This window comes from Mycobacterium sp. WUMAC-067, assembly GCF_020217485.1.
Lineage (GTDB): Bacteria > Actinomycetota > Actinomycetes > Mycobacteriales > Mycobacteriaceae > Mycobacterium.
Map to the genome: position 1 here is coordinate 1 of NZ_JAEKMI010000031.1, position 53,851 is coordinate 53,851.

54 protein-coding genes, 1 tRNA gene and 2 pseudogenes are annotated in these 53,851 nt (G+C 66.6%); 16 read left to right on the forward strand and 41 right to left on the reverse strand.

Going from position 1 to position 53,851, the window contains the following annotated elements:
* Window positions 1-2: 2 nt before the first annotated feature.
* The 10 genes and pseudogenes from JF781_RS19575 to JF781_RS19620 form a co-directional block, all read right to left on the reverse strand.
* Window positions 3-812 (reverse strand): SDR family NAD(P)-dependent oxidoreductase, encoded by an 810-nt coding sequence (locus JF781_RS19575; protein WP_225329080.1) that lies wholly within the window; start codon window positions 810-812, stop codon window positions 3-5.
* A 6-nt stretch (window positions 813-818) separates the two neighbouring features.
* Window positions 819-3,248, reverse strand: coding sequence for a CaiB/BaiF CoA-transferase family protein (locus JF781_RS19580; protein WP_225329079.1), 2,430 nt, complete (start codon window positions 3,246-3,248; stop codon window positions 819-821).
* A pseudogene (locus JF781_RS19585) lies at window positions 3,245-3,493 on the reverse strand (enoyl-CoA hydratase/isomerase family protein); the annotation flags it as partial. The gene JF781_RS19580 and the pseudogene JF781_RS19585, both read right to left, overlap by 4 nt.
* 96 nt (window positions 3,494-3,589) lie before the next feature.
* Window positions 3,590-4,717, reverse strand: a complete 1,128-nt coding sequence (locus tag JF781_RS19590; RefSeq protein WP_225329077.1) for a Xaa-Pro peptidase family protein — start codon at window positions 4,715-4,717, stop codon at window positions 3,590-3,592.
* A complete protein-coding gene (locus JF781_RS19595; protein WP_225329076.1) occupies window positions 4,707-5,951 on the reverse strand; it encodes a Xaa-Pro peptidase family protein in 1,245 nt (414 codons plus the stop codon). Before JF781_RS19595 ends, JF781_RS19590 begins: the two co-directional genes overlap by 11 nt.
* Window positions 5,951-7,117 carry an amidohydrolase family protein gene (locus JF781_RS19600; RefSeq protein WP_225329075.1) on the reverse strand — a complete coding sequence of 389 codons (1,167 nt, stop codon included), beginning with the start codon at window positions 7,115-7,117 and terminating at the stop codon, window positions 5,951-5,953. The genes JF781_RS19595 and JF781_RS19600 overlap by 1 nt, the downstream gene beginning before the upstream one ends.
* 50 nt (window positions 7,118-7,167) lie before the next feature.
* Window positions 7,168-8,412 (reverse strand): cytochrome P450, encoded by a 1,245-nt coding sequence (locus JF781_RS19605; protein ID WP_225329074.1) that lies wholly within the window; start codon window positions 8,410-8,412, stop codon window positions 7,168-7,170.
* Window positions 8,413-8,431: 19 nt separating this feature from the next.
* On the reverse strand, window positions 8,432-8,626 hold the full coding sequence (locus JF781_RS19610; RefSeq protein ID WP_225329073.1) for a ferredoxin: 195 nt from the start codon (window positions 8,624-8,626) through the stop codon (window positions 8,432-8,434).
* 11 nt (window positions 8,627-8,637) lie between these two features.
* A complete protein-coding gene (locus tag JF781_RS19615) occupies window positions 8,638-9,315 on the reverse strand; it encodes a TetR family transcriptional regulator (protein WP_225329072.1) in 678 nt (225 codons plus the stop codon).
* 180 nt (window positions 9,316-9,495) lie between these two features.
* Window positions 9,496-10,302 carry an SDR family NAD(P)-dependent oxidoreductase gene (locus tag JF781_RS19620; protein WP_225329071.1) on the reverse strand — a complete coding sequence of 269 codons (807 nt, stop codon included), beginning with the start codon at window positions 10,300-10,302 and terminating at the stop codon, window positions 9,496-9,498.
* A 256-nt stretch (window positions 10,303-10,558) separates the two neighbouring features.
* Between JF781_RS19620 and JF781_RS19625 the strand changes: the two genes are divergently transcribed.
* The 3 genes and pseudogenes from JF781_RS19625 (at window position 10,559) to JF781_RS19635 (ending at window position 13,125) form a co-directional block, all read left to right on the forward strand.
* Window positions 10,559-11,326, forward strand: coding sequence for an SDR family oxidoreductase (locus tag JF781_RS19625; RefSeq protein ID WP_225329070.1), 768 nt, complete (start codon window positions 10,559-10,561; stop codon window positions 11,324-11,326).
* Window positions 11,322-11,429, forward strand: a pseudogene (locus tag JF781_RS19630) (SDR family oxidoreductase); the annotation flags it as partial. The gene JF781_RS19625 and the pseudogene JF781_RS19630, both read left to right, overlap by 5 nt.
* A gap of 88 nt (window positions 11,430-11,517) precedes the next feature.
* A complete protein-coding gene (locus JF781_RS19635; RefSeq protein ID WP_374109721.1) occupies window positions 11,518-13,125 on the forward strand; it encodes a multicopper oxidase family protein in 1,608 nt (535 codons plus the stop codon).
* Between the two features lie 4 nt (window positions 13,126-13,129).
* Here JF781_RS19635 and JF781_RS19640 read toward each other — a convergent pair whose 3' ends face one another.
* From JF781_RS19640 to JF781_RS19675, 8 genes are read right to left on the reverse strand one after another with little or no spacing between them, the layout of a single operon-like run.
* Window positions 13,130-13,951 (reverse strand): alpha/beta fold hydrolase, encoded by an 822-nt coding sequence (locus JF781_RS19640; RefSeq protein ID WP_225329069.1) that lies wholly within the window; start codon window positions 13,949-13,951, stop codon window positions 13,130-13,132.
* The gene (locus JF781_RS19645) at window positions 13,951-14,940 is read right to left on the reverse strand and encodes a cyclase family protein (RefSeq protein ID WP_225329068.1); all 990 of its coding nucleotides are present in this window, start codon (window positions 14,938-14,940) and stop codon (window positions 13,951-13,953) included. The genes JF781_RS19640 and JF781_RS19645 overlap by 1 nt, the downstream gene beginning before the upstream one ends.
* Window positions 14,928-15,755, reverse strand: a complete 828-nt coding sequence (locus JF781_RS19650; protein WP_225329067.1) for a coniferyl-alcohol dehydrogenase — start codon at window positions 15,753-15,755, stop codon at window positions 14,928-14,930. Before JF781_RS19650 ends, JF781_RS19645 begins: the two co-directional genes overlap by 13 nt.
* A gap of 33 nt (window positions 15,756-15,788) precedes the next feature.
* A complete protein-coding gene (locus JF781_RS19655) occupies window positions 15,789-17,090 on the reverse strand; it encodes an LLM class flavin-dependent oxidoreductase (RefSeq protein ID WP_225329066.1) in 1,302 nt (433 codons plus the stop codon).
* Between the two features lie 2 nt (window positions 17,091-17,092).
* Complete coding sequence (locus tag JF781_RS19660; protein WP_225329087.1) at window positions 17,093-18,820, reverse strand: FAD-binding protein; 1,728 nt, start codon at window positions 18,818-18,820, stop codon at window positions 17,093-17,095.
* An 8-nt stretch (window positions 18,821-18,828) separates the two neighbouring features.
* Complete coding sequence (locus tag JF781_RS19665; RefSeq protein WP_255642101.1) at window positions 18,829-19,746, reverse strand: 3-carboxyethylcatechol 2,3-dioxygenase; 918 nt, start codon at window positions 19,744-19,746, stop codon at window positions 18,829-18,831.
* The gene (locus JF781_RS19670) at window positions 19,694-21,418 is read right to left on the reverse strand and encodes a bifunctional 3-(3-hydroxy-phenyl)propionate/3-hydroxycinnamic acid hydroxylase (protein ID WP_225329064.1); all 1,725 of its coding nucleotides are present in this window, start codon (window positions 21,416-21,418) and stop codon (window positions 19,694-19,696) included. Before JF781_RS19670 ends, JF781_RS19665 begins: the two co-directional genes overlap by 53 nt.
* Window positions 21,418-22,281 carry an alpha/beta fold hydrolase gene (locus JF781_RS19675; RefSeq protein WP_225329086.1) on the reverse strand — a complete coding sequence of 288 codons (864 nt, stop codon included), beginning with the start codon at window positions 22,279-22,281 and terminating at the stop codon, window positions 21,418-21,420. Before JF781_RS19675 ends, JF781_RS19670 begins: the two co-directional genes overlap by 1 nt.
* Window positions 22,282-22,407: 126 nt before the next feature.
* Between JF781_RS19675 and JF781_RS19680 the strand changes: the two genes are divergently transcribed.
* The gene (locus tag JF781_RS19680) at window positions 22,408-23,085 is read left to right on the forward strand and encodes an IclR family transcriptional regulator (protein WP_225329063.1); all 678 of its coding nucleotides are present in this window, start codon (window positions 22,408-22,410) and stop codon (window positions 23,083-23,085) included.
* 14 nt (window positions 23,086-23,099) lie between these two features.
* Complete coding sequence (locus JF781_RS19685) at window positions 23,100-24,716, forward strand: FAD-dependent oxidoreductase (RefSeq protein WP_225329062.1); 1,617 nt, start codon at window positions 23,100-23,102, stop codon at window positions 24,714-24,716.
* Window positions 24,717-24,749: 33 nt separating this feature from the next.
* On the opposite strand, the gene JF781_RS19690 is transcribed toward JF781_RS19685, so the two are convergent.
* Window positions 24,750-25,502, reverse strand: coding sequence for a CTP synthase (locus JF781_RS19690; RefSeq protein ID WP_225329061.1), 753 nt, complete (start codon window positions 25,500-25,502; stop codon window positions 24,750-24,752).
* A 134-nt stretch (window positions 25,503-25,636) separates the two neighbouring features.
* On the opposite strand from JF781_RS19690, the gene JF781_RS19695 reads away from it, so the two are divergent.
* Window positions 25,637-26,380 carry a class I SAM-dependent methyltransferase gene (locus tag JF781_RS19695; RefSeq protein ID WP_238958359.1) on the forward strand — a complete coding sequence of 248 codons (744 nt, stop codon included), beginning with the start codon at window positions 25,637-25,639 and terminating at the stop codon, window positions 26,378-26,380.
* Window positions 26,381-26,552: 172 nt separating this feature from the next.
* Here the strand turns inward: JF781_RS19695 and meaB are convergent, their stop codons facing one another.
* From meaB to JF781_RS19710, 3 genes are all read right to left on the reverse strand, one after another.
* Window positions 26,553-27,440: a methylmalonyl Co-A mutase-associated GTPase MeaB gene (gene meaB / locus JF781_RS19700; protein WP_225329059.1), complete on the reverse strand. Its 888-nt coding sequence runs from the start codon at window positions 27,438-27,440 to the stop codon at window positions 26,553-26,555.
* Window positions 27,441-27,447: 7 nt separating this feature from the next.
* The gene (locus tag JF781_RS19705; RefSeq protein WP_225329058.1) at window positions 27,448-28,587 is read right to left on the reverse strand and encodes a thiolase family protein; all 1,140 of its coding nucleotides are present in this window, start codon (window positions 28,585-28,587) and stop codon (window positions 27,448-27,450) included.
* Window positions 28,588-28,702: 115 nt separating this feature from the next.
* The gene (locus JF781_RS19710) at window positions 28,703-29,221 is read right to left on the reverse strand and encodes a phenolic acid decarboxylase (protein WP_225329057.1); all 519 of its coding nucleotides are present in this window, start codon (window positions 29,219-29,221) and stop codon (window positions 28,703-28,705) included.
* A gap of 167 nt (window positions 29,222-29,388) precedes the next feature.
* On the opposite strand from JF781_RS19710, the gene JF781_RS19715 reads away from it, so the two are divergent.
* Window positions 29,389-30,255 carry a proline iminopeptidase-family hydrolase gene (locus JF781_RS19715; RefSeq protein ID WP_225329056.1) on the forward strand — a complete coding sequence of 289 codons (867 nt, stop codon included), beginning with the start codon at window positions 29,389-29,391 and terminating at the stop codon, window positions 30,253-30,255.
* A gap of 21 nt (window positions 30,256-30,276) precedes the next feature.
* On the opposite strand, the gene JF781_RS19720 is transcribed toward JF781_RS19715, so the two are convergent.
* The 4 genes from JF781_RS19720 to JF781_RS19735 all read right to left on the reverse strand — a co-directional run bounded on the left by JF781_RS19720 (window position 30,277) and on the right by JF781_RS19735 (window position 34,526).
* Window positions 30,277-31,047 carry an enoyl-CoA hydratase/isomerase family protein gene (locus JF781_RS19720; RefSeq protein ID WP_225329055.1) on the reverse strand — a complete coding sequence of 257 codons (771 nt, stop codon included), beginning with the start codon at window positions 31,045-31,047 and terminating at the stop codon, window positions 30,277-30,279.
* A 120-nt stretch (window positions 31,048-31,167) separates the two neighbouring features.
* Window positions 31,168-32,250 (reverse strand): acyl-CoA dehydrogenase family protein, encoded by a 1,083-nt coding sequence (locus tag JF781_RS19725; RefSeq protein ID WP_225329054.1) that lies wholly within the window; start codon window positions 32,248-32,250, stop codon window positions 31,168-31,170.
* Window positions 32,237-33,142, reverse strand: a complete 906-nt coding sequence (locus JF781_RS19730; protein ID WP_225329053.1) for an acyl-CoA dehydrogenase family protein — start codon at window positions 33,140-33,142, stop codon at window positions 32,237-32,239. Before JF781_RS19730 ends, JF781_RS19725 begins: the two co-directional genes overlap by 14 nt.
* Window positions 33,120-34,526, reverse strand: coding sequence for a class I adenylate-forming enzyme family protein (locus JF781_RS19735; protein WP_225329052.1), 1,407 nt, complete (start codon window positions 34,524-34,526; stop codon window positions 33,120-33,122). The genes JF781_RS19730 and JF781_RS19735 overlap by 23 nt, the downstream gene beginning before the upstream one ends.
* A 124-nt stretch (window positions 34,527-34,650) precedes the next feature.
* On the opposite strand from JF781_RS19735, the gene JF781_RS19740 reads away from it, so the two are divergent.
* The 3 genes from JF781_RS19740 to JF781_RS19750 are packed head-to-tail and all read left to right on the forward strand — an operon-like array spanning window position 34,651 to window position 36,613.
* Window positions 34,651-34,989 carry a 2Fe-2S iron-sulfur cluster-binding protein gene (locus JF781_RS19740; RefSeq protein ID WP_225329085.1) on the forward strand — a complete coding sequence of 113 codons (339 nt, stop codon included), beginning with the start codon at window positions 34,651-34,653 and terminating at the stop codon, window positions 34,987-34,989.
* A 16-nt stretch (window positions 34,990-35,005) separates the two neighbouring features.
* A complete protein-coding gene (locus tag JF781_RS19745) occupies window positions 35,006-35,320 on the forward strand; it encodes a DUF4286 family protein (protein WP_225329051.1) in 315 nt (104 codons plus the stop codon).
* Between the two features lie 36 nt (window positions 35,321-35,356).
* On the forward strand, window positions 35,357-36,613 hold the full coding sequence (locus JF781_RS19750) for an amidohydrolase family protein (RefSeq protein ID WP_225329050.1): 1,257 nt from the start codon (window positions 35,357-35,359) through the stop codon (window positions 36,611-36,613).
* A 64-nt stretch (window positions 36,614-36,677) separates the two neighbouring features.
* Here JF781_RS19750 and JF781_RS19755 read toward each other — a convergent pair whose 3' ends face one another.
* The 6 genes from JF781_RS19755 to JF781_RS19780 all read right to left on the reverse strand — a co-directional run bounded on the left by JF781_RS19755 (window position 36,678) and on the right by JF781_RS19780 (window position 41,804).
* The gene (locus tag JF781_RS19755) at window positions 36,678-37,103 is read right to left on the reverse strand and encodes a nuclear transport factor 2 family protein (protein WP_225329049.1); all 426 of its coding nucleotides are present in this window, start codon (window positions 37,101-37,103) and stop codon (window positions 36,678-36,680) included.
* 90 nt (window positions 37,104-37,193) lie between these two features.
* The gene (locus tag JF781_RS19760; RefSeq protein WP_225329084.1) at window positions 37,194-37,670 is read right to left on the reverse strand and encodes a hypothetical protein; all 477 of its coding nucleotides are present in this window, start codon (window positions 37,668-37,670) and stop codon (window positions 37,194-37,196) included.
* Between the two features lie 140 nt (window positions 37,671-37,810).
* Window positions 37,811-38,854, reverse strand: coding sequence for a CaiB/BaiF CoA-transferase family protein (locus tag JF781_RS19765; RefSeq protein ID WP_225329048.1), 1,044 nt, complete (start codon window positions 38,852-38,854; stop codon window positions 37,811-37,813).
* Window positions 38,851-39,807 carry an LLM class F420-dependent oxidoreductase gene (locus JF781_RS19770; RefSeq protein ID WP_225329047.1) on the reverse strand — a complete coding sequence of 319 codons (957 nt, stop codon included), beginning with the start codon at window positions 39,805-39,807 and terminating at the stop codon, window positions 38,851-38,853. The genes JF781_RS19765 and JF781_RS19770 overlap by 4 nt, the downstream gene beginning before the upstream one ends.
* Complete coding sequence (locus JF781_RS19775; protein ID WP_225329046.1) at window positions 39,792-40,226, reverse strand: cobalamin B12-binding domain-containing protein; 435 nt, start codon at window positions 40,224-40,226, stop codon at window positions 39,792-39,794. The genes JF781_RS19770 and JF781_RS19775 overlap by 16 nt, the downstream gene beginning before the upstream one ends.
* Window positions 40,227-41,804: a methylmalonyl-CoA mutase family protein gene (locus JF781_RS19780; RefSeq protein ID WP_225329045.1), complete on the reverse strand. Its 1,578-nt coding sequence runs from the start codon at window positions 41,802-41,804 to the stop codon at window positions 40,227-40,229.
* Window positions 41,805-41,873: 69 nt separating this feature from the next.
* Here JF781_RS19780 and JF781_RS19785 point away from each other — a divergent pair, with 69 nt between their 5' ends.
* The gene (locus JF781_RS19785) at window positions 41,874-42,698 is read left to right on the forward strand and encodes an NAD(P)-dependent oxidoreductase (protein WP_225329044.1); all 825 of its coding nucleotides are present in this window, start codon (window positions 41,874-41,876) and stop codon (window positions 42,696-42,698) included.
* A 4-nt stretch (window positions 42,699-42,702) separates the two neighbouring features.
* On the opposite strand, the gene JF781_RS19790 is transcribed toward JF781_RS19785, so the two are convergent.
* The 3 genes from JF781_RS19790 to JF781_RS19800 form a co-directional block, all read right to left on the reverse strand.
* A complete protein-coding gene (locus tag JF781_RS19790; RefSeq protein WP_225329043.1) occupies window positions 42,703-43,509 on the reverse strand; it encodes a methyltransferase domain-containing protein in 807 nt (268 codons plus the stop codon).
* Window positions 43,510-43,568: 59 nt separating this feature from the next.
* The gene (locus JF781_RS19795) at window positions 43,569-44,237 is read right to left on the reverse strand and encodes a M15 family metallopeptidase (RefSeq protein WP_225329083.1); all 669 of its coding nucleotides are present in this window, start codon (window positions 44,235-44,237) and stop codon (window positions 43,569-43,571) included.
* Window positions 44,238-44,349: 112 nt separating this feature from the next.
* Window positions 44,350-45,237 (reverse strand): SAM-dependent methyltransferase, encoded by an 888-nt coding sequence (locus JF781_RS19800; protein WP_308011574.1) that lies wholly within the window; start codon window positions 45,235-45,237, stop codon window positions 44,350-44,352.
* Window positions 45,238-45,319: 82 nt separating this feature from the next.
* Between JF781_RS19800 and JF781_RS19805 the strand changes: the two genes are divergently transcribed.
* Window positions 45,320-46,738: a PLP-dependent aminotransferase family protein gene (locus JF781_RS19805; RefSeq protein WP_225329041.1), complete on the forward strand. Its 1,419-nt coding sequence runs from the start codon at window positions 45,320-45,322 to the stop codon at window positions 46,736-46,738.
* On the opposite strand, the gene JF781_RS19810 is transcribed toward JF781_RS19805, so the two are convergent.
* Both JF781_RS19810 and JF781_RS19815 read right to left on the reverse strand, forming a co-directional pair.
* Window positions 46,722-48,002, reverse strand: coding sequence for a cytochrome P450 (locus tag JF781_RS19810; RefSeq protein WP_225329040.1), 1,281 nt, complete (start codon window positions 48,000-48,002; stop codon window positions 46,722-46,724). The genes JF781_RS19805 and JF781_RS19810 overlap by 17 nt on opposite strands.
* 40 nt (window positions 48,003-48,042) lie before the next feature.
* Window positions 48,043-48,243: a ferredoxin gene (locus JF781_RS19815; RefSeq protein WP_225329082.1), complete on the reverse strand. Its 201-nt coding sequence runs from the start codon at window positions 48,241-48,243 to the stop codon at window positions 48,043-48,045.
* Window positions 48,244-48,438: 195 nt separating this feature from the next.
* Between JF781_RS19815 and JF781_RS19820 the strand changes: the two genes are divergently transcribed.
* Both JF781_RS19820 and JF781_RS19825 read left to right on the forward strand, forming a co-directional pair.
* Window positions 48,439-48,993: a TetR/AcrR family transcriptional regulator gene (locus tag JF781_RS19820; RefSeq protein WP_225329081.1), complete on the forward strand. Its 555-nt coding sequence runs from the start codon at window positions 48,439-48,441 to the stop codon at window positions 48,991-48,993.
* A 159-nt stretch (window positions 48,994-49,152) separates the two neighbouring features.
* The gene (locus JF781_RS19825; protein WP_225329039.1) at window positions 49,153-49,992 is read left to right on the forward strand and encodes a mycofactocin-coupled SDR family oxidoreductase; all 840 of its coding nucleotides are present in this window, start codon (window positions 49,153-49,155) and stop codon (window positions 49,990-49,992) included.
* Window positions 49,993-50,170: 178 nt separating this feature from the next.
* On the opposite strand, the gene JF781_RS19830 is transcribed toward JF781_RS19825, so the two are convergent.
* The 3 genes from JF781_RS19830 to JF781_RS19840 form a co-directional block, all read right to left on the reverse strand.
* A tRNA-OTHER gene (locus JF781_RS19830) sits at window positions 50,171-50,229 on the reverse strand.
* A 317-nt stretch (window positions 50,230-50,546) separates the two neighbouring features.
* Window positions 50,547-51,218: an RES family NAD+ phosphorylase gene (locus tag JF781_RS19835; protein ID WP_007168496.1), complete on the reverse strand. Its 672-nt coding sequence runs from the start codon at window positions 51,216-51,218 to the stop codon at window positions 50,547-50,549.
* Entirely contained in the window at window positions 51,215-51,610 is a 396-nt protein-coding gene (locus JF781_RS19840) for a hypothetical protein (RefSeq protein WP_007168495.1), read from the reverse strand. The genes JF781_RS19835 and JF781_RS19840 overlap by 4 nt, the downstream gene beginning before the upstream one ends.
* A gap of 801 nt (window positions 51,611-52,411) precedes the next feature.
* Between JF781_RS19840 and JF781_RS19845 the strand changes: the two genes are divergently transcribed.
* Window positions 52,412-52,663, forward strand: coding sequence for a ribbon-helix-helix protein, CopG family (locus JF781_RS19845; protein ID WP_007168493.1), 252 nt, complete (start codon window positions 52,412-52,414; stop codon window positions 52,661-52,663).
* Window positions 52,660-53,076: a type II toxin-antitoxin system VapC family toxin gene (locus tag JF781_RS19850; protein ID WP_007168492.1), complete on the forward strand. Its 417-nt coding sequence runs from the start codon at window positions 52,660-52,662 to the stop codon at window positions 53,074-53,076. The genes JF781_RS19845 and JF781_RS19850 overlap by 4 nt, the downstream gene beginning before the upstream one ends.
* A 73-nt stretch (window positions 53,077-53,149) precedes the next feature.
* On the opposite strand, the gene JF781_RS19855 is transcribed toward JF781_RS19850, so the two are convergent.
* Window positions 53,150-53,335 (reverse strand): hypothetical protein, encoded by a 186-nt coding sequence (locus JF781_RS19855; RefSeq protein ID WP_132160383.1) that lies wholly within the window; start codon window positions 53,333-53,335, stop codon window positions 53,150-53,152.
* Between the last annotated feature and the right edge of the window lie 516 nt (window positions 53,336-53,851).

A 53,851-nucleotide genomic window follows, 5' to 3' on the forward strand; every position in this document is an offset into this window, starting at 1 on the left:
CACTAGTTCGGCGGGCCCAGCCGGTAGTCGCCGGTCCGCGGGTCGTGATACCACCCGCTGGAGGCCTGGGTGCCGCCGTCGACGTGCAGCGTCTGCCCGGTCAGATAGGCCGCCATGTCCGAGGCCAAGAATACTGCGGCACTGGCGATTTCGTCGACGTGGCCGGGACGGCCCATCGGCACCATGTCGCGCATTGCACTCGTCGCGGCCTCCCCGCCCAGCTGCGCCAGCCCCTCGGTGAGGGTGATGTCCGGGGCTATCGCGTTGACCCGGATCCCATGGGGCGCCAATTCCAGTGCCGCGGTCTTGGTGTAGTTGATGACGCCGGCCTTGGCGGCTGCGTAGGCTGCGTAGCCCGGCGCCGCTCGTACGCCCTCGATCGAGGTCAGCGAGATGATGCTGCCGGGCAGGCCCTCCGACACCATCGTCCGGGCAACCCGTTGGCTGCACAGCAGGACGTGGCGCAGGTTGGCGCGATACAGCGCATCCCAACCGTTTTCGCTCGTTTCCAGCAGCGGCGAGGAGAACACGCCGCCGGCGTTGTTCACCAGAATCGTCGGTGTGCCCAGCTCCGCGATGGTGCGGTCCAGCGCGCCATCCACCTGGGCGCCGTCCCGGACATCGGTGACGATCCCCAGGGCGCCAATGGATTCGGCCGCCTGCGCGCAGGTTTGCGGGTCGCGCTCCCAGATCGCCACCCGTGCGCCGAACGCGGCCATCCCGGCCGCGATGCCGCGGCCGATGCCCGCGCCCCCGCCGGTCACCACCGCGACGTGGCCGGTCAGCAGGATGTTCGAGGGGTCGATCGCCATCCTCGATCAGCCCGCCGTGTGCATCGCCGGCGCGCTGCCGATGACACCGTCGGATTCCAGGCCGGCGATCTCCGCGTCGGACAAGCCGAGCCCGGTCAGCAGTTCGTGGTTGTGCTGTCCCAGCAGCGGCGCGTGCTCGGTGTGGAACCTGCTGGGCCCGGCTGAGCATCTCATCGGCACGGTGCTGAGCCTAGCCGGACCGTTGACGGGGTGGTCGACTTCTTCGAAGAAGCCCCGGAACGCCAACTGCTCCAACTCGGTTTGACGATGCGGTTGCATCACCTTGGCCACCGGCACCCCGGCGTCCCAGAGGGTTGCGACGATCTCGTCGCGGGTGCGGCCTTCGCACCACGCCGCGAGTTGTTCGTCGATTAGGTCGTGGTGCTCGCGCCGACCGGCGTGCGTCGACAGCTCGGGAGATGTTGCCCAGGAGGGTGATCCGATCGCGCGACACAGTTTTGCCCACTGATCGTCGGTGGCCACGGCGATGGCGACCCAGCTGTCGAGCCGGCCGAATTCGTCGATATCCGCGCTGAGGTAGAGGTTCTGTGGCGCCGCCGTCGGCCCGCGGTTGCCCGCACGCTCCAGCAGCGCCCCATAGGCCGAGTGCTCGATGACCTGCTCGGCGGAGATGCTCAGGGCCGCATCGACCATCGCCGCTTCGACGAACACGCCCTCGCCGGTGCGGCGGCGGTGCTCCAGCGCCAGCAGCAGCGCGTTGGCCGCGTGCACACCGGCGCATGGGTCGCCGATCGAATACGGGTCATACGGTGTGCGGTCCGGGTAGCCGGTGAGCCAGCTGACTCCGGACGCGGCTTCGATGACGTAGGCGAACGCGGGGTTATCGCGCCATGGCCCTTCGAGACCGAATCCGGGCATCCGCACCATCACCACGTCCGGCCGAATCGATTGAACGGTGGCGAAATCCAGGCCGAGCTGATCCAGCACCCGGGGGGTGAAGTTTTCCACGACGACGTCGCACGTGGCGATGAGCCGGCGCAGCAACTCCCTGCCGCGCGGGCTCTGCAGGTCCAGCGTCAGGCCCTTTTTGTTGGTGTTCAGCGCCTCGAAGATGGGCGATCTCTCCCACCATTGCTCCTCGGTGACCGGCACGCCGGCGATCAGCCGCGTGCCGTCCGGGCGCCGGGTGGATTCGACATGGATGACCTCGGCGCCGAGCATGGCCAGAAAGTGCGTGGCGCAGGGTCCCGCCCAGAACGTCGTCATGTCCAACACCCGAAGGCCGGTGAGCGGCAACGATTTCGCGGCACCGGTCGGCGCCGGCCGGGCGGGCAGATCCGCGGCCCGGTAATCCTCGGTGTGCTCCCCAAGCCGTGGCGCCGGATGGGGGCCGCGCAACTGCGCGGGCCGCATCCGGTAGGGGTGACTCGGCTGCTGGAAGCCGTCGCGCGGGTTGCGGACGAACGAACCGCGTTGCACGAACTGGTCGAACGACGCGACGTTCGCGCCGTTGGCGATGGGGGCGTTGGGGATACGGAACGCCGTAGCCAGTTCCCGGATTTCGTCGACGGTGGTGCGGGCCACCCAGTCGAAGATGTCCTCGGCGTAGACGTTGGCCAGCTCGGTGATCGACAGCGGCGAGTCCTCATCGATCCACTCCGGGTGCCCGACCATCGCGCACAAGTCGAACCACTGCTGCGCGGTCCCGCAGCCGAGATCCACCAAACCGTCTTTTGCCTGAGCCACTCCCGGTATCGTCGGCCGTCGCATGTCTCGCCACGGCCGCCCGAGCACCTCGAAGTAGGACACCGGATAATAGGTGAGGCACAAAATCTGGGTCTCGAGCATCGACAGGTCCAGCAGTTCTCCTGCCCCACCGCCGATTCGGCGCCAACGCGACGCCAGGGTGGCCGCGCTGGCATAGGCTCCGGCCAGGTACTCGCCGACCTGACCGCCGATGAAGACGGGCGGGCGCTGCTGCTCGCCGCGGCCGAGCCCGACGATTCCTCCCGACCAGGCCTGCAGCGTGAATTCGGTTGCGGCGCGGTCGCACCAGGGACCTTCCAGCCCGAACGGCGTGATCGCCGTGACGGTCAGGTGCGGGTGCCGCCGATGGATGGCGTGCGGCGTAAAGGCCGGGTGCTCGGCCACTGCCGAACCGGCAGACCAGACCACCGCGTCCGCGGAGGCCAATAACCGGTGCAGCAGCTCGGCGTCGTCGTCGCCGGCGGAGTCGGCGACGACGCTGCGCTTTGCGCCGGCCAGGAAGCTGAACAGCGCACCGTCACCGCCATCCGGGATGGACGCACTCGAGGCGGACCACCTGCGCAGCGGATCACCTTCTGGTGGTTCGACTTTCACGACATCAGCCCCGCCGTCGGAGAGCAGTTTGGTGCAGTAGGCGCCCGCTATGCCGGTGGACAGATCGATCACCGTGTAGCCGGTCAGTGGCGGTTCGACCCGGTGTTGCGTCACGAGTTCTTTTTCTTCGCTTTGGCTTTTTTGCTCGCTTTCTTGCTCAGGCGCCAGTCGGCGGGGAACCTGCCGTCGTTGTCCTTGACCGCATCGCCCAGACCCCGCTTCATGGCGTCAGCGAGCGTCAGTTCGTCACCGACGTCCGGGCGCACCATGCCGCCCATCGATTCGAAGACGCCGCTGAGCATGCTGCTGAGATACTCGCCCTGGAACTGCTTCATGATTTCGAAGAAGACCTTCTTAATCCGGCCGGTCGAACGTGATCGTGGCGATCCGCGTCGTGGCGTCCTTGTCGTAGCGGATCATCTCCTCGGCCGACGACTCCGCGGGGTCCGGCATGGCTAGGGCCGCCAGAACGGGCTCGCGGTGAGCACTTCCGAACCGTCGGCGGTAATCAGGACCGCTTCTCGCCCGAATACCGCGCCGACTCCCTCTTCCCACACATATCCCGTCACGGCAAGCACCATCCCCGGTTCCAACCGTTCGTCGGCCGCGGTGGCGGGCAGATGCTTGGAGACGACGGGAGGGTCGAACCCCATGCCCAGGCCGCGGGCCACCGGCATCGGTGGGTCCGGTTCCCCCGCGGCTCGGTAGGCGGCCAACAGTTCGGCCGCCCCCGCGCCGGGCCGGCAGGCGTCGAACAACCTGCCCCACAGGCTGTCCCAGCGTCGGTAGAGCGCCGCCGCGCCGTCGGGCACGTGCGACTTGCCGGCGGGCCAGGTGCGTCCCACCTCGCCGACGTAGCCCCCGGCCAGGACTCCGGCGGAAAACGCCACCAGATCGCCGTCCTGGATGCGGCCGTCACCGTGGGCGCGACGCCACGGGTGCGTGCGCGAGGTCACCCACGCGACGTCTTGATTCGACGGCGTGCTCACGCCGCCGGCCGCCGAGGCCTCCAACACCACACCGGCCAGCGCTTGTTCGCTCACCCCCGGCCGCAACTCCTCGACCGCGGCCGCCAGGGCCGATTCGGCCACCGCGACGGATTCCCGCACCGCGGCGATCTCCTCGGCGGTCTTGACTCGGCGGGCGGCCCGCATCGCGAGCTCCCCGTCGACCAGCTGTGCGTTGGGGAATGCGGTCGGCAGCAGCTGGGCGAAAACCGGTGAGAGCGCGTCGGTTCCGACGCGCCGCGCACTGGCCGCTCCGTCGATGCGCTGCAGCGCCGACATGGTGTTCATCGGGTTCCACGAGATGCCGTAGAGATTCTCGTGGGGGATGTCGTCGGGCACACCCTCGTCCCACGTGCTGAGGAGGTGCACGGCGCCGGTCTCACGCACCACCACACAGGTCGGACCGAAGGGGCGGGTGCCGGCGACCCACAACTGCGGCGCACCAGTGACGTAACGGACATTGGCCTGCCGGCCCAGGACCAGAACATCGAGATCGTGCGCCGCCATTTCGTCGAGCGCCCGCTGGCGACGCCCCGAGCGCAGCGTGCGCTCATCGGGCAGGACTTCAGTTGCCATAGGGGTCATAGGGGTAGTCGGTCAAACGGATCCAGCCTTCCTCGGTAATCACCAGGACCTCTTCGCTGCGGTAGCCTCCGGTGCCGTCCTCCCACACGACGGGCTCCAGGACCAGCACCATCCCGGGTTGCAGGACGAAGTTCTCGTCGAACTCCTGTCCGAGATCCGTTCCGATCATGGGCATTTCGGCGGCGTTGACACCGATCCCGTGGCCCAGGTAGAAGTGCGGCAGCCAGGGCTTGCTGCCGCCGTTGGCCTGGATCGCGGCCCGGCCGAGATCCGCCGCGGTGGCGCCGGCCTTGGCGACCCCCAGGACGGCGGACATGATCTCGAACCAGGTGTCGAACTGCGCCTGTTGGCGCGGGGAGGGGTCCCGCCCGACGATCCAGGTACGCCCGAAGTCGGAGCAGTAGCCCTGGTAGGTGATGCTGACGTCGGTCCACAGCACGTCGCCCTCGGCCAGCTCGCGCTCGGTGCTCAGCAGCGGCAGCGCCAGGTCGCCGTGCGTGGTCCACACGCCCTCGGCCTTGCTCGGCGGCATCACCTGCCAGATCGGTTCGAGCATGCTGGCCGTGGCACCCAGCTCGAAGGCACGGCGCAAAAAGCTTGCCGACAAATCGATCTGACGTATCCCGGGCGCCAGCCGCTTCTGCACCTCGACCATGGCCTCGTCGGTGATCCGGATGGCGGTGCGCATGCACGACAACTCATCCGGGGTCTTGACCGACTTGGCCGCGCTGACGATGGCCGCGGCGTCGACCGGGGCCCCGTTCGGGAACAAGGCGTTCGCGGCGCGCGACATCGCCCCCGTGCACTCGTCGACCGCCACCACCGCTTTGGCCGGGATCAGCCCGGCGATCGTCCGCGCGAAATGGGCCACCCCCTCGTCGAATTCGAGATAGACCGGCCCGTGCAGGTGGTCGGCGGGCAGATCCGACTCCTGCGAGGCGCCCTCCCGGAACGGGAGGAACAGGTGCGGCCACTCGTCGTCGGCGAGCACCACGGCCACCGGACGCTCGACATAGGACAGCCCGGCGTCGCCCAGTGGCCAACTTGCGCCCGTGGCGTAGACGACGGCGTTGTTGCCGAGCAGGATCATCGCGTCGACCCCGCGTTCGGCCATCGCCGACCGCAGCCGGGCTCCCGTCTCGCGGCGCAGGCGGGCCAGGTCGGGTGTTTCGGGAATCACCAGCCCGTTGCCTCTGCTGGTCCCCAGGTGTGCGAGCGTCTTCACTACAGGCCCAGGAACGTTGTGATGTTGTCGCTGACGATCTTCTTGGCGTTCGCCGGACCGACGGCGTCGACAACGGCCTTCAGCGACTTCTCCGAGTAGCCATAGGTGCTTTCGTTGTGCGGGTAGTCGCTGGACCACATCACCCTGTCCACCCCGATCTGGTCGATCAGTTGCAGGCCCAGGGGGTCGACCATGAACGACGCGCTCATGTGGGTGTCCCAGTAGTAGCGCACATCGTGCTGCAGCGGCCGGTTGAACATGTGCTGATAGGACGCGACCAGGTGCTCGGCGTCCTGCAAAGCCCATGGCACCCAGGCGATTCCGCCCTCGAACCAGCCGATCCGCAGCCCGGGATGATCGTCGAGAATTCCGGTGAAGAGATACTTGGCGAACTGCTCGCGGAATCCGTCGACGTTGATCATCATGCCGACCACCACACTGTTGAACTGACACGGGGTCTTCGGCGGGGTCTCGCCGATGTGGTGGGTCACCGGCAGGCCGGCGGCCTCGATCTCGTCCCAGACCGGTTTCATCGCGGTGCTGCCGTAGTCGATGATGTTGCCCTCGTCGTCCTTGCCCGGGTTGAGCGGCAGTAGGAACGTCTTGAGCCCCAAGGACTTCAACTCTTCGAGGGTCTTGCGGGTCCCCTGTGGGTCCCACCAGTTGATCAGGCCGGCCCCGTAGAAGTGGCCGCCCGAGCGCTCCTGCAACTCAGCGATGTATTCGTTGTAGATACGGAAGGCAAGCTCGCGAAGTTGCTTGTCCGGGTAGTGGAACAGTGCCAGCACCGCGTTGGGAAAGGCCAGTTCCTTCTCGACCCCGTCGTCGTGCAATTCCTGGATCCGGGCCTCGATGTTGGTGCTGGCGGCGCCGGGCAGGTCGTCGTACTGCATCAGGACCGCGCTGAAATCGCCCGGCAGGAACGACTGCCCCTTGCGCCCGACCTGGTAGGCGCCCTCCTCATACCAGATCCGCGGCGCCTTGTCCTTCAGGTCATCCGGGAAGCGTTGGTAGAAGATGTCATCCGCCAGCGAGATGTGGTTGTCGGCCGAGAAGACGACGGTCCCCGGGGGCAGGCCCACATCGCTGCCGGCGGCGTGGCCACGTCGGTCCTTCGGGGCGCCATAACCTCCGGGCGGGTAGAGCGTGCTTGTTTGAGTCGTCATCGTTGACCCTCCATTGTCGATCCGCAGTTTTTTCACAGTAGCGAGCTGGGCTACCAGGTCACCGGCAGTTCGTAGACGCCGTAGGCGAGGCGGTCATGCTTGAACGGGACTTCTTCGATCGGCACCGCCAGAGCCATGGTGGGGATGCGGCGGAGCAGGGTCTGGAACACGATCTGCAGTTCCGCCCGCGCCAGTTGCTGACCCACGCACTGGTGGCGGCCATAGCCGAAGGCGACATTGCGATCGGCTCCAGAGCGATGCAGGTACAGGCGATCGGGTTCGGCGAACGCCTGCGCGTCCCAGTTGGCCGGTGCCAGGTCGATGATGATGCCTTCGTTCGCGCGGATGGTCTCACCACCGACATGGATGTCTTCCAAAGCGACGCGACGCTGTCCGTTTTGGATGATGCTGAGGTAGCGCAGCAATTCCTCCACCGCGTTGGCGAGAATCTTCGGGTCCTCGGCGTCGCGGATGACGGCGGCCTGGTCCGGATTCTCCAGCAGCGCAAGCACTCCGAGCCCGATCATGTTCGCGGTCGTCTCGTGCCCGGCGATCAGCAATCCGGTGCCGAGCTGTGCGGCTTCCTTGACGCTGAGTTCGCCGGCCTTGACTCGCTCGGCGAGATCGGAAACCGCGTCCTCGGCGGGGTTTTCCATCTTGGCTTCGACCAGCTGAGCCAGGTACTTGTGCAGGCTCATCGCACCCTTCATGGTGTCCTCGGCGGCGGCGAAGCGCGCGAGGCCGACATTGGCGTGGTGCTGGAACATCTCGGCGTCCTCGTAGGGCACCCCGAGCATTTGGCTGATGACCAGCGACGGAACCGGAAGGGCAATGGCGCCAACGACATCCGCGGGCTGCGGACCGGCCAGCATCGTATCGATGTGGTCGTCGGTGATCTGCTGGATCGTCGGCCGCAGACCCTCCACCCGCCGGAACGTGAAGGGCTTGGACAGCATCCGCCTAAACCGGGTGTGCTCCTCGCCGTCGGAGGTGAACACCGACCGGGGCCGCTTGTGCACGGTCGACAACATGCCTTCGTTCCAGTGCGGGAAGCCGGGCACCCGGTCGTCGACGCTGACCCGCGAATCCGAGAACAGCTCGCGCACTTGCTCGTAGCCGGTGATGAGCCACGGCGTACTGCCATCCCAGATCCGCACCCGGGACAGCGGCCGGGACTCGGCCAGTGCCATGACGTCCGGCGGCGGGGCGAACGGGCAGCGCGGCTCCCTGGCCATCGGATAGTCCGGAATGTCGGCGGTCTGCTCTGTTGTGGTGCTCGTCAGAATGTCTGACATCTCTATTCCTCGCCGTATTTCATTCTTCAACGTGGATAGCCAGGGCGGGGCAGGCTGCCGCCGCCCGCCGCGCGCCCTCGGCCTGCTCGGCCGTCGGACTGGGATTGAGTAAAACGACCACGCCGTCGTCGTCGCGCTGGTCGAACACGTCGGGCGCATTCATGACGCAGTTCCCCGAAGAAGCGCAAACGTCCTGGTCGACAGTCACTTTCATCTTCCAGCCCCTCACTCGTCCGCCGTCACAGGCGCCAGCCACAGGCCCACGATCGCGTCGATAAGTCCGGACGCCGCAGCCCGCCATGAACGATGGGACGTCAATGCGCCTGCGGCAAGCGCGCGTTCGCGGTCCGCGCAGGTGTGCATCAACAGGTTTCGGGCCATGATGTTGCGCTCGAAGTGCACTTCGGTCGGCAATTCGGGCAGACAGCGGTTGATGCCTTCGACGACCTGAACCAGCGACGGGGAGCTCAGCGCGCCCTTGACGATGATGTTGTAGTACGCGGGGTCGGTCATCGCCTGCGCCGCGAACCGCGCGTACCAGGTGGGATTTCCAAGCTCCTCGAGGTGATCGGTGAGCGGACGCACCAGACAGGCCACCCAGTTGCGCAGTTCGGCGTCCCGGCCGTCGTCGGCACCCGAGCCGAGCAGCTCGGCGACCATCTGCTCACGGAGCTGCTCGACGGGCCCGCGGTGCTTGTGCTCGATCGCGCGCACCAGGTCGGCCTTGGTGCCGAAGTGGTAACCGACCGCGGCGTTGTTGCCCTGGCCGGCGGCCTCGCTGACTTGCCGGTTGGACACCGCGAACATGCCGTGCTCGGCGTAGAGCCGCTCGGCTGCCACCAAGATCGCCTCTTGGGTGGAGCTGGCCCGCTCGGTGCGCACGGTCCGGCCGACGGTGGTCATCGGCCTAGTCAACCGCGCGGGACGCTTTAAGTCAAGCGATTGATTTAAATCCGCGGGGCCCTTGATCCGACGCCCGTGGACGCGGGTGCCGAACACGACGTCCCGCCGACGCCCGAACGTGACAACAACGTCACGCTGGCGACCGAACGTGACCGCATCGTCACGGTCGGGGCCGGCGCTCTAGCCTTGCCGCTTGGGCCGAATGACCTTGCCCGCCACCGTTCCGCCGTCCACGGGCAGCACGGTCCCGGTGACGTAACGCGACCGGTCGGTGGCGAAATACAGTGCGGCCTCGGCGACGTCATCGGGCGTGCCGTCGCGCTTCAGCGGGCGGTCATCGCGCATCCCCTGGCGGATCCGCGCCTCGAACTGCTGGAGCTGTTCGGGGTCCATGCCGGCCGCCGACTTCCCCAAGATCGGTGTGGGGATGCTGCCCGGTGCGATCGCGTTGACCCGAATCTCGTGGTATGCCAACTCAATTGCGGCGGACTTGGTGAACTGGATGACCGCCGCCTTGGACGCGCGGTAGGTCATCACGCCGCCGCCGGCCTGGATCCCGCCGATCGAGGTGATGTTGATGATGGATCCACCGCCATGTTCGGCCATGTGCCGCGCGGCATCCCGGGTGCCCGCCATCACGCCCAGCACGTTGACCCCCATCACCCGGTGGAAGTCGGCAAGGTCGTCGTCGAGCAACTTCCGCAGGGGGCTCGAGACCCCGGCGTTGTTCACCATCACGTCCAGGCCGCCGAACTTCGCGACCGCGCAGGAAACCAGCGCCCCCACCTCTTCGGGCTCGGAGACGTCCGTCCGCTGGAATACGGCAGTGGCACCCAGCGACGTCGCCAGCGCCTCCCCACGGTCGCTCTCGACGTCGGCGATGACGACCCGCGCCCCCTCCGCCACGAACCGCTCCACGAGACCCCGGCCTATGCCGGACGCGCCGCCGGTGACGATGGCGACCTTGCCGTCAAGTTCGTTAACCACCTGACGAGTTAATCGGGGCCGCAAGCGTTAAGTCAAGCAGTTGATTTAAGACCGCGCAGGGCCCGGTGTCCGGCCGGCGCGCGAAATGCGCGTGTTCGCCAAGCTCGGCATCACCTCGCGTCGACAACTGCGGGGTATGACCAAGGAATTCGGCCCCTGAGTTCGGCATGACTACGGACTTTCCAGGGTTCCCACGGACTGGTGCGCGGGCCATGCTGAAGAGGCCAATTCGTCGGGAAGCTTGGAAGGCGTGATCATGAAGGTTTTGGTAATCGGCGGCAGTGGGCTGATCGGATCACAGGTGGTCACCATGCTCACCGAGCAGGGACACGAAGCGATCCCGGCGTCACCGAGCACGGGCGTCAACACCGTGACCGGTGAGGGCGTTGCCGAGGCCGTCGCGGGCGTCCACGCGGTGGGGGACGTCTCCAATTCGCCGTCTTGGGCCGATGACGATGTGCTGAACTTCTTCACCACTTCTACCCGCAACCTTCTCGAGGCGGAGCGGGCCGCCGGCGTGCAGCATCACGTCGCGCTCTCGATCGTCGGAGCCGACCGGGCGGCCGCGAGTGGATACATGCGGGCCAAGATCGCCCAAGAAAAGGTGATCGTGGAATCCGGGTCTCCCTACACGATCGTGCGCGCGACGCAATTCTTCGAATTCGTTGAGGGCATAGCCGATTCGATGACCGACGGTGACACGGTCCGCGCGCCGCATGGGGCATTCCAGCCGATCGCGGCCGTGGATGTGGCCACGGCCGTCGCCCGCGCCGCGATCAGTGAGCCGGTCAACGGGGTGATCAACATCGCCGGACCCGAAAAGCAGGGCATGGACGACTTCATCCGGACCCGGTTCGCCGCGACCGGCGATGCCCGCCGGGTGGTGACCGATCCGGATGCGCAGTATTACGGCGCGGTGCTCGACGAGCGCATGATCGTTCCCGTCGAGGGCGAGGAAGTGACCCTCTACCCCACCCGGTTCGGCGACTGGCTGGCTGCGCAGGTGCCCAGCAACGCCAAGTAAGCCGTCCGAGATCGCCGAAGCGGTGCTCTTCCTGAGCTCCCCCCGCTCCAGTTTCGTCACCGGTTCGACCCTGCACGTCGACGGCGGCGGCGCCGCGGTTTGACCCCACGGCGGCCAACGTCGAGTTGCTGCGGACATTTCGTCGGCCTTCGCTCTACGGTGGGTAGTTGCGCAAAGACGAGGAGCATTGATTGCCCGTGCAACCCACCAGCGACATCCCCTTCGACACTCGGCTCACCAGGCGCGGTTTCATGGCCGCGGGCATCGCCGGCGGATTGGCGCTGACGGCGTGCAGCCAATCCCAACCCGAGCCGTCGGGCAACGCCCGGATGGCCGCCGCCATCGATGCGGCCGAGGCCGCCCGGCCGCACAGCGGCCGCACCGTCACCGCCACCCTGACGTCCCAGCAGGCCCAGATCGACCTGGGCGGACCGGTCGTCCGCACGCTCGCCTTCGGGAACTCCATCCCCGGTCCGGTGATCCGCGCCAGCATCGGCGACGAAGTCGTGGTGACGGTGAAAAACCGGCTCGATCATCCGACGTCGGTGCATTGGCACGGCATCGCCATGCGCAACGACATGGACGGCGCCGAGCCCGCGACGCCCAACATCGCGGCCGGCCACGACTTCACTTACCGGTTCTCCGTGCCCAATTCGGGCACGTACTGGGCACATCCCCACACCGGCCTGGACGGGGACACCGGGCTATACCTGCCGGTCATCGTCGACGACCCGACCGAGGGCAACTACGACGCCGAATGGATCGTCGTCCTTGACGATTGGACCGACGGCGCCGGGAAGAGTCCGCAACAGCTCTACAGCGAACTGAGCAACCCGAACAAGTCGCCCATGCCCACCACGTCCGAGACGACCCCGACCACCACGCCGACGGAAACGAGCACGACCGAGACGACGTCGACCAGCCCGACGACCTCGTCGAGTCCGGCGTCCGGCGGTCCCGCGCCGTCCGCGGGAAGCGCCGGCAGCAGCGACCTCCTCGGAGGCGACGCCGGAGACATCGCCTATCCCTACTACCTGATCAATGGGCGAATTCCCGCTTCCCCCATGACGTTCGATGCGAAGCCCGGTGAACGGATACGCATCCGTTTCATCAACGCCGCCTCCGACACCACCTTCCGGGTGGCGCTGGCCGGCCATTCGATGACGGTGACGCATACCGACGGCTACCCCGTGGTGCCCGCTCAGGTCGATGCGCTGCTCATCGGCATGGCCGAACGCTACGACGTCACGGTGACCGCCGCGGACGGTGTCTTCCCACTGGTCGCCGTCGCGGAAGGCAAGAACGCTCTGGCGCGGGCATTGCTGTCCACGGGCGTGGGCAGCCCGCCCGATCCGCAGTTGCAGCCGGGCGAACTCACCAAGCGCGTGGGCACCGTCGAAATGTTCACCGCCACAACGCCGGTCAACCTGGGCCGCCTTGACCCGAACCTCAATCTTCCGGTCGTGTTGGGCGGCAACATGATGCAGTACAACTGGACGATCAATGGGCAGCCCTACGGCAAGACGAGCCCGCTGCGCGTGCAACAGGGTCAGCGGCCCACCATCACGTTCGACAACACCACGACGATGTATCACCCAATTCACCTGCACGGGCACACGTTCCAGGTGATCAAACCGGACGGGAGCCCGGGCGCCCGCAAGGACACCGTCATCGTGCTGCCCAAGCAGAAGCTCGCCGCCGTCCTCGTTGCCGATAACCCCGGCACGTGGCTGATGCACTGCCACAACACCTATCACCAGGTCGCCGGGATGGAGACCCGACTGGATTACGTCTTCTGACGATTCAGAGGCCACCCAGAAAATCCGTCAGCAACTGGTTGACCGCCGACGGCTGCTCGATCTGGGGGCAGTGCCCGGCCTTGTCGACGACCACCGAACGGGCTCCGTCGATCTGCTTGGCGATCTGGGCGGCCCAGCCGCCGGGTAACAGCTTGTCGTCGCCGCCCTCGATGACAAGTGTTGGCACGCCGATGCATTCGTAGGCGCGCGCGCTGGATGGGGTCGAGGACGGGGCGGCCCCGGGGCGGCGGAACCGGGCCGCGGCGATGGCCTCCCACGCCCCGGGTGCGGTGCTCGACTCGTGGCGGCGTCGCACGTACTCCTCGTCGGCGGCATAGGCCGGGTCGGAGAACAGCGCTTCGACGATGCGGCGCATGGCCGGCAACGTGGCGTCATAGTTCTGCAGCGCCTCGAAGTACTGGTTCTGCTGGATCTCGCCGCCGCCGCAGATGATCACCAGGCTACGGACCGGCAGCAGCGGCGTCTCCGACGTGCTGTCGGTGAGGAGGTTGATGGCGCCCATCGAATTGCCGACGAAGTGTGCCGAGTCGGCGCCGACCAATTCGCAAAACCGGGCGATGTGCCGGATCCGCATGCCGCGCCCGTCGACGAAGTCGATCACCTTGGCCGACTGCCCGAAGCCCAGCTGGTCCGGAGCGAGAACCCGGTACCGCGCCGCGAGGGCGGCGATGTTGCGTTCCCAGCCGAGTTCGGCGCCGGCGCCGAACTCGCCGCCGTGCAGCAACACCACCGGATCGCCTTCGCCGGCTTCCAGGTAGCTGGTCGCCAGGCCGTCGACCGATATGGTCTTGCGCCTAATCTGCATCACTTGATCGCTATCGGGTTCACCGGGGATCCCACGGCCCCAACGAATCTCAGCGGCGGAGCGATGAGCTGAAACTCGTAGACGCCGTCGGCGGCGCAATCGGCCGCCAGGGCGGTGAGGTCCCAATACTCGCCGAGCATCAGCCCCATGTCGCGCAGGGTCAGCAGGTGGAAGGGCAAGAACACGCCGTCGACCCCGGACACCGGGTCTTCGACCTGGAGGTTGTCGGACGCGACCGCCGCAACCTCGTGATCGTGCAGCCACTGGGCGCATCGCCAGTCCAGTCCCGAATAGGGTTCGGTCTTGTTGCCGGTGTCCAGATACCTTGCCCACCAACCGGTCCGGATCAACACGATGTCGCCGCGCCCGATCGTCACGCCTTGGGAGCGAACGACGTCGTCCAATTCCTCGGGAGTGATCGGGTTTCCGTGCTCCAGGAAGACCTCCGCGCCGCGATGGCGCACCAGGTCCAGCAGCACGCCGCGGGAGGTGATGCCCTTCCCGTCCACCTTCTCGATGCCGAGGCGGCGGGCGCCCAGGCTGGTCACCGAGCCCGCCGGGATCCCGTTGTAGAGCAGGTCGTCGTAATAGACGTGCGACAGCGCATCCCACTGGGTGGCCGCCTGCAGCGGCATGATGATCATGTCGTCGTTGAACCGGAAGAGGTTGTCGACGAAGTACGGGCCCATCTGCGCCGCCGTCGGATTCCGGTCCCAGCCGGGGCCGTACTGGGCCAGCGTGTTCGCGTCACCGCCGTCCACGGTCATCACATGGATGGGGTTGTGCCGAAAACCGAAGGCGCCCTGCGGTCCCGACGAGCCGAAGTCCACGCCGAGCGGAAACACCTTGCCATGCCGGACCAGGCCGGCGGCCTGAGCGATCTTTTCCTCGGTGATGAAGTTCAGCGTGCCGAGCTCGTCGTCGTCGCCCCAGCGGCCCCAGTTGCTGACATCGCGAGCGGCCCGGCGAAAGTCGGTCACACTGGCCACGAAGTACGCCCTTCCTCGAGTTCACGAGCTATTGCGGCGCCCACGTTTCCGCCGTCGACCCACACAACCTGACCCGAAATATAACTGGCCGCACGGCTATTCAGGAAGAGCAGCACCGCCGCCTGCTCGGCGGGCTCGGAAACACGACCCAGCGGCTTGGGGATGTCGTCGAGGAAGCCCTGCCCGTATGCCGAGCGCAGCTGGTCCAGGATCGGCGTCTCTGTGACCCCCGGCCCCGTGCAGTTGATGCGGATCCCTCGGGCGCCCAGCGGCGTGGCACTGCGCATGGTGTAGAGGATGATGGCTTCCTTGGACAGCTGGTAGCCGGTGCCCAGCGCATCGGGGTGTCGGTCGCACCACTCGATGCCCTCGGGCATGGTCGCGGTGTCGAGCAACGGCGCCACCTCGCGCAGGTGTTCACGGTAGGCGGCCGCCGCGAGCGAGGACACGCTGACGATGGATGACCCCGCGGTCATCTTCGGGATGAGCGCCTCGGTGACGTGGCGTAATCCCAAGAAGTTGATCGTGACGATCAGCTTCGGGTTGCCGACGCCGGAGGAGACCCCGGCGATATTGAACAGCGCGTCGACCGGCCCGTCGAGGGACGCCACCGCGCGATCGATCGACGCCGGATCGGCGAGGTCGACCTCATGGAACGCGTTGACAGCGAAGTCGGGCCGGCGCTTGTCCAGCCCGACGACGTCGGCCCCCAGGTCGGTGAGCTGGCGCACCACGTATTCGCCGATGCCCGAAGCGCATCCGGTCACCACGGCCCGGCGGCCGTCGTAGCGCCACAGCTCGTCGATTGCTCCCAAGGCTCGCCCCGACATCTCGGTAAAACTCGGGCTCTACTTCTGCTGTTCCTTCGCCCGCTGCGCGGCCTGCACGCGGCCTTCGTTGATCTCCGCCATCGCTTCGGGGATCTCGCTGGCGGTGAATTTACCGCCGCGGCCGGTGGGCAGTCCACCAAACGAGTAGTCCTCATCGAACTGCGGCGCCGTCGATTTCGGGCGGCGCGCCTCCACCTTTTCGATGACGGGCGCCAGCCTGGTGGCCTTGTCGGCCACCGCCTTGGCGTCGCGCTCGATGAACTCGGGCAGCACCTCCTTGCCCATCAGCTCGATGGATTCCATGGTGCCCTCGTGGCTGCGCGGGTTGAGCAGCAGGATGATCTCGTCGACGCCGCTTTCCTCGTAGCCGCGCAGGAATTCACGCACCGTGGCGGGCGACCCGATTGCGCCGCGTCCCGGCCCGTAAGCCAGCGTGGGATCCTTGTCGACCTCTTCGAGGTACCGCTGCCACACGCCGGTCCGGCCGGGCGTGTGCACCCCGGTCATGTAGTAGTGCATGATGCCGAACGAGAAGAAGCCGCCGCCCTGCCCGAGCCGCTGCAGCGCCTGCTCGTCGGTCTTGGCCACCATCATCGACAGGTCGCCGCCGATGGCGAGGATGTTCGGGTTGATTCGCGGGGTCACCGGGACGCCGTTCTCTTCGAATTCCTTGTAGTAGCCGTTGACCCGCTCGGTTAGCGGTCCGGGGCCGGTGTAGGCGAAACTCAAGGCGCCGATGGCCTTTTGGGCCGCCATCTGCACGCTGGCGGGCCGCGTGCAGGCGACCCAGACGGGCGGATGCGGCTTTTGCAGCGGCTTGGGAACGACGTTGCGCGCCGGCATCTGAACGTGCTCACCGTTGAAACCGGTGAACGGCTCCTCGATCATGCAGCGGATCGAGACCTCGAGGGCCTCCTCCCACTGGGCCCGCTTGTCGGCGGGGTCGATGTTGAATCCGCCGAGCTCACCGACCGACGACGATTCCCCGGTGCCGAATTCGACACGGCCGTTGGAGAGCAGGTCCAGGGTGGCGATACGTTCGGCGACCCGGGCGGGGTGGTTGACCACGGGCGGCAGGTGCATGATGCCGAAGCCGAGGCGAATGTTCTTGGTGCGCTGGCTGGCCGCGGCCAAGAAGATTTCCGGCGCCGTCGAGTGGCAGTACTCCTCGAGGAAGTGATGCTCGGTCAGCCACACGGTGGAGAAGCCCGCTTTGTCGGCGGCCTCGACCTCGTCGAGACAGTCCTGCATCATGATGTGCTCGTCGTCGGGAGCCCAGGGCCGCGGCAGGGCGAATTCGTAGAACAGCGAGATCTTCATTGCTACCTCCTATGAGTATTAACGGCTCGATTGGCTGCTTGTGCCGCAACGTGTTTCGCGGCGACAAAGCCGAAGGTCATGGCGGGGCCGATGGTCGCACCGGCACCGGCATAGCTGCGTCCCATCACCGGCGCGGAGGCGTTGCCCACCGCGTAGAGCCCCGGCACCACGGTGTCGTCGCTTCGCAACACCCGGGCGTGTTCATCGGTGCGCAGGCCGCCGGACGTCCCGAGGTCCCCGAGGACGATTCGGAACGCGTAGTACGGCGGATCACCGAGCGGATACAGGTTCGGGTTGGGCAACGTGTGATCGCCGTAGTAGTTGTCGTACACGCTGTCGCCGCGGTTGAAATCGTCGTCGTGACCCTTGCGGGCGAGTTCGTTGAAGCGGCGGGCGGTTTCGGTGAGCTCGCCCGCGGGCACGCCGATCTTGCCCGCCATTTCTTCCCACGTCTTGGCCTCCTTCACCACACCCGACTCCAGCCAGGCGGATGGAACCTTCCGGCCGGTCGGCACCGGCGCGAACGGGATCTTCGGTATCGGCAGGTGCCCGCCGACGACATAGCGGTGGAACGACCGCTGGTCGGTGATCAGCCAGCACGGGATGTGGGTGACGCCGGACCTCTGGCCCTCGATCATGGCGTGGCCGAAATCCATGTACGGGGCGGCTTCGTTGATGAACCGCTTGCCGGCACCGTTGACGATGAACTGCGCCGGCATCATCCGTTCGTTGAGCATGAATTGCATGCGGCCGTCCGGCCATTGGATCGCGGGGAACCACCAGGCTTCGTCGAGCAGGTCCGTGGCGGCGCCCACCTTTTGCGCAGCACGGATACCGTCACCCATCGCCGCCGGGTTGCCGAAACTCCAGTCCTGGTCCACCTCGGGCAACAGCTCCTTGCGCCAGGCGAGATCGTGGTCGAATCCGCCGGACGCCAGGATCACGCCTAGCCGCGCACCGATCCGCCGGGACTTGCCGCCGGTCTCCACCACCGCGCCGGTCACCGCTCCGTCGGCGTCGGTGAGCAACTGCGTCATCGGCGAGTCCAGCCACAGCGGAATACCGCGTTCCCTCAGCGCCAACCGGAGCCGGGCCGCCAACGACTGTCCGATCGCGGCCATCCGCTCGCCGAAAACCCTCGCCCTGACCATCCGCGCGATCAGCTTGAGCAACACGCCCTTGCCGGCCCAGGACTGGCGGATTCGGTAGAAGGTGCGCAGTTCCTTGGGGCCCAACCAGATTCCCCTGGGCGCCAGCGCCAGCGGCTGCAGCAGCTGCTGCTCGTCGGCGCCCAGCTCGCGCAGGTCGATGGGCGGCACGTTGATGGTGCTGCCGAGCTCGGAGCCGCCGGGCAGCTCCGGGTAGTAGTCGGCATACCCGGGCTTCCAGACGAATTCGAACCAGCCCGACAGTTGCTCCAGAAACTGGAGCATCTGCGGTGCCGTCTCGACGTATTGCCGTATCCGTGCCTCGCTGACCAGGCCGTCGGTGATCTGCTTGAGGTACCCCACCACGCCCTCGGGTTCGGGCGCGTACCCCTCCCGGCGCTGCGCGGGCGCGCCCGGAACCCAGATACCGCCCCCCGACAACGCGGTCGAACCCCCGAAGTGGGAGGACTTTTCGACCACCAAGGCGTCGAGCCCGGCGGCCTGGGCGGTCAGGGCAGCCGTCATGCCACCCCCGCCCGACCCGACGATGAGTACGTCGATGACGTGATCGAAATCGTCCATTGTGTCCGTCATCTCGGGAGTGCCGTTCGGATGGCGAAACCGGCGATCAGCTCGGGAGCGGGTTTGTAGTAGCGTCCGACGATTTCGTAGGGGCCCGCGGTCTCCAGCGCCGCGAATGCCGCTACCCACGTGCGGATTTCCTGCGCGGAGCCGCCGCCCTCGTGGGCCACGAACGAGTTCGACCACTGATCCAATTCGCTCAGCCCGCCGCCGTCGATGATTTCGAGGAACCGGTGATCCCACGTCGGGTTGAGTGGTTGCAGGCCGCTGTCTCCGGCGGCGAAGCTCTTGGCCGCATCGATGACGGCCGCTTGCCGGGCCTGGCGCTGCTCGGATGTCATCGGCCGTCCATGCACGATCCGCTCCAGCACGGGCGGGCCCGCGGTCTTTAACGTCGGCACGGGAGGACTGTGCGAGAGCCCACCGGAGCCCAGCACCAGGACGCGCTTGTCCAGGGTGCCGAGATAGGCGCCGACGGCGGCACCGAGCGCTCGGCAACGACGCATCGGGCCCAGCGGCACGCCGATCGCGTTGATGAAGATCGGGATCACGGGACGCGAAGTGGCGTCACCGAAAAGCTTTTCGAGCGGCTGGACGGTACCGTGATCCACGTCCATGCTGGCGGATACGGCGATGTCGACATCCGCGTCGAGGATGGCCTTCGCGCAGTCGCCGGCAAGCTCCTCCGGCACGTCCAGCGGGCCGGCATGGGTGCCGTAGTCCCCCACCCCGGTGGCGCTCGTGCCGATACAGAACGGCGGCATCACCTTGTAGAAGAACCCGTTGTAGTGATCCGGCGAAAAGGTGACGACGAGTTCGGGATCGAAGTCCTCGACAAATCCTCGCGCCTCGGCGATGGCGCACTCGATGTCATCAAGCAGGTCCCGCGACGGCCCCGGAAGACTCAGGAGCGGGCTGTGCGACATACAGCACAGAGCCAGTGCCACTTTGCAAATCACCCCCTTGCGGCGTCAGGGCCAGCGCGTCCAGGAGCGCGGCGCTCAGGTCGGGCGTGCGCTGAGCGATGCACGCGCCCGCGATACACCGATCGGGGCGCAGGAACAACACCGATTCGGAGTGGGTGTCGAACCACGCTTTGAGGTCCCCGCGGCGATCGCCGACCACCACGACGTCGGGGTCGTCGTGCCCGGTCCAGTGCAACTGCGTCACCGGCCGGAGCGCAAAGAAGCGCGCGCCCAAGGCTTTCCAGCTGGCGAAGGCGGATTCGCCGAGGAGTTTGCGGGGGTTGTTGTTCCAGCACAGCACGGCGAACCAGGTGCCGAGCACGTCGTCGAGCAGCACATCCTGTTGGTCTCGGGTGTCGACTCTCGGCTGGATGAACAGCGTTCCGACCGGCGAATCGGCGCGGCCGGGTGCGGCATGCACGACGGCACCGTGTTCGTAGCGCGGCATCGGCTTGAACCGCATCTCCAACACATACCGCTTGAGCGACGGCACGATTGACGCCGACCGCACGAGCAGGTCACGCGCGCCGGCCACCCGGCGGTTGGTCGGCGAGATCACGCGGCCCACCATGGTCGACAGGTCGATCATCGCGCGCGCGTGCTTGCGGCGCTCCACGTCGTAGGTGTCCAACAGCTTGTCCTCGGCCCGGCCGCTCACCACCGCCGCGAGCTTCCAGCCCAGGTTGGCCGCGTCGCGAATCCCGCTGTTGTAGCCCTGCCCCTGCCACACCGGCATCAGGTGCGCGGCGTCGCCGGCCAGCAGCAGCCGGCCCTTGCGGAACGCGCCGGCGATCCGCGAATGGTGCGTGTAGACCCGGCGCCGGATCACGTCGACCCGGTCGGGGTGGGGCACCATCCGGGCCAGCATCTGTTGCAGGAAGGCCGGGTCTTCCGCCTGTTCGTCGGTCTCGTCGGCGTGAATCATGAACTCGAAGCGGCGAATACCGTGGGCGATCGAAATCGAGGCGTACGGGCGCTCGGGGTCGGCGCCGACCTCGCTGTTCGGGTGCCCGAGCGGGTCGTTGGCGATGTCGACCACCAGCCACCGCGTCGAGGACGTCGTGCCGTCGAACGAGACCCCCATCACGCGGCGCGTCATGCTGCGGCCGCCGTCGCAGCCGACCACATAACGTGCCCGCACTCGCGTTGTGCCGCCGTTGCTTTCGGCGCCGCCGCCGAGTTCGACGGTGACCCCGTCGGCGTCTTCCCGGCAGCCCGCCATCGGGCTTCCCCACCGCACGTGGACGTGTTCGAATCGGTCCAGGCCGGCCAGCAGCTCGGCATCAACGAGCGGTTGCACGAACCCATTTCGCTTCGGCCAGCCGAAACGCGCGTCGGGCGGGGCCATTTCGGCGAGCACGCGGCGCTTGGCGTCCATGAAGCGCAGGATCTGGTTGGGCACCGTGTGCGGCAGCACCCGGTCGACAAGACCGATCGACTGGAACGTGCGCAACGCCTCGTCGTCCAGACCCACCCCGCGCGGGTAGTCGATGAGGGTGTCCCGCTCGTCGACCACCTCCGTGCGGATCCCTTGCAGGCCAAGGATGTTGGCCAAAGTCAAGCCGACCGGGCCCGCACCGACGACGAGTACGTCGGTCTCGGTGTCAGGTGTCTCTTGCCCCGGAGCCGCCATCAGCGACCCAGCAGGAAATCGAGATGCAGGCGATTGAAGGTCTTGGCGTCCTCATACTGCGGCCAGTGACCGCACCCGGGCATCACCTCGAAGCGCGCGCCCGGGATCATCGACGCGATGCGCCGGCCTTCGGTGACATCTGCGGTCGGGTCGTCACTGGTCCAGAGCACCAGCGTCGGCGCGATGATCGCGCCGTACTCGGCCGGACCCAGGATGTTGCGCGCCCGAATCTCGGGATCCTGCAACGCCATGATGTCGCGCATGGCCGAGACGAATCCCGGCTGGCGATAGACGCGCTGGCGGCTGGCGACCAGATCGTCGTATTCCTGGGACTTGTCGGCCATCAACCATTTGATCCGCGCCTGAACCGTTTCCCACGTGGGATCCTCGGCGGCCGCCATCGACAACGTGATAATCCGTTGCATCACGACGGGGTCGGCCTGCGAGCCGCCGGCGGTGTTGAGCACCAGGCGGTCGACCACGTCGGGGTGGTCGACGGCGGCCCGCGCGGCCACCCAGCCGCCGAGGGACTCGCCGCTGATGCACGCGCGATCGACACCGATGGTGCGCAGCACGGCCATCAGGTGCTCGACATAGTGGCGGACCTCCAGCGGGTGGCCTGGCTTGTCGGTGTAGCCATGGCCCAGCATGTCGATCGACCAGGTCCAGAAGTGATCCGCATGGGCCGCGAGGTTGCGCACGTAAGCCTCGGCGTGACCGCCGGACCCGTGCAACAGAACCAGCACCGGTTTGCCGGGGTCCCCGGCCCGTAGGTACCGGGTCCGTATTCCTCCGGCGTCGAGGTAGCCCTGCTCAAACGCGACGCCCTGGAGATCGCTCCAGATGCTCTCGAACTCCGCCACGGTCCTGTCCGGCCTCCAGATCGGGGAAATCTCGTTCTCGTTTTCCACGTATTTTGTGTGCTAATATCGCACACTGATGTGCGTTATATATAGAGCTTCGCTCTCGCGGGAAGGTCTGTCAAGGCCGTGACGGGTTCCGGTACCGGGTCGCAAACCCTGGCCAGGGGACTCACCGCGCTGCAAATGGTGGCCGATTCCCCCGCCGGGCTCACGGTGCAGCAGCTCGCCGACCAGGTCGGGGTGCACCGCACGATCGCCTACCGGTTGCTGACGACGCTGGCCGAGTTTCGGCTGGTCGCCAAGGGTGAAGACGGGCGCTACCGCCCCGCCGCCGGTCTCGCCGTGCTCGGCGCGTCCTTCGACCGCAACGTGCGCCAACTGAGTCTGCCGACGTTGCGCGCGCTGGCCGACGATCTCGGCACGACGGTGTCGTTGCTCATCGCCGAGGGCGACCAGCAGGTGGCGATTGCGGTCATCGTGCCCAGCCACGTCGCCTATCAGCTGTCCTTTCACGAAGGCAGCCGCTACCCGCTCGACCGCGGCGCCGCCGGGATCGCCCTGCTGGCGTGCATGCCGCCGCGCCCCGGCGAACGGGAGCTGGTCTCGCGGGCGCGCGAGCGTGGCTGGGTGACGACGTACGGCGAGATCGAACCGAACACCTACGGCCTGGCCGTGGGGGTGCGCCGCCCGGCGCCGTCCCCACCGACGTGCATCAACCTCATCTCGCACCGAGAAGACGTGGTGCTGCGCGGGAAAGACGCGGTCGTCAAGGCCGCCAAGCAGTTATCGGAGCTTCTGAGCTGAAGGGATAGCAGTCCATGTCATGGGACCACGAAGTCGATGTCGTCGTGCTCGGCAGTGGCGGCGCGGGCCTCACCGGCGCGCTGACCGCGGTCGTGGCGGGCGCATCCGTGGAGGTCTACGAAAAGGCCGCGACGGTAGGCGGGACCACCGCCGTGTCGGGCGGCATCGTGTGGATTCCCGCCCACAACCGTTCTCCCGACGGCGAATTGACGCCATCCGACGCGTTGAAATACCTGCGCGCCCAGTCGCTCGGCTCGATGGACGACGAGCTGGTCGACACGTTCGTGCGCACCGGTCCGGCGATGCTCGATTTCATCGAGGCGCACAGCGGCCTGCACTTCGAGATCGCGACCGGCTTCCCCGACTATCGGCCGGAGTTGCCGGGGGGACAACCGACCGGCGGCCGATCACTGAGCGCGGCTCCCTTCGATCTGGCCCAGTTGGGCGAATGGGCCAAGCGGATAACGTCTTTCCCAGCCGACTGGTCCAACGTCGGTTTCGATGCCGAGACCAGGGCACGCCTGCACGCGGCGATCGACGAGCGAACCGGCCACCTGTGCGTCGCCGGCACGGCGCTGATCGCGGGGTTGCTGAAGGGTCTGCTGGACGCCGGGGTGACCCCCCACACCCATGCGCGGGCCGAGGAACTCATCGCCGAGGGCGGTGAGATCACCGGGGTGCGCGTCGCGCTGCCGGAACGGACGATCAGCGTCCGCGCCCGACGCGGGGTCATCCTGGGCACCGGTGGCTTCGAGTGGGATCATGCTCTGGCACAGGCCTTTCTGCGCGGCCCCATGCACGGCGCGGTCTCTCCACCCAACAACACCGGCGACGGGTTGCGCATGGCGATGGCCCACGGGGCCGACCTGGCCAACATGGGCGAGGCGTGGTGGGTGCCGATCGTCCAAATCCCGGGCGACACCATCGAGGGCAAGCCACGCAGCCGCAGTGTGCGTCTGGAAAGAACGCGACCGCGCAGCATCATCGTCAACTCCGCCGGGCAGCGCTTCGTCAACGAGGCCTGCGACTACAACTCGATGGCCGGCGCCTTCCATTATCTGGATCCTCGCGGCGGGTACGTCAACGATCGCGGCTGGATGGTGTTCGATTCGGTGCACCTGCAGCGCTACGGATTCCTCGGTGTCGAACCGGGACAACCCGTCCCGGAGTGGTTCTGCGAGTCGGCGGACCTCGCCGAGTTGGCCGCTAAGACCGGCATCGACCCTGGCGGCCTGACCCGCACCGTCGAGAGCTGGAACCGTCACGTGGCGGCCGGTGAGGACCCCGACTTCGGGCGGGGTTCCAGCGCGTACGACGGCTACTGGGGTGACGACAGCGCGACCACGCAGGCCGGCAAGACGCTGGGGCCCATCGACACCGCCCCGTATTACGCGGTGCCGGTGAGCATCGGCGCGATGGGCACCAAGGGCGGCCCGCGCACCGATCACGACGCGCGCGTTCTGCACGTCGGCGGTGAGCCGATACCGGGGCTTTTCGCGGCCGGTAACGCGATGGGCGGCGTGACCGGGCGAGCCTACGGGGGCGCCGGCGGAACAATCGGTCCGGCAATGGTTTTCGGCTATCGCGCCGGTCACGCGGCGGCCACCGGGAAGTCCGTCGACCTGGAGTAGCCGACGCCGGCCTGGTGTACCGAGCGTGGGTTCTTACGGCGCCGGTCGCGACCCAGTTGCTGGCCGATCGTGCTGCGCGGCGAGTTTGCGGTTGGCGGCCGCCCACAACAGTTGTGTCACAAGCGGATGAGGTTCGTCGATGGTCGAGCGATTCTGCGGAACGAACAACGTGGCGATGTAGTACGGGTGGCCCGTTAGCTCCAGGACGCGAGCTTCTTCGTCATCGTCGACTCCGGTGACGCGCAGTCCACCTTCCTCCAGCGCGGGTCGATAGGTTTCGTTCAATCCGAAGTTGCAGTAGTACTTTTCGTGAATTCGCCGCTCTCCATAGCACTGCGCGGCCAGTGATCCCGGCCGGAGGTTGACCGGCATGGTTCGGCCCGCCAGGGAACACGTCAATGATGAGATGAACAGCAGAGAGCCGTACGGATCGTATTCGGCGTGCTGCGCATCGTCGAAGCCGAGTACGTTACGGGCAAATTCAAGAACAATGTGCTGGTATCCGCCGCAGGTACCCAGCGTAGGCAGCTGGTTTTCGCGCCCGAAACGTAAAGCACCAAGGGCTCCGCGCAAACTGCGGTAGGGACTGCCGGGAGCGCACCACAGCGCATCGGCGGCAGCGATCGACCGGAGGTCAGCCTCAAGCAATTCGGTGGCCAGCCATGTTACGGAGGCATGCAGTCCCAGCAACATTGCTGAGTGGCTGATCGCGTTGTTGGTCGCGATATGAGGCGCATAGGAACTGTCGAAATCGCCAACCACCGTGATGTTCAACGGCTCGGTCATTGGTGGCTCCTTCGCTCGAAGGCCCTCCCAGCGTGACAGCTTGCCTCGCTACACACCAATTCTTTTCGGGTTCGAATTCGTGTGACCCACAGTGGGGCTGGCGCAATCGGTCCGACCTGCGTCATCCTGTGTTGATGGTGGCCTACGACCGGATCGGTGCTACCTATCGCAGCACTCGCCGGCCCGACCCGCGGATCGCTTGGCAGGTGCGCGACGCGCTGGCCACGATGGGCTCCGTCGTGAACGTCGGCGCGGGCACAGGCTCCTATGAACCGGCCCAGACCGTCGCCGCGATCGAGCCCAGCATGGTGATGATCGCGCAGCGTCCTGCCGGCTCGGCGCCGTGTGTCCAGGCCGTGGCGGAGGCACTGCCCCTGCGGGACAAGTGTGTTGATGCCGCAATGGCCTTGTTGACCGTGCATCACTGGGGCGATCTCGCCACCGGGATCGGCGAGCTGCGCAGGGTCAGCCGCCACCGAATCGTGATTTTCACCTGGGATCAAGCGGTGATAGGCGATTTCTGGTTGCTACGTGAATATCTGCCCGATGCCGCACGGATCAACGAGGCACTGTACGTGCCGATCGAACGACTGGTGGAGTTGCTGGGCGGCGCGCAGGTGCACGCCGTGCCCGTGCCGCACGATTGCACCGACGGGTTCGGCGCCGCCTTTTGGCGCCGCCCGCATGCGTATCTGGATCCCGGCGTCCGCGCGGGGATCTCGATGCTGGCCTACGCGGATCACGGCGCCCTGGCCGAAGGATTGGGCCGGCTCGCGGCCGACCTGCGCTCCGGACGATGGCAGCAACGACACGCGGAACTGCTTGGACAGCAACAACTCGACGCCGGATACCGCCTACTCATCAGCGATTGCGGCTAAGGACCACCAGGTGAGTCTCGTTTGTGATAGCACCGGTGATAGCGCAAACGAGACTCACCTCGTGCCATGGTCACTGGTACTCACGTGGTGGAGGCGAGGTGCAATCCAGACCGCCTTGGAGCACTAGCAAAACGCAGGTGCCCTTTCCCCCGATTGCGGGACAAACGGGCGGTCAGTCCGTCTGAGGTGTGCGCGGTGAGAGCAGCCTATCGGCCGCCGTGTAGGGGTCCTGGTCGCCGTCGACGACCGCCTCGGCGAGCCGGTCGAGATCCGGCTGGGTCCGCAGCCGGGTTTGGGCCAGCGACAAAATCTGTGCGCGGGCACGGGCCAGCCGGCGGGCGCGGCTGTCGGTGCGGCGGTGGTCCTCGATGACGGCCATCAGGTCCTCGATGCCCTCGCCCTTGGCGGCGATCAGCGGAACGATCGGGGCGCTGGTCTCGGCCCGAAGATCGCGGACGGTCTGCTTCGCGCCGTCCCGGTCCGCCTTGTTGACCGCCACGATGTCGGCGACTTCCAGCACTCCCGCCTTGGCGGCCTGGACAGCATCGCCCGCCCCGGGATTGAGAATGACGACGGTCGGGTCTGCGACGGCGGCGATCTCGATCTCGGACTGCCCCACCCCCACGGTCTCGAGCAGGACGACGTCGTAGCCGATCGCCCCCAGCAGGCGGATGGCCGCCGGAACCGCGGCGGCCAGCCCGCCGAGATGGCCTCGGCTTGCCACCGAGCGAATGAGCACGTCGGAGTCGTTGATATGCGCGGCCATTCGGATTCGATCGCCCAGCAGCGCACCGCCGCTGAACGGCGACGACGGGTCGACGGCCAGCACCGCCACCCGGCACCCACGCGTGCGGTAGGCGCCGACCAGGGCGGCGACCGTCGTCGACTTGCCCGCGCCCGGCGGCCCGGTGATGCCGATGACCGGCCCCATGCCCTCCGGTGCGGGTCCGATCGCCGCCAGGACCTCGTCGCGCTGTTCACCCTCGACGAGGCTGAGCAGCCGACCTGCCGCGCGGGGAGATCCGTTGCGCGCGCGGTCAATCAGGTCAGCGATGGTCATGTACGCATTATGGGGCCGCGACCTCGATCACCGTCGCCGAGCCCATTCCACCGCCCGCGCACATCGCCGCGACGCCGATGCCGCCGCCGCGGCGGCGCAATTCGTGCACCAGGGTGACTAGCATCCGGGCTCCGGTCGCCGCGACGGGATGCCCCAGCGAGCAGCCGCTGCCACTGACGTTGACCTTCTCGGGGTCAAGCTCGAGGAGCTTGATGGTGGCCACGCACATCGCCGCGAAGGCTTCGTTGATTTCGAACAGGTCCACGTCGGCGATTGAAAGACCAGCGCGGCCAAGGGCTTTCGGTATCGCCTCGACGGGTGCCAGGCCGGTGATCGCCGGGTCGACACCGACGGACGCCCAGGACCGGATGGTGGCCAGCGCGGGTAGTCCGAGCCGGTCGCTGGCGATCGTCAACGCGGCGGCCCCGTCGTTGGCGCCACAGGCGTTGCCGGCGGTGATGGAAAAGCCCTCGATCTCCGGGTGCAACGGCTTGAGCGCGGCCAGCTTCTCCATGCTGGTGTCGCGTCGCGGGTGCTCGTCGACCGCGAACAACCCGTGTGGGGTGTCGATCGGGACGATCTCCTCTTTGAAGCGGCCTTCGTCGATGGCGGCGATGGCGTTGCGGTGCGAGCGCAGCGCCCAGGCGTCCATCTCCTCGCGGCTCACGCCGGCCTTGACGGCGGCGTTCCAGCCGACCGTAATGGACATGTCCATGTTGGGTGCTTCGGGGCGATCGGGGTGGGTCGGGGGGAACCAGTCGACCCATTCGCCATCCAGCTGCATCCGCGACCGCGGCGACGTGGATGCCGAGTTCACGCCGCCGGCGATGACGAGTTGGTCCATTCCCGCGCGCACGCTCGCCGCCGCGCTCTGCACGGCCGCCTGGCCCGCCGCGCAGTGGCGATTGTTGGCCAAGCCGGGCACCTGGGTCAGGCCCGCGGTGATGGCGGCGTGGCGCGCCAGCACGCCGCCGCCGTAAAGGCCCTCGCCCAGGATTACGTCGTCGACCTGCTCGGGGTCCAGATCCGTTGCCGCTTCGGTGATGACGTGGTGCGCCAGATCGAACGCGCTGGTGTCGCGCAGGGTCCCCTTGCGGGCCGTGCCGATCGGGGTGCGCAGGGCGGACACGATGACGGCTTCAGGCACGGGTCTTCTCCAGTTCGGCCGGTGGGTGCGCGGCGGTGAAAGCCACCCGCACATTCACGAGAATCGTATTCTCTCATTACGAGAGTACGAGTCGCAACAAGCGGCGGAAGACCGATCAGTTGGTGCGGTCGGACCATCCCGGCGGGAGGCGGTCGGGGCCGGTGTCGATGACGGTCTCGTCGTCGGTCCCGACGTATTCGAACAGGGTGATGTAGGCGAATTCGGGGACTTCGTAGATCGGGTAGGTCGGGCCTTGATCTCGGTAGGCCCGCATCTCATCCAGGTGTTCGTTCTGGTAGCAGACAGTGCGCTCGCCGTGCACGCGGATCCACTGGGGGAAGAAGATGACGCCGTGGATGCGCCGCTTGGATGGCAGGACGTTGACCGCGACACAGGTTCCCGTGGGTTCGGTCCAGGAGATTTTGAAACTGTCGTCGTCGAGTTGGACGAGGTTGACGTCCTGGCCCTTGACCCAGCGGCCGCCGACATGCCCGGAGTGGATGCGGTAGTCGATGGTGGTGGCGTTCTTGACGTACATCTCGTACTGCCATCCGTTGGCATAGGTGTAAATGAAGCGGTGCCCGACGATTCCCGAAAAGTCCTGCGGCGGAATCGGATTTGCGACGCTGGTCATTGCCGTTCCTCCTACTTGGGTCGCAGCCGTGTCGGCTGTCACGGTGATGATCCTGCCAGGGCGCGGCGCCGCTCGTACAGCAGGTTTTCACCGAATACCGGTTGATGCGCCCAACCGGCGTGCGCGGCGGTCCTGCGGAAAACGCGCCGATTTGCGATGGTGGATCAATGACTGAGGGAAGGGTCGCGGTCCCGGGCGGCGAGGTGTGGTTCAAGCGGACGGGTGGCGGCGCGGGCCTGCCGCTGCTCGTCATTCACGGCGGCCCGGGCTTGCCGCACAACTACCTGCGGCCACTGGGACGCTTGGCCACGCAACGCGAAGTCATCTTCTGGGACCAACTGGGTTGCGGGAACTCCAAATGCGCGCCAAACCCCGGGCTTTGGACGATGGACCGCTCGGTGGCGGAGGTGAATGCCGTGGTGCGGGCCCTGGGGCTGGACGGCTTCCATCTCTTCGGTAACTCCTGGGGTGGGATGTTGGCGCAGCAGTATGTGCTCGACAATGCCGCCGGGGGCGCCGCGAGCCTCACCATCTCGAACAGCATCGCGTCCATCCCGGAGTTCGCGAAGATGGTGGCGCGCTTGAAGTCCGAGCTGGATCCGGGCACCCAGGCGGCCATCGACCGGCATGAAGCCGCCGGCACGACCTACGCACCGGAATACCAGGCCGCGATACGCACCTGGAATGAAACCTACCTGTGCCGGGTGCGGCCCTGGCCGCGCGAGCTCGAGGAGGCGTTCAGAAGCATGGGGGCGGAAATCTTCGAGACGATGTTCGGCCCGAGCGATTTTCACATCGTCGGAACGATCCGGGACTGGGACGTGTTCGATCGGCTCACCGAAATCTCCTTGCCGACAATGCTGCTCGCCGGCCGCTACGACGAATGCGTGCCGGAACACATGTGGGCAATGCACCAGCGCATCGCGGGCTCCCGGTTCGAGCTGTTCGAATCCAGCGCCCACATGCCGTTCATCGAGGAGCCGGACAAGTTCGATTCGGTGATGCGCGACTTCCTGATTCGCCACGACGCCTGAAGCAGCCGCGCCGCAGCGGCGTCAGTTCTTCTTGGCCGCGTTGAATTTCGCGACGTTGGCCCGAAAGTCCTCGGTGACAAACGACTGGCTCTCGGCCGACAGCGCGTAGTCGAGGCTGGCGAGCACGGCGCGCTCCAGGTGGATGTTGAGCACCCGCTTGGTGCTCTCGACCGCCTGCTGGGGCAGTTCCAAAATCTTTTTCGCACAGGCGATCGCCTCCGAGAACGGGTCGGCCACCACATGGTTGGCCAGACCGAGTTCGACGGCACGCTGCGCTTTGATGCGGGTTCCGGTCAGCGCGAATTCCTTGGCGAGCAGCAGGCTGATGTGCAGCGGCCAGGTCAGCGGCCCGCCATCGGCTGCCACCAATCCCACCTGCACGTGCGGGTCGGCCAGATAAGCGTCCTCGGCGATGTACACGATGTCGCTGAGCGCGACCAGGCTGCAACCCAGCCCGACCGCGGGGCCATTGACGGCCGCCACCACAGGGATTCGGCACCGTGCCATGCCTAGCACGATTTCGCGACCGTCCCGGATGGTTTTGGCGCGCAGCTCAGCGTCGTTGGCCAGCTCTTCCAGGTACGTGAAATCGCCGCCGGCCGAGAACGCCCTACCGGCGCCGGTGATCACCGCGGCGCGGGCGGTGGGGTCGTCGGTCAACCGCTGCCACAGCCGCGCGAGCCCGACGTGCAGGTTGTCGTTGACCGAGTTGAGCGAATCCGGCCGGTTGAGCGTGATGACGCGCAGCGCGCCGTCGGCCTGGACGTCGATTTCGGTAGGCATGTCGTACACGTCAGACTCCTTCGATGATCGTGACCCGCTTCACCCGGGCTACACCCGCGTTCGCGATCACTCCTCCTTCGATGGTCGTGACCCGCTTCACCCGGGCTACGCCCGCGCTCGCGATCACTCCTACAATCCCAAGATTCGTGAGGCGATGATGTTCTTCTGTATTTGTGATGTCCCGCCCATGACGCTTTGCGCCCGGCTGTACAGATAGGCGCTGAGCAGGTCGGGATCGCGCGTGCCCGCGACGGCCAGGGCGGCGTGCCCGACGGATTGTTCGACCCAGGTCATCAGCAGCTTGTCCAGCGACCCTTCCGAGCCGTGGGACACCCCGTCGAGCTGTTCGGACAACCGCCGGCGCACGTGATGGGTCAGCATGTCCGACTGAACCGCGGCCCACGCCAGCTCTTCGGGCACTTCGCCGTCGTTGCGCGACAACAGCTCTCGGACGAGCTTGCCGTAGCGGGCGGCGTAGCCCAGGGTCGAGGGTTCGCGTTCGTGCCCGACGACGGTCATGGCCACCGCCCAGCCGTCGCCGGGAGCACCGACCATCCGGTCCGCCGGGACCGTGGCATCGTCAAAGAACACCTGACCGAATTCGTTGGTCACCCCGTTGATCATCTGCAGCGGGCGCTGTTGCACGCCAGGCTGTTTCATCTCCAGCACAAACGCCGACAGGCCGCGGTGGCGCTTGGCCTCGGGGTCGGTGCGCGCGAGCAGCAGGCACCAGTCGGCCACGTCGGAATAGCTGGTCCAGATCTTGTGGCCGTTCACCACATACTTGTCGCCCTCGAGGCGGGCGGTGGTGGTCAGCGACGCGAGATCCGAGCCGGCGCCAGGCTCGCTGAAGCCCTGGCACCAGCGCTCGGTGCCGTTGATGATGCCGGGCAGGAAGCGTTTGCGTACCTCATCGTTGGCGTGCTCGCCGATCCCGTACACCAGATAGCCGACGCTGGGTCGCGGGGGCGCGCCGGCACGCACCAGCTCCTCGTCGACGATGACGTCGTAGACCGGAGCCAGGTCCCGCCCGCCCCACTCGCGGGGCCAGGACAGGCCGAAAAATCCGTTGTCGTACAGGGCGCGATGCCAGTCGGCCATACGCGCCCAATACTCGTCTCCCGAGCCGGAAAACTCCTTGGCGTGCGCCGAAAGCCAGGCGCGCAAACGGTCGCGAAACGCGGCCTCGTCGGGTGAGTCACGAAAGTCCAAGATCGATCTCCTTCAACGCGACCGGCCACAGCTCGGTCGAGGTCAGGGCGCGGCGCAGATAGACGTGCGCCACGCACTCCCAGGTGTTGCCGATGCCGCCGTGCACCTGAATCGCCGTCTCGCAGACGGTTCGGGTGGCCCGCGCGCAGTAGACCTTGGCGATTTGGGCCGCCCGAATGGCTTCGGCGGGGGCCAGCTCATCGACCGCCCACGCGGCGTGGCGCAACACGCTCACCGAACCTTCAATCAGCGCAAGGCTTTCGGCCAGCAGATGCGCGATGGCCTGATACGACCCGATCTGCTTGCCGTATTGTTCGCGGATCTTGGCGTAGTCGCAGGCGACGGCGTGCGCGCCGCGGGCGACGCCGACCAAATCCGCCGTCGTCGCGACCAGAGCCAGCGCCCGCCATTGCTTGGCGACCTCAGTGGACACTTCGCCCAGCGCCACCGGTGACCCCACGATCTTCGCGTCGGCCCGCGTCAGATCGACGCCCTCGGTCAATGCCTGCACCTCGACGGCCGAGACCGCGCCGCCCGAGAGAGCTAACGCACGCCGGGCGCCGCGGGCGTCGATCACCCGATCGTCGACCGCGACCGTTGTCCCCGAGGCGTCTTCGCCGATGTGACGGGCGAGATCGTCGGCGAGCACCGGGCCGAGAAACGGCGAGTCAACCAGACGGCGGCCGAATTCCTCGGCCACGATGGCCACTTCCACCCCCGAGGCCCCATCGGAACGCAACGAGCGCCAACCGGTGGACTCGATCTGCTTGTCCAGGCGCGTGATTCGGGTCTGGTCGTCGAGTTCCTGCACCGCCGCAGGTCCGAGGTCGTCGGCCAGCTTCGCGGCGGCGTCGCGCAATTGCTGTTGTTCAGTTGTCAGACGTACATCCATAGCGCTCCTTCAGCACTCGGCGCAGCACCTTGCCCGAGGGCAGGCGGGGAATTTCAGGCACAAACACCACGCGGCTCAGATGTTTGTAGGACGCCAACTTCTCGTCCACCAGGGCGGTCAGTTGGGACGCATCGACAGGCTCGGCGGCCGCGACCGCGGCGACGATCGCCTCGCCGTTGATCCCGTCGGGAATCCCGAACACCGCACAGTCTTTGACCGCCGGGTGACCGTGCAACACCGTCTCGATCTCGGCCGGGGCGACTTGGAAACCACGGACTTTGATCATCTCCTTGAGGCGGTCGGTGATCCGCAGCCACCCGCCGGTATCGAGCCAGCCGACGTCTCCGGTCCGATACCAGCCATCGCGGATCGCCTCGTTGGTCGCTTCGGTCGGCAGGTAGCCGGCCATGAGCGACGCCGACCGGGCCTGAATCTCACCGACCTCACCGGAGCCGACCGGCTCGCCCGTCTCCAGCGAGACGACCCGCAGGTCCACACCGGGCACCGCCCGCCCGACGGTGTCGAGCCGCGCGTCCTCGATCGAATTGCACGTGATGACAGGCAATTCCGTGGTCCCGTAGGCGGGCAGCCACCTCACGCCGGTGCGCCGGGTCACCGTCTCCGCGACGTGGGCGTTGACCGGTGTGGCCCCCCACATGATGTAGCGCAGCGACGACAGGTCATACGATTCCAAGCGCGGGTGCGAGGCGATGGCGAGCGCGATCGGCGCGACCGCCATTTCCACTGTGATGCGGTCACTTTCGATGTGGTGCAGCACCCGGTCGATGTCGAACCGGGGATGCAGCCGCACGCAGGCGCCGGTCTCCCACGCGGTCAGCAGGTTCAGCAACCCGAGAATGTGTGACGGCGGGGTGGCGACTTGGATCCGGTCGCGGTGTGTCAACTGCAGGGCGTCCCGCCAGTGCCGCACGGCCTCGTCGAGCGAGGCGTGGGTGTGCCGGACCGCCTTGGGCAGGCCGGTGGTGCCGGAACTGAACACCAGCGCCGCGTCGGCCTCAGGGGGCGGCGGAGGACCGGCGGCCGGCTCGGCGGGCGGGACCGGCTCGTCCAGGTGCAGCATCGGCATCAGGCCGGCCAGCACCGGGTGGTCGCCGACGGCGTGCGCGGGGCCCGTCAGCGCGAGCGCGTGGTCGACCTCGTCGCGTTTCCAGGCCGGGCTGATGAGGACGGCCGTGGCGGCCAGCCGCCAGATCGCGAGCACCACGGCGAGGAACTCCGGCCGGTTGGACGCCATGACAGCGACCCGCTGACCCGCTGTGACGCCGTCTTTGACCAGGGCCGCGGCCCATCCGTCGGCCAACGCGTGGAGTTCGGGCGCGCTGAATCGCCGTTCCTCGAACACGAGCGCCGCCGGCTCGGTCACGTCCCGTCCTTCCTGACAGACCGGGCTGACCCGACATCCATACAAGGCTTGAGAAGATGCTATCGCTTCGTGAGAATAGTATTCTCTATACTGAAGAATGCAAGTACGGGAGGGGGCGGTCAACGTGACGGTCACCCGGATCATCGAGGAGACCCCGCGGGTGACAGATCCGGCCACAAACGGCTCTGGTGCCGGAACGGTGACAATTCATCTCGACCGCAAGAAGGTCTCGGTGCCCAGGGTTCCGGGCGAGACGCTTTTGGAGACCGCGCGCCGCGCCGGGCTGGAGCCGCCGTTCAGTTGCGAGGCGGGCAACTGCGGGACATGCATGGCCATGCTGGAAGAGGGCCACGCCACCATGCGGGTCAACGACGCTCTCGAACCCGACGAGGTCGCCGAGGGCTACATTCTGACGTGCCAGGGCGTTCCGGATACGGAGTCGGTCACGGTGCGCTACGAGTAGCAGCCAGGAGATAGCGATGGCCAAGGGCATCATCCTCGTGGAAAGCCGGCCGAGCTCGCCGGAGCGGGAACAGGAATACAACACCTGGTACGACGAGGTGCACCTGGGTGAGCTGGTGGCGCTCGACGGATTCGTCTCGGCACGCCGGCTGCGACCCGTCGACGGCGACGGCCCCTATGTCGCCATCTACGAGATCGAAGGCGACGATCTGCAGGCGATTCTGGACGGCATGATCGCCAATGCCGGACAGCTGCACATGTCCGACGCCCTGCAGCTGGACCCGGCACCGATTCCACGACTGCTCGAAACCACCACCGAGTGCAGCGGCTGACCGAGCTCGCGTCGCGCACACAAGAGGAGCACATTGATGAAGGCCGATGACCTGATCCTGGTGAGCATTGACGACCATGTGGTCGAACCGCCGGACATGTTCCTGCGCCACGTGCCCGCCAAGTACAAGGACGAGGCCCCGATCGTCGTCACCGATGACAAGGGCGTCGACCAGTGGATGTATCAGGGGCGGCCGCAGGGCGTGAGCGGACTGAACGCCGTGGTGTCGTGGCCGGCCGAGGAGTGGGGCCGCGATCCCGCCGGCTTCGCCGAGATGCGCCCGGGCGTCTACGACGTCCACGAACGCGTCCGCGACATGAACCGCAACGGCATCCTGGCGTCGATGTGTTTCCCGACGTTCACCGGGTTCTCCGCCCGGCACCTCAACATGCACCGCGAAGAGGTGACGCTGGTGATGGTGTCGGCCTACAACGACTGGCACATCGACGAGTGGGCCGGCTCCTACCCGGATCGGTTCATCCCGATCGCCGTCCTGCCCACCTGGAACCCCGAGGCCATGTGCGCCGAGATCCGTAGGGTCGCCGCGAAGGGCTGCCGGGCGGTCACCATGCCGGAATTGCCTCATTTGGAAGGGCTTCCGAGCTATCACGACGAGGACTACTGGGGACCGGTGTTCCGCACGCTGTCCGAGGAGAACGTGGTGATGTGTCTGCACATCGGCACCGGGTTCGGGGCGATCAGCATGGCCCCCAATGCGCCGATCGACAACATGATCATCCTGGCCACCCAGGTCTCGGCGATGTGCGCCCAGGATCTGTTGTGGGGCCCGGGCATGCGTAACTACCCCGACCTGAAATTCGCCTTCTCCGAAGGCGGTATCGGCTGGATCCCCTTCTACCTGGACCGCAGCGACCGGCACTACACCAACCAGAAATGGCTGCGTCGTGACTTCGGCGACAAGCTGCCCAGCGACGTCTTCCGCGAACACTCGCTGGCCTGCTACGTCACCGACAAGACGTCGCTGAAGCTGCGCCACGAAATCGGCATCGACATCATCGCCTGGGAGTGCGACTACCCGCACTCGGACTGCTTCTGGCCCGACGCGCCCGAGCAGGTGCTGGCCGAACTGAACGCCGCCGGCGCCGACGACGCCGACATCAACAAGATCACCTGGGCCAACGCCTGCCGGTTCTTCGGCTGGGACCCGTTCGCCCGCACGCCCCGCGATCAGGCGACCGTTAAGGCCCTGCGCGCCAAGGCAACCGACGTGGATGTGTCGATTCGGTCGCGCGCCGAATGGGCGCGGCGCTATCAGGAGAGGCTCACCTCTTAACGCCGAGCGTCGACTTGTTGGGCAAGGGCGATTTTTGCGCCACAACTCGACGTTCGGGGATCACTCAGCCCGTCGGCGGGTTGACGAACCACACGTTCTCCTCGCGCAGGCTGCGGCTGCGCCAACCGTCGGCCGTGCGCGTCAGCTCGTGGTGGTAATAGCCGCCGCAGTAACTCAACTCCGCCATGCCCGGCAGCTGCATAGGGTTGTAGAACATGGCGCGCACCGTCGCGGAATCGCCGTCGAGCGCCAGGATTTCCGCGTTGGTGATGTAGTGCATCGACATCGGGATCGCGCCGAAGCCCTGTTCCAGCCACGCGGTCACCTCGTCGCGCGGACCCGCCGCCGCGCCCGCCGAGGAGTAGTCGATATGCGCGTCGTCGGTGAAGACCGAGCGGTACAGCTCCCAGTCCTTGGCGTCGACCGCGCGGGCGTATCTGTAGAGTAGAGCGCCGATTTCGAGTTCGTCGGCGACCCGCTGCAAATCCATCGTTGCACCCTATACTCTTTGCGCCGAGCATCGGCTTGTTGCGCGAAATCGGGCCATTTTGGCCCCACTACTCGACGTTCGGCGGACGGACTAGCCTTGCGACAGCTCCACTCCCTCAAAGCTTTTAAGCATCTCGGCCGGTGGCGGCGTCATCTGAAGATAAACGTCGATGTGGCGGATCCGGTCATCATCGGTGAACTCATAGACGGTCAGCGAATTGACCACGCTACGGAATTCGCCCACCTCGCTCCGTTCCTCGAGCTCGAGGAACACGCGGCCACCGGACTCGGTGATGTGCTTAAAGGAACACTCCCACTCCGACGATGTCGCCCAATTGGTGAGGAATTCGACATAATCCGGCCACTTCATCACCTCTTTGAAAGCACCGATTCGCTCGAATTCACCGACGGCGACCAGCTCGGCCAGCGGACTCCAACTCTCCGTCGAGAAGCCTGGATTCTTCGCTTGGTCGACGAGCCGCTTCGTGGTGGCGCCGTACTGCAGCACCGCGCGCGATCGGCCGGTGTACGAGTCGATGACATCCTCGACCGTTGGCAACGCATTCACGCCGGCACCCCGGCCTTCCGCCGGCAACGTCTCAGGACCCCGATGCGCGCCATGAGAATTCCCCTTTCACCAGCGAGATGTGGCCAGTGTCTTGGCGTCCAACGTCGGCTTGTTGCGCGAAATCGGCGATTTCCGCGCATCTACTCGACGCTCGGCAGTTCGGGCGGCGGGCGGTACTCGGGCTCGTACCCGGAGACATGGATCGGGCTGCCCACCAAACGGAAATCGCCCGCTGTCACAACCACTTCCGGGGTCGCCTCGAGCGCCTCGGGCAGGGTCCTGACGGCCGCCGCCGGAACCCCGAGGGGACGCAGTCGACGCTCCCACCCGGCCGCGCTGTCGGTCGCCAGCATCGCCGTGACGACGGCGAGCACTTCGTCGCGGCGGGCGACCCGCTCGGCCATCGTCTCGAATCCCCCGATGCCCGCCTCTGCGGCAAAAGACTTCCAGAACCCATCGTGGGTGATGAACAGCGCCAGATATCCGTCGGCCGTCGGAAACAGCTGAGCCGGAACGTAATAGGAGTGGGCACCGTGCGGGCGACGCTGGGGCTCCACACCGCTGTTGAGATAGGCGGAGGCATGGTAGTTCAGCTGCGACAGCATGACGTCGCGCAGCGACACATCCACTTGCCCGCCGGTGCCGGAGATGATCTTGGCCAACAGGCCCAGCGCCGCGGACATTCCGGTGGAGTTGTCGGCCGAGGAGTATCCGGGCAGCGTCGGCGGGCCGTCCGGGTCACCGGTCAGCGCGGCGGTGCCGACACCGGCCTGCACCACATAGTCGAAGGCGGGATCGTCGCCGCCGTACAGGCCGAAGCCGGTGATGGCCACGCAGACGATCCGCTCGTTGTGCGGTCGCAGCTGCTCGTAGGTGAGCCCCAGCCGGCGGATGGCGGACGGTTTCAGGTTCACCAGCAGCGCGTGGGATTCGCCGACCAGTTCACCCAAGCGCTGTTGTCCCGCATCCGAATTCAGGTCCAGGCAGATGCTGGACTTGTTCCGATTGAGGCTGGCGAAGTACGTGGCGCCGACGCTGCGGGAAATCTCGCCGCCGGCGGGTTCGATCTTGGTGACCTCGGCCCCGAGGTCGGCGAGCAGCATGGTGGCGTACGGGCCGGCCAGCATGGTGCCGACCTCGAGGATGCGGATCCCCGCCAGCGGCCCGGTGTTACCGCCAGTCAACGCAATTCCGCCGCGAGCGAGGCGATCATTTCGCGGGTGCGACGTTTGGAGGCGACCAGCTCGTCGCGGTTGTCACCGATGGGCAGCAGCCGCACCGACAGATCGGTCACACCGGCGTCGGCGAAACGACGCATCCGGGCCAAGATCTGTTCCGAGTCACCTGCCGCGCACAGGTCGCCGACATCGCGGGCGTCGCCGCGGTCGAGCAGGCGCTGGTAGTTGGGCGACACCTCGGCCTCCCCCAGGATCCGGTTGGCGCGCTGTCTGGCCTCCTCGACTTGCGAAGGCGCACAAAGGCATACCGGAATGCCCGCGACGATCCGCGGTGCGGGGCGGCCGGCATCGGCGGCGGCCTTGGTGATCTTCGGCGCGATGTGATCACCGATCGCGCGCTCGTCGGCCATCCACAACACCGTGCCTTCGGCGAGCTCACCGGCGAGTTGCAGCATCACCGGTCCCAGCGCGGCGACCAGCACCGGCATCGGGGTGTCGGCCCCGATCGCCAGCGGGTTGTGCACCCTGAACGAATCGTTCTCGACGTCGACCGGTCCCGGCCCGGCGATGGCGGCGTTGAGGACCTGCAGGTAGTCGCGGGTGTAGGCGGCCGGCTTCTCGTACGGCAGGCCGAGCATGTCCCGGATGATCCAGTGGTGCGACGGCCCGACACCGAGAGCCAGCCGCCCGCCGGCCACCGCGTGCGTCGAAAGCGCTTGGCGGGCAAGGGCGATCGGGTGCTGGGCCTGCAGCGGCACCACCGCGGTGCCCAGCTCGATGCGCGAGGTGTGCGCGGCCATCAGCGACACCATGGTCAAGCAGTCGAAGTCGTTGGGCACCTGGGGCATCCACGCGGTGTCCAGACCCGCGGATTCGGCCCATTCGATATCGGAGGCCAGCTTGTGCACCTTGCGGGCCATGTCGCCACGCTCGGCACCGATCATTACTCCGACGCGCACTGTTCCTCTTTTTCTTCCGAAGCGGGCTCGGGGGCCCCTGTCAGCGCGCGGATTTCGCGCACCAGGTTGTCCAGCGGAGTCCCGGTGGGGAATACCGCCGCGGCCCCGGCGGAGAGCAGTTTGGGGACGTCTGCGTGCGGAATCGTTCCCCCGACGACGACGGAGATATCGGCGGCGTCGGCCGCGCGCAGCGCTTCGACCGTGCGCGCGGTGAGCGCGAGGTGCGCACCGGACAGGATGCTCAGGCCGACCACGGCGACGTCTTCCTGGACGGCGATCGAGGCGATGTCTTCGATGCGCTGACGGATGCCCGTGTAGATGACCTCGAATCCGGCGTCACGCAGGGTGCGGGCGACGATCTTGGCGCCGCGGTCGTGCCCGTCCAGGCCGGGTTTGGCAACCAGAACGCGGACGGCCATTTAGAACACCACCGGTTGCTGGAACTCGCCCCACACTGCTTTGAGCGCGGAGACCATCTCACCGATCGTGCAGTAGGCGTTGGCGCAGTCGATCAGCTTGTGCATCAGGTTGTCGTCTCCTTCGGCGGAACGCGACAGGGCGGCGAGGGTGGATTGCACTGCGGCCGAATCCCTTTCGGATTTGACCTTGGAGAGCCGCTTGAGCTGAAGATCGCGCCCTTCGGCGTCGAGCTCATAGGTGACGACGTCGTGTTCGGGTTCCTCGGTCACGAACCGGTTGACCCCGACGACCGGGCGTTCGCCGGATTCGATGTCCTGGTGGATCTTGAACGCCTCGTCGGCGATCAGGCCCTGCAGGTAACCGTCCTCGATGGCATGGACCATGCCGCCGTGACGCTCGAGGTCGGACATGATCTCGATGATGCGCTCCTCGGTCGCGTCGGTCAGCGCCTCGACGAAGTACGAGCCACCCAGCGGGTCGGCGACGCTGGCCACGCCGGTTTCGTGCGCGAGGATCTGCTGGGTGCGCAGCGCCAGTGTCGTCGTCTCCTCGGTGGGCAACGCGAACGGCTCGTCCCAGGCCGCCGTGAACATCGACTGGACACCGCCCAAAACGGCGGCCATGGCTTCGTAGGCCACGCGGACGATGTTGTTGTGGGCCTGCGGGGCATACAGCGACGCGCCGCCACAGACGCAGCCGAAGCGGAACATCGCCGCCTTGTCCTTCGTCGCCCCGTAGCGCTCCCGCACGATCGTCGCCCAACGACGCCGTCCCGCCCGGTATTTGGCGATCTCTTCGAAGAAGTCCCCATGGGTATAGAAGAAGAACGAGATCTGCGGCGCGAACTGGTCGATCGTCATGCGGCCGCGCTCCACCACCGTGTCGCAGTAGGTGACGCCGTCGGCGAGGGTGAACGCCATCTCTTGCACCGCGTTGGCCCCCGCGTCGCGGAAATGCGCACCGGCGACCGAAATCGCGTTGAACCTCGGCACCTCGGCCGCACAGAACTCGATGGTGTCCGCGATCAACCGCAGCGACGGCTCCGGCGGCCAGATCCAGGTCCCGCGGGAGGCGTACTCCTTGAGGATGTCGTTCTGGATGGTCCCGGTGAGCTTCGAGCGCGGGATCCCTTTTTTCTCGGCGGCGGCGACGTAGAACGCCAGCAGGATCGCCGCCGTGCCGTTGATGGTCATGCTCGTGCTGAGTTTGTCCAGCGGGATGCCGTCGAACAGGATCTCGAAGTCGGCCAGGGTGTCCACCGCGACGCCGACCCGGCCGACCTCCTCGCCGAACTCGGGATCGTCGGAGTCGTATCCGCACTGCGTCGGCAGGTCGAGCGCCACCGACAACCCGGTCCCGCCCTGATCCAGCAGGTAGCGGTACCGACGATTGGACTCCTCGGCGGTGCCGAACCCCGAATATTGGCGGAAGGTCCACAGCTTGCCGCGGTAGCCCGACGCGAAGTTGCCGCGAGTGAAGGGAAACTCCCCGGGCTGGGGAGGCTCGGCGCCTCTATCCGCCGGCCCATATACGGGCTGCAGCGGGATGCCGGAGGGAGTGTGGGCCGTATTATCCATCGGTGAATAACGTACTTGCAAAAAAAGAGAATGCCAATACCATACGCTTGACCAGGTCAAAGGAGACGAATGGCTGACAACGTGCTCGCCGATCGCACGGTAGTGATCTCCGGCGGGAGCCGCGGGATCGGACTCGCGATTGGCATCGCCGCCGCCAGGCAGGGCGCCAACGTGGTGCTGCTGGCCAAGACCGACACACCCCATCCGCGCCTGCCCGGGACCGTGCACACCGCGGCGGCCGACGTCGAGGCCGCCGGCGGGAAAGCGCTGGCGGTCGTGGGCGATGTGCGCCGCGAAGACGACGTGCAGCGCGTTGTCGAGGCGGCGGTGCAGCGGTTCGGCGGCATCGACGTCTGCGTCAACAACGCCAGCGCCATCGCGGTGGAACCGACCGCCGCGCTGTCGGCCAAGAAATACGACCTGATGCAGGAGGTCAACCTGCGCGGCACGTTCCTCCTGACCAAGGCGTGCGTGCCCCATCTACAGAAATCGGCCAACCCGCACGTCCTGACCATCTCGCCACCGATCAACATGAACCCGCGCTGGCTGGGCGCCCACCCGGCCTACACGCTGTCCAAGTACGGGATGACGCTGCTGTCGCTGGGCTGGGCGGCCGAGTTCGCGGACGACGGTATCGGCGTGAACTGTCTGTGGCCGGAGACTTACATTGCCACCGCCGCCGTCACCAACATGGCCGATGGTGACCGGTTGGCCGCGTCCTCGCGCAGCCCCGAGATCATGGGCGACGCCGCCGTCGAGATCGTCTCTCGACCCGCACGGGAAGCCACCGGCGAGTGCCACATCGACGCCGCGGTGCTGCAATCGGCCGGGGTGGCCGACCTGTCCCGGTACGGCGGCGGCGAGCAACCGATTCCGGATCTTTTCTTGGACTGAATTCCTATGCGCGGCAAAGGATTTCGCCGTGCGGGATGGCGATCCACCCGTCTTCGGCGACGGCCCATTCTCGCCACGCGGCGGAGATCTCCTCGAGCTGCGCCGGGGTTGCCAAGTCGAGGCTCACCAGGTCGCGGGCCACGGTCGAATGAAGGATTCGGTCGGCCCACATGCCTCCCCACCATGCGCGGGTCTCGGGTGTGGCATAACACCACAGGCTGCCGGTGGGCGTGATGTCGTCAAATCCCGCCTGCTGCGCCCAGGACAGCAGTCGTCGGCCCGCATCCGGTTCGCCGCGGTTGGCCCGGGCGACCCGTTGATAGAGCTCTCGCCACAGGTCGAGGGCGGGCAGCTGCGGATACCAGATGAACCCGGCGTAGTCGGCGTCGCGGACCGCCACGACGCCGCCCGGCGCGCACACTCGCCGCATCTCGCGGAGGGCTCGTACCGGGTCGGCGACGTGCTGTAGCACCTGGTGGGCGTGGACGACATCGAATGTGCCGTCGGGAAACTCGAGGTTGTGCACGTCGGCGGTGCCGAACGCGACGTTGGACAGGTTGCGTTGCTCGACTTCGGTGCGGGCCACGCCCAGGACGTCCGCGACCTGGTCGACGGCGGTGACGGATCCGGGCGCGACGCGTGCGGCGAGATCAGCGGTGATGGTGCCGGGTCCGCAGCCGACGTCCAGCACCGAGAGGCCCGGCTTCAGGTGTGGCAGCAGATACGCCGCCGAGTCCTCGGCGGTGCGGCGCCGGTGGCTGCGCAGCACGGACTCGTGGTGTCCGTGCGTGTAGCTGGGCCGGTCATTCATGGCGCCAGCCTACGGCGACGAGCCACATTATGAAACACAGGTCTCGGTATATGAGACAGCTAGTCCACGGGGACGTTGAGAATGGGGAGGTCGACACCGGCTCCCGGACCGTCGAAATGCCACCATTCGCCCGAATACACTTTCAGACCGCCATAGTTCATGGCCTTGCGCAGCGCGGCTCGATTCGCGACGGCCTCGGCGCTGATGCCCTGGGTGTTGAAAGCCGTTGCCCGAGAGGTGAAATCGTCGAAGTCGGTGCCCATATCGGCCAGGCAAAGCCCGCCCGCGTGTTGTCCCGATGGGCATGGCTGTTGGGTCGTTGTGAAGGTCATATCGACCGAGCGTCCCGACTCGTGGCTGCGCGCGTACTGGCCCGGGCGTGCCACCCAGGCGGGGTTGGGCACCAGGGCGAACATCTTGACCTGAACGTCGTGCGGTCGATAGCAGTCCCAGAAGACCAGGAGGTGGCCCTGTGGGCGCAGCGCGGTGGCGGCGGCGGCCAGCCCGGGGGCCATCGATTGGTGCACAAGGCATCTGGCGTCGGAAGGATACAACTGCGTGTGGGTGAAGTTGTTCGTCGTCGCGTAGCGCAGATCGATGACCGCGTCGGGAACGACGGCGCGGACGTCGACGAATCCGGCCGCTCGCGCGGCGTCGCTCACCGGCGGCACGTCGGGGCTGGCCGGGGCGCGAGGGGTGCTCCAGGCCGCGCCGCATCCCGCGACCATTACAACGGCGGCGGCCAGCTTGGGAACCCACGCAAGACGCATCCGGCCATTGTCCCGGTTGATCCGGTGGCGGCGGGTTATCTGGGCCGTCAGGGCGTGGCCGGGTTGCGCCTCATCCGCGTTCTGCCGTCGCCACGGCGAGCCAGTCGTCGGCCGACAGCCGGCTCGCGCGTGACGGGTCATAGCGGCGCAGGAGCGCAGATACAGTCACGTGCTCGCGCAGGTCAAATCCGTGGTCTGCCAAGGTGGCGGCCAGGTCGGCCTCGCTGAAGTCGCTGCGATACGGTTCGCCGCGCCGGGCCACCATCCGGGTGATCCGGCCCGCGCTCGTCCACGGGGTGCTTGCGGTGACGACGCCCGCAGCGATGTGGTCGAGGACGAGGCGACTCCCCGGCGCGCAGAGTCCGGCGAGGTCGGCGAGTGTGGCGTCGATGGCACCGCGCGTCAGGTACGGAGTGACACCCAGCCACACCACGAGCGCCGCCGCGGTGGGGTCGAAGCCACCGGCGAGAAGTGCTTCGCGGAGCGCATTCCGCTCTAAATCGCAAGCGACCCAATGTATTCGGCATAGGCGCTGCGGCGGCAGCAGCCGTTCGACGACCGGGCGCTTCTCGGCTTGAGTCGCCGGCGCGTCGACCTCGAAGATTGTCACCGGGGTGCCCGCGCGGCGCAGGCTGGTGGTGTCGAAGCCGGCGCCGAGCAGCACGAGTTGGCTGATTCCCGCGGCGATCGCGCTCTCACATGCGTCGTCGACGTAGCGCACCCGAAGCGCGATGTGGGCGTGCAGCCCTCCCCACCGACGGTCAAAAATCCGAAGAGCGGCGTCGGCCGCGCAGCGGTGAACCAGCATGGCGCGCAATGCGGGGTGTTTGACGAAGTGTCGGGAATACGTGTCTTCGACGAGGCGCCGCCGCGGTGGCCGCAGCGTTTCCGCCGCGCGTTGGAACGCATTGACTTCGGCGGTCCAACTCGCGGCGTGATCGAGGCGCCGAGTGCCCACATCAACCATTGACTCCCCTTTGCACGAACTCCCGGTGTTCGACGCTATCCAACAGACCGGACCATCGGTAAGGTCCAATTCGATGACGAATTCATGGACCAATCTTGGTAGCGGCGTCGACCTGCATCTTGACCTGCCATCAGGACGCGGCCGGCGTGCTGCGCTCGAAGACGCTCTGCGACAAGCCATCCGGGGTGGGCGCCTCGCCGCGGGCGAGGTGTTGCCCTCCTCGCGTGCCCTCGCCACACAACTCGGGCTCGCGCGCGGAACGGTCGTCGAGGTCTATGCGCAACTGGCAGCCGAGGGCTACCTCCGCACCCGTCCAGGTGCGGCAACTCAGGTGGCGGGCGGGCCGCATCTTCAGACACCGGTCAATCCCGCGCGCGCCACTCGGCGCTATGCGGCCGATTTTCGCCTCGGCCGACCGGACCTCAGCATGTTCCCTCGCGCCGAATGGTTACGCGCGCTGCGCCGAGTCCTGCAGGTCACTCCCCACGCCGAGCTCGGGCCGGCGGATCCGCGCGGGTCGCCGCGCCTGCGCGCGGCGCTGGCCAACTACCTGGGTCGCGTGCGCGGGGTGCTCACCACCGGCGAGCACATCGTCGTCTGCAGCGGGTTCACGCAGGGGCTGCGGCTGGTGTGTGAGGCGCTGGCCGCCGGCGGAGCCCGGTCGATCGCGCTCGAGAATCCCTGTCTGCCGGACCATCGCGCGACGGCGGCGGCGAGCGGCCTCACCGTCGAGCCCCTCGGCGTCGACCACGGCGGCGCGCGGCCGAAGGAATTCAACAAAGCCGTCGCCGCGGCCGTGCTCACCCCGGCACACCAGGCTCCGCTCGGGGCGACGCTCGACGCCGACCGGCGCACCGAGTTCGCGCGAATCGCCGCAGCCCGGGGCGCGTATCTGATCGAGGACGACTACGACGGGGAGTTTCGCTACGACCGTCACCCCGTTGGCGCGCTGCAGGGCCTCGCGCCCGAGCACGTCGTCTACGCGGGCAGCGCCAGCAAGAGCCTGGCGCCCGGCCTCCGCCTTGGCTGGCTCGCGTTGCCAGCCGCGTTGGTCGACGGGGTGGTCGAAGCCAAGCGACGCGCCGACCGCGGAACCGACGTGCTGGCGCAGCTGACGTTCGCGGAGTTGATCGAATCCGGGGCGCTCGACCGGCACATCCGGCGGATGCGTCGGCGCTACCGCAACCGCCGCGACGCCCTCGTCTCCACCCTCGACCGGTGCGCCCCCGGGATGCCGGCGTTGGGAATCTCGGCCGGCCTGCACGCCGTTGTCGCGCTCCCCGAGGGGATTTCGGAGGCCAACGTGCTGACCGCCGCGCACGAGCGCGACATCGCCCTCACCGGGCTGTCGCCCTTCTGGCACGGCGCAACCCGGCGCACAGACGGAATCATCATCGGTTACGGAACACCGCCGGAGCACGAATACGCCACCGCGCTCGGGCATCTCGGGAAGTTGATGTCGGCGGTCTCCGGCGTCACTCGGCCGGGGTGAACTCGATGTGCAACTCCGTCAGGCCGCGCAGCAGGAACGTCGGTTCGTAGCGGTACTGGCGGCCGGAAGCCACGCCGTGCTTGGCCTCGCTGATCCTGAATTCCCGCGTCCGGTCCAGGAGGCGGTTGACGGTGATCTGCCCTTCCACGCGCGCCAGGGGCGCGCCCGCGCACGTGTGAATGCCGCGACCGAATCCGATGTGCTCGCGGACGTTCTTCCGGTCGACCCGGAACTCGTTGGGATTGTCGAACTTTCGCGGATCGCGGTTAGCCGCTCCCAGGCACAGCATGAGGACGGTGCCGGCCGGGATGTGCACCCCGCCGAGGGTGGTGGTCTTGCGCGCCAGGCGGAAGTCGACCTTGGTCGGGCTCTGCATGCGCAGCGCCTCTTCGATGAACGTGCCGATCAGGCTTCGATCTGAGCGCAGCCGCTCTTGCAGCTCGGGGTCGTCGCCGAGGACCTGCACCGCCGAACTGAGCAGTTTGGTCACCGTCTCCTGCCCGGCCGCGAACAGGAAGGTTGCCGGCCGGACGACCTCCAGAACCGGGGGGATGGAGCCATCGGGGTACGTGGCGGTCGCCAGGCCCGTCAACACGTCTTCGCGAGGTTGCTGTCGCCGGTCGGTGATGTAGGCGCTGAACAGATCGTCGAGGTACTGCAACGGATTGCTGCCCACCGGTTCATGATCCAGCGCGCCCACCCGGGCGCCCGGCGCATTACCTGCCCCGAGATTGCGGCGGATCTCCGGGCGGTCCTCGTCGGGAACCCCGAGCAGATCGGCGATCGCCAGCGTCGCGAACGGCTTCGCGTACTCACTGAGGAACTCGCACTGCCCGTTGGCGATGAACTCGTCGAACTGCCGGTCGGCCAATTGCCAGATGTAGTCCTTGTTTTCCTGCAGCCGGCGCGGGGTGAGCAGCCGTCCGAGCAGGGAACGCGCCTTTTCGTGCTCGGGCGGGTCCATGACGACCATGTGCTCGAAGATCGGGAATTCGTGGCGATGCGCTTCGATCTGCTCGGTGATGTCATCACCCTCCGGGGTGAACGGCAGCGGCGGGAACGGACCGCCGATCGCATTGACCGCGGAGAACGAGTCGACATCTTTGAAGGCGGCGTGGACCTCCTGATAGCCGGTGACGGCCACGACGCCGTAGTGCGGTTCGCGAAACACCGGCCCCTGGCTGCGCAGGTAATCCCAGTAGTCATAGGGATCTTGCGCGACGTCGGCGTCGGTGAAGTAGTCGACGTTGGCGAGATCGGTCATGGGTTCAATTCCTTTTCCTGGCACCAAAAAGCGCGGTGGGTCACGCCGGCGCTTCGTCGGTGGACACGCTGATGGCTTGCCGTGGGCAGGCGGCCACGGCGGCTTCCACGTTGTGGCGCAACGATTCACTCGGTGCCTCGTCACAGGTCGCAACGTCGTCACCCAGGTCGAAAACCTCGGGAGCGATCTCCACGCAGAGGGCGTGCGCCTCACACAGGCGCGGATCCACCCTGACCCGCATGCGCGCTGTCGTCATTCGACCCTCCGCCCGGCCCGTCTTCCAGTTTGCGACCCACAAACTGATCGATCGACCAAATTGTTAGGATGCGGTATGCCTACCACGGATCGCGCGGACCGGTCAAGCAAATCGGGCGCGCCCAACCGCGGGGCGGCTCGCCAAAACAAGAGGACCCCCGACGCCGGGGCGCGCGGCAAACTGATCGAGGCCACGGCCCGCATCATGCGCGAGGAAGGCTATGCCGCGGCCACGTCCAGGCGGGTCGCCGCCGAGGCCGGCGTCAAGCAGGCCCTGGTCTATTACTACTTTCCGACGATGGACGACCTGTTCGTCGAAGTGCTGCGGGCTGGCGCGGAGACCGCGCTGACGCGCATGCGCGCCCTATTGACGGAGGACGACCCACTGCAAGCGCTGTGGCTGATGAACAGCGATACGGCGGTGACCGCGCTCAACGCCGAATTCATGGCATTGGCCAACCACCGCAAGGCAATTGGCGCCGAACTCAAGGCCTACGCCGAGCGTGTTCGCGACATCGAGACGGCGGCGGTAACCATGGTGCTGCGGGCCAACGGATTCGATCTCGAGGCATATCCGCCGGTAGCGATCTCGATGCTGATCGCGCAGGTGGCGCGCAGCCTGTGCAACGAAAGCGCCGTCGGTGTCACTCAGGGACACGACGAGTTGCGCGCCTTCGTCGAGCGCCAGATGAGCCTGCTGAAGGCGCCCGCCGCCGCGACCACACCCAGCGGCTAGCACGCGCGAGCGCTGCCGCGAGGACAGCAGAGCCACTTCCGCGTCGCGGGCCGCCAACCGGGCGGCCGGGCACATGTCTGTTGACACTGCGACCGAATGGTGCCAACCTTCCTGATCGATCGACAAATAATGTCGCGAACGTCTAGGTGAGGTGCAGTCATGGGTGGAAGAGTTGAGGGCAAGGTCGCGTTCATCACCGGGGCGGCCCGCGGCCAGGGCCGCAGCCATGCGGTGCGCCTGGCGCAGGAAGGCGCCGACATCATCGCCGTCGACGTCTGCACGCCGATCAGCAGCAACAGCGTCATCCCGCCGTCGACACCCGACGACCTGGCCGAGACGGCCGACCTCATCAAGGCCCTCAACCGCCGCATCGTGACCGCCGAAGTCGACGTCCGCGATTACGACGCGCTGAAGGCAGCGGTCGACAGCGGCGTCGAACAGCTCGGCCGGCTGGACATCATCTGCGCCAATGCCGGAATCGGCAACGGCGGCCTGACCCTCGACAAAACCAGCGAAGACGACTGGCGTGACATGATCGACGTCAACCTTTCCGGCGTCTGGAAGACCGTCAAAGCCGGTGTGCCGCATCTGATTTCCCAGGGCCAAGGCGGATCGATCATTCTGACCAGCTCCGTCGGCGGCCTCAAGGCCTACCCGCACACCGGTCACTACATCGCCGCCAAACACGGTGTGGTCGGTCTGATGCGCACCTTCGCCGTCGAACTCGGCGAGCACTTCATCCGGGTGAATTCCGTTCATCCCACCAACGTGAACACGCCCATGTTCATGAACGAGGGGACGATGAAGCTGTTCCGGCCCGACCTGGAAAACCCCGGCCCGGACGACCTCAAGGTCGCCGCGCAGTTCATGCACGTCCTGCCGATCGGGTGGGTCGAACCGGTGGACATCAGCAACGCGGTGCTGTTCCTGGCGTCCGACGAATCGCGTTACATCACAGGTCTTCCGGTCACCGTCGACGCCGGGAGCATGCTCAAGTAGCGGATTTCGCTTACTCGCCGACGCCAGCAGGTCCCCGTGGGCACTGCTGGCTTTGGCGACTGTCAGGGTCCGGCGGGCGCAGAACGCCCGTCTGGGGCCTTGCGAGGGCTGATGAGCCGACCGCGTCGCGGCGACGTCGCGCTCCATCTCGATGATCTTTGGCGATCACCATCTACGGTGGCCAGGGGCGGGATCGAACCGCCGACCTTCCGCTTTTCAGGCGGAGTTCTGGCCTACACCAATGTGTTTCAGCCGGTCAGACCAGAAGCGCAACCGGCATTCGGACGTGTTGGATCAGTCGGTCTGGCTCGTTGGCCCCATGTTGGCCCCATGAGATAACCCAATCTGCGTGGCAAGCCGATCGGGTTACTTGGTCGGTAGAAGCGGACTTGGGCGAAGTCTTAGTGCGATGGTTTTCGCTTACCGAACAGAGCGCGGCGGTCCCGGCGGATCTCATAGAGACGCCAACTGAACTATCGACCGCAACTGAAAGGCTGGATGCAGTCCAATTTGCTTGCGTGTGGTCCGATGGGCACCACCGCGCGCATCCCAATCTAGAGCAGTTTCACCGGCGCTGGCTCAAGCACTAGGCCCCACGGCGTGGTGACGTTGAGGAGCGGTTCGGGCGGCGGGTCGGTGAGCGCGATGGGGTCTCCGGCCAAGCTCGCGGTGCCGCGCCCCTCGAAGAGTGCGACGCAAGCGTTGCCGTCCAGGCGGGACGGGAACCGGACGGCGCCGGCGCCTCGGTCAAAAAGGTCCGCGGCGATCGTCTGCGTGATGGCGCGGCGACTGGTGGTGATCTCGCGCAGATCGAGGTGCTGCAGGTCGTGCTCGAGCAGCAGTTCGACGTGGCGATCCTCGATCTCCTGGCGTGTGGGCACGTCGGTGAGATCGATCAAGGGGCCATCGAGCTTCAGGACTGTGGGAACGAGGGCGTGCTGTATGCGCCACTGCGCAGTGACCGGCTTCTCAGTGAAGTCTTGGGCAGCCTCAGGTCCGTAGCGCTCAACATGGCGGCGCAGCGCGCCGAGGTTCGGCCGGAAGTCGGCTAGCACCTCGCGAAGACACGTTTCCGCCAAGTCAGCACAATAGAGCGTGCGGAACCGGCGGTAGACGTCGTCGAAACGGTGACTGAACTGGTACAGCTCCAGCGGAGTGAAGCCGAGCGGGTCAGCGTAATAGCCGACCCGCCACAGGGTTCGCCCCTGCTCGGGCGCCGCGATCACGACTGGAAGCTGGCGACCTGCCGTGCAGCCCGGACAACCATCGCGAACTCCGCGGTGTCGACCGCCGCACCGAGCACCTCGATCGGCGCGCGATCGTCCAAGCGCGTGTTGGTGCCAAACAGCCACGCCCGCGCCGTCTTGTCGTCGTAAGCATCGACGAGCATCCTGACGACCTTGTAGCCCTCACGTAACCGGCGCTCGGTCGCGCCGTGAGGTTCCGGGCCGCCCTTGCGCGCGTAGCGGCCGATTTGCTTGGCGTCAGCCAAGCCCGCCATCGCCGCCGCGACGCGCTGGCCGACGGCCTCTTGCAGATACGCGGCGATCTCGCGGATCGAAAGCGTCGCTGCCTCATCATCAAGCCGCTGCGCCGCAGAGACGGTCAAGACTGGCATATCGCACCTCCACGTTGATCTACCTGAGACGCTACCACATAAACACCTGAGAACACACCCTGAAGCTACACCTGATAGCCACCAGGCCTGGCCTACGGTTCGCGGTTGGAGCCGTTGAATCAGCATGTTCGCGCAAAAATGCCGCCAACGACGCCGCTCACTGGCCACGATTCGACCTCTAAGGTATGAGCTAACCGGTCACCGTCTCCTCCAGTGCGCACGGTCTCATAGCTGCACGTCAGCGAGGTTCAGCCGTTCCCGCTGTGACGCTCCGTCCCTCTTGTTCGCATCGGTTCCACCGTGTTCTGTGGCCAAATCCGTGGCCATTCCAACAGCCATAAGTGGGCCCATGCGCAACCCGCGGCGCGAGCCGTCGCGGGTGACACGATTACAGATAAGCCGCGAACGTCACCACGAGAAGATCGGCGAGCGCGTCCGAGCCACCTAGGCGTAGAGACTCATCCACCGTGCGATGGTCGGCTCCATGCGCTCGGGCACGAGCGAATCCGCGTCCCGTTGATCCCGCCGTACGTTCCTGTCGGGGTCGCTGAGCAACCAGATGGTTCGCGCCGATGTCTCCATCGCCGAACGGCATAGTTGCATTATGGACGACGCGTAGAGGTTCCTCGTCGTCGTCCGTTGATCTACGAGCAACGCGGCCGCGTACAGGTTCTCCGTGGCGCTCATCATCGGAATCAAACACTCCTCGGTGACCGCTGTCCGTTATAACCGGATCTGGGGCATTCTCAATGAAGGCGAGGTCAACGCACTATCTGAACGATATCGTGATAGCATCGCTCTGTGGCGCAGATTCTCATCCGTCAACTTGAGGACGACACCAAGGCCAAATTGCAGCGACTAGCCCGTCAACACGGTCGCAGCACCGAGGAGGAGGTGCGCGAGATCTTACGGAACGCAGTCCGGCACGTCGATAATCCGCCTGGGCGGCTCGGGTCTCGTATCGCGTCACGCTTCAAAGGCGTGGGCCTGACCGAGGACATACCCGAACTGCGGGGACAGCCCGTCCAGCCGGCACAGTTCAACGAATCATGATCGTGCTGGACACCAATGTGCTCTCCGCGTTGATGCGGGACACACCCGATCCGGCCGTCGTGGAATGGCTCGATAATCAGCCCACCGAATCAATCTGGACGACATCGGTAACAGTATTCGAGATACGCACTGGTATTGAACTTTTGACGCCAAGCCGCCGACGCAAGCGGCTCGACGAGATCTTTTCTCAACTCCTCGACGAAGACCTTGATGGTCGTGTGCAATCCTTCGACCTGACGGCTGCGTTTGCCGCTGGGACCATCGCCGCCACCCAACAACGAGGTGGGCGTGCGGTGGAAATTCGTGATGTGCAGATCGCCGGCATCGCCGCGTCCCGGCACGCAACTGTGGCTACCCGCAATACTCGCCACTTCGACGGAACGGGCGTCGACCTGGTCAACCCCTGGGACTGACGTCGTGCCCCAGATTCATTGAGAATGCCCCAGATCCAGTGATAACGGACAACCGCCGCATCCCCCGCCGGCACTAAGGGATACGCCTCCTTAAAAGCGGCGTCGTCGCCGACAAACGGGCTCCCCGGCTCAGGATGGTGCGGGTGCAGTCCCCACTGCCGCAATTCCGCGCACGCTTGGCACGGTTGCCGATGCGGTCCAGCACGCCGTTCGTCGCCAAATTGACCAGTGCTTCTATCATCTGCTGATCCGGCTGCATAACGAGTCTCCTATTACAACACCAAACACGCCCTGGCTGCGCGGTACGTTCACAATGCACCTGTCCAACGACAAGTCCGGGGTGTTCAAGGGCGCGCCGGCCATTGAGTAACAATTGCGACGTTGCATTTCGTAAGGCGGACGCCCGCGTTGGAGTCTGGGACCTAAGGGGACAATCGGCTTCCCACGCAGCGACTTCCACGTCAGGCAGCGGATTATCGAAGGTGTCGGAAACTGAGAGATTCTGTAGCTGGCCGAATTGACGCGGTGTGTTTGTTGAAGCTTGCATATCGGGCGGCGGTGGCTCGTCCCAAGCCTTCGCCATCAACGTCGGATCGTCGAGGTCTCGGCAAGCGTCGGCTGCTCGGCGGAGCTGTTCCGCTGTCATCCGTTCTGCAGGCTTGTGCCGCGGTGCCTTATCGGACATTGGTGACCCTGAAGATCTCTGATCGTAAGCGGATGGGCGTAGGTTGAACTCTATCTTGGTGGTCAATTCGTCACGGTGCCAGTTCTCCCC

Excerpts from the sequence above, each read along its gene's own strand:
- JF781_RS19575 (WP_225329080.1), bottom strand. The coding sequence starts at position 812 with ATGGCGATCGACCCCTCGAACATCCTGCTGACCGGCCACGTCGCGGTG.
- JF781_RS19590 (WP_225329077.1), bottom strand. The coding sequence starts at position 4,717 with ATGGCAACTGAAGTCCTGCCCGATGAGCGCACGCTGCGCTCGGGGCGT.
- JF781_RS19600 (WP_225329075.1), bottom strand. The coding sequence starts at position 7,117 with ATGACGACTCAAACAAGCACGCTCTACCCGCCCGGAGGTTATGGCGCC.
- JF781_RS19605 (WP_225329074.1), bottom strand. The coding sequence starts at position 8,412 with ATGTCAGACATTCTGACGAGCACCACAACAGAGCAGACCGCCGACATT.
- JF781_RS19610 (WP_225329073.1), bottom strand. The coding sequence starts at position 8,626 with ATGAAAGTGACTGTCGACCAGGACGTTTGCGCTTCTTCGGGGAACTGC.
- JF781_RS19615 (WP_225329072.1), bottom strand. The coding sequence starts at position 9,315 with ATGACCACCGTCGGCCGGACCGTGCGCACCGAGCGGGCCAGCTCCACC.
- JF781_RS19625 (WP_225329070.1), top strand. The coding sequence starts at position 10,559 with ATGAAGGTTTTGGTAATCGGCGGCAGTGGGCTGATCGGATCACAGGTG.
- JF781_RS19640 (WP_225329069.1), bottom strand. The coding sequence starts at position 13,951 with ATGCAGATTAGGCGCAAGACCATATCGGTCGACGGCCTGGCGACCAGC.
- JF781_RS19655 (WP_225329066.1), bottom strand. The coding sequence starts at position 17,090 with ATGAAGATCTCGCTGTTCTACGAATTCGCCCTGCCGCGGCCCTGGGCT.
- JF781_RS19660 (WP_225329087.1), bottom strand. The coding sequence starts at position 18,820 with ATGGACGATTTCGATCACGTCATCGACGTACTCATCGTCGGGTCGGGC.
- JF781_RS19665 (WP_255642101.1), bottom strand. The coding sequence starts at position 19,746 with ATGTCGCACAGCCCGCTCCTGAGTCTTCCGGGGCCGTCGCGGGACCTG.
- JF781_RS19670 (WP_225329064.1), bottom strand. The coding sequence starts at position 21,418 with ATGGCGGCTCCGGGGCAAGAGACACCTGACACCGAGACCGACGTACTC.
- JF781_RS19685 (WP_225329062.1), top strand. The coding sequence starts at position 23,100 with ATGTCATGGGACCACGAAGTCGATGTCGTCGTGCTCGGCAGTGGCGGC.
- JF781_RS19690 (WP_225329061.1), bottom strand. The coding sequence starts at position 25,502 with ATGACCGAGCCGTTGAACATCACGGTGGTTGGCGATTTCGACAGTTCC.
- JF781_RS19695 (WP_238958359.1), top strand. The coding sequence starts at position 25,637 with ATGGTGGCCTACGACCGGATCGGTGCTACCTATCGCAGCACTCGCCGG.
- meaB (WP_225329059.1), bottom strand. The coding sequence starts at position 27,440 with ATGACCATCGCTGACCTGATTGACCGCGCGCGCAACGGATCTCCCCGC.
- JF781_RS19710 (WP_225329057.1), bottom strand. The coding sequence starts at position 29,221 with ATGACCAGCGTCGCAAATCCGATTCCGCCGCAGGACTTTTCGGGAATC.
- JF781_RS19715 (WP_225329056.1), top strand. The coding sequence starts at position 29,389 with ATGACTGAGGGAAGGGTCGCGGTCCCGGGCGGCGAGGTGTGGTTCAAG.
- JF781_RS19730 (WP_225329053.1), bottom strand. The coding sequence starts at position 33,142 with ATGGATGTACGTCTGACAACTGAACAACAGCAATTGCGCGACGCCGCC.
- JF781_RS19745 (WP_225329051.1), top strand. The coding sequence starts at position 35,006 with ATGGCCAAGGGCATCATCCTCGTGGAAAGCCGGCCGAGCTCGCCGGAG.
- JF781_RS19750 (WP_225329050.1), top strand. The coding sequence starts at position 35,357 with ATGAAGGCCGATGACCTGATCCTGGTGAGCATTGACGACCATGTGGTC.
- JF781_RS19755 (WP_225329049.1), bottom strand. The coding sequence starts at position 37,103 with ATGGATTTGCAGCGGGTCGCCGACGAACTCGAAATCGGCGCTCTACTC.
- JF781_RS19775 (WP_225329046.1), bottom strand. The coding sequence starts at position 40,226 with ATGGCCGTCCGCGTTCTGGTTGCCAAACCCGGCCTGGACGGGCACGAC.
- JF781_RS19780 (WP_225329045.1), bottom strand. The coding sequence starts at position 41,804 with ATGGATAATACGGCCCACACTCCCTCCGGCATCCCGCTGCAGCCCGTA.
- JF781_RS19785 (WP_225329044.1), top strand. The coding sequence starts at position 41,874 with ATGGCTGACAACGTGCTCGCCGATCGCACGGTAGTGATCTCCGGCGGG.
- JF781_RS19790 (WP_225329043.1), bottom strand. The coding sequence starts at position 43,509 with ATGAATGACCGGCCCAGCTACACGCACGGACACCACGAGTCCGTGCTG.
- JF781_RS19795 (WP_225329083.1), bottom strand. The coding sequence starts at position 44,237 with ATGGTCGCGGGATGCGGCGCGGCCTGGAGCACCCCTCGCGCCCCGGCC.
- JF781_RS19805 (WP_225329041.1), top strand. The coding sequence starts at position 45,320 with ATGACGAATTCATGGACCAATCTTGGTAGCGGCGTCGACCTGCATCTT.
- JF781_RS19810 (WP_225329040.1), bottom strand. The coding sequence starts at position 48,002 with ATGACCGATCTCGCCAACGTCGACTACTTCACCGACGCCGACGTCGCG.
- JF781_RS19815 (WP_225329082.1), bottom strand. The coding sequence starts at position 48,243 with ATGCGGGTCAGGGTGGATCCGCGCCTGTGTGAGGCGCACGCCCTCTGC.
- JF781_RS19825 (WP_225329039.1), top strand. The coding sequence starts at position 49,153 with ATGGGTGGAAGAGTTGAGGGCAAGGTCGCGTTCATCACCGGGGCGGCC.
- JF781_RS19840 (WP_007168495.1), bottom strand. The coding sequence starts at position 51,610 with ATGCCAGTCTTGACCGTCTCTGCGGCGCAGCGGCTTGATGATGAGGCA.
- JF781_RS19850 (WP_007168492.1), top strand. The coding sequence starts at position 52,660 with ATGATCGTGCTGGACACCAATGTGCTCTCCGCGTTGATGCGGGACACA.
- JF781_RS19855 (WP_132160383.1), bottom strand. The coding sequence starts at position 53,335 with ATGCAGCCGGATCAGCAGATGATAGAAGCACTGGTCAATTTGGCGACG.